The 56,449-nt window shown below is 55.1% G+C and carries 51 protein-coding genes and 4 pseudogenes (1 of these 55 cut by a window edge); 39 read left to right on the top strand and 16 right to left on the bottom strand.

The features are described from left to right. Positions 1-423: the 3' end of a SulP family inorganic anion transporter gene (locus ACZRJQ_RS20665; protein ID WP_463980156.1), read on the top strand. Its footprint begins 1,023 nt before the window's first position; 423 of the gene's 1,446 nt are visible here — the last part of the coding sequence; the start codon falls outside the window, past its left edge; its stop codon occupies positions 421-423. A gap of 10 nt (positions 424-433) precedes the next feature. Here the strand turns inward: ACZRJQ_RS20665 and ACZRJQ_RS20660 are convergent. Then, positions 434-1,030: pseudogene (locus ACZRJQ_RS20660) on the bottom strand (methyl-accepting chemotaxis protein); the annotation flags it as partial. Between the two features lie 306 nt (positions 1,031-1,336). Continuing rightward, positions 1,337-2,221: pseudogene (locus tag ACZRJQ_RS20655) on the bottom strand (methyl-accepting chemotaxis protein); the annotation flags it as partial. A 480-nt stretch (positions 2,222-2,701) separates the two neighbouring features. Between ACZRJQ_RS20655 and pmrG the strand changes: the two are divergent. Further along, positions 2,702-3,421 (top strand): lipopolysaccharide core heptose(II)-phosphate phosphatase PmrG, encoded by a 720-nt coding sequence (pmrG, locus tag ACZRJQ_RS20650; protein WP_463980171.1) that lies wholly within the window; start codon positions 2,702-2,704, stop codon positions 3,419-3,421. 90 nt (positions 3,422-3,511) lie between these two features. On the opposite strand, the gene ACZRJQ_RS20645 is transcribed toward pmrG, so the two are convergent. Beyond that, a complete protein-coding gene (locus ACZRJQ_RS20645) occupies positions 3,512-4,015 on the bottom strand; it encodes a hypothetical protein (protein WP_463980155.1) in 504 nt (167 codons plus the stop codon). Between the two features lie 268 nt (positions 4,016-4,283). Between ACZRJQ_RS20645 and ACZRJQ_RS20640 the strand changes: the two genes are divergently transcribed. The 22 genes and pseudogenes from ACZRJQ_RS20640 (at position 4,284) to ACZRJQ_RS20535 (ending at position 22,385) form a co-directional block, all read left to right on the top strand. Next, entirely contained in the window at positions 4,284-5,297 is a 1,014-nt protein-coding gene (locus ACZRJQ_RS20640; protein ID WP_463980154.1) for an ATP-grasp domain-containing protein, read from the top strand. Positions 5,298-5,337: 40 nt separating this feature from the next. Continuing rightward, positions 5,338-6,477 carry a trypsin-like peptidase domain-containing protein gene (locus ACZRJQ_RS20635; RefSeq protein ID WP_463980153.1) on the top strand — a complete coding sequence of 380 codons (1,140 nt, stop codon included), beginning with the start codon at positions 5,338-5,340 and terminating at the stop codon, positions 6,475-6,477. 80 nt (positions 6,478-6,557) lie between these two features. Continuing rightward, a complete protein-coding gene (locus tag ACZRJQ_RS20630) occupies positions 6,558-7,694 on the top strand; it encodes a phosphoribosyltransferase domain-containing protein (protein WP_463980152.1) in 1,137 nt (378 codons plus the stop codon). Continuing rightward, positions 7,684-8,442, top strand: a complete 759-nt coding sequence (locus tag ACZRJQ_RS20625) for an HAD family hydrolase (protein ID WP_463980151.1) — start codon at positions 7,684-7,686, stop codon at positions 8,440-8,442. Before ACZRJQ_RS20630 ends, ACZRJQ_RS20625 begins: the two co-directional genes overlap by 11 nt. Then, positions 8,435-9,529: a cysteine protease StiP family protein gene (locus ACZRJQ_RS20620; protein WP_463980150.1), complete on the top strand. Its 1,095-nt coding sequence runs from the start codon at positions 8,435-8,437 to the stop codon at positions 9,527-9,529. The genes ACZRJQ_RS20625 and ACZRJQ_RS20620 overlap by 8 nt, the downstream gene beginning before the upstream one ends. After that, positions 9,529-10,488, top strand: coding sequence for an HpcH/HpaI aldolase/citrate lyase family protein (locus ACZRJQ_RS20615; protein WP_463980149.1), 960 nt, complete (start codon positions 9,529-9,531; stop codon positions 10,486-10,488). The genes ACZRJQ_RS20620 and ACZRJQ_RS20615 overlap by 1 nt, the downstream gene beginning before the upstream one ends. Then, complete coding sequence (locus ACZRJQ_RS20610) at positions 10,485-11,162, top strand: HAD family hydrolase (RefSeq protein ID WP_463980148.1); 678 nt, start codon at positions 10,485-10,487, stop codon at positions 11,160-11,162. Before ACZRJQ_RS20615 ends, ACZRJQ_RS20610 begins: the two co-directional genes overlap by 4 nt. An 82-nt stretch (positions 11,163-11,244) precedes the next feature. Continuing rightward, positions 11,245-11,835, top strand: a complete 591-nt coding sequence (locus ACZRJQ_RS20605) for a TerD family protein (protein ID WP_463980147.1) — start codon at positions 11,245-11,247, stop codon at positions 11,833-11,835. After that, positions 11,832-13,022, top strand: a complete 1,191-nt coding sequence (locus ACZRJQ_RS20600) for a TerD family protein (RefSeq protein WP_463980146.1) — start codon at positions 11,832-11,834, stop codon at positions 13,020-13,022. Before ACZRJQ_RS20605 ends, ACZRJQ_RS20600 begins: the two co-directional genes overlap by 4 nt. A 66-nt stretch (positions 13,023-13,088) precedes the next feature. Next, positions 13,089-13,538: a tellurite resistance TerB family protein gene (locus tag ACZRJQ_RS20595; RefSeq protein ID WP_463980145.1), complete on the top strand. Its 450-nt coding sequence runs from the start codon at positions 13,089-13,091 to the stop codon at positions 13,536-13,538. 7 nt (positions 13,539-13,545) lie between these two features. After that, positions 13,546-14,592, top strand: a complete 1,047-nt coding sequence (locus ACZRJQ_RS20590) for a TerC/Alx family metal homeostasis membrane protein (protein ID WP_463980144.1) — start codon at positions 13,546-13,548, stop codon at positions 14,590-14,592. A 26-nt stretch (positions 14,593-14,618) separates the two neighbouring features. Then, entirely contained in the window at positions 14,619-15,194 is a 576-nt protein-coding gene (locus ACZRJQ_RS20585) for a TerD family protein (RefSeq protein ID WP_463980143.1), read from the top strand. Positions 15,195-15,233: 39 nt separating this feature from the next. Beyond that, positions 15,234-15,812 carry a TerD family protein gene (locus ACZRJQ_RS20580; RefSeq protein WP_463980142.1) on the top strand — a complete coding sequence of 193 codons (579 nt, stop codon included), beginning with the start codon at positions 15,234-15,236 and terminating at the stop codon, positions 15,810-15,812. A 391-nt stretch (positions 15,813-16,203) separates the two neighbouring features. Continuing rightward, on the top strand, positions 16,204-16,722 hold the full coding sequence (locus ACZRJQ_RS20575) for an Hcp family type VI secretion system effector (protein ID WP_463980141.1): 519 nt from the start codon (positions 16,204-16,206) through the stop codon (positions 16,720-16,722). 66 nt (positions 16,723-16,788) lie between these two features. Beyond that, complete coding sequence (locus ACZRJQ_RS20570; protein ID WP_463980140.1) at positions 16,789-17,685, top strand: DUF4123 domain-containing protein; 897 nt, start codon at positions 16,789-16,791, stop codon at positions 17,683-17,685. Beyond that, positions 17,685-18,011: a toxin VasX gene (locus ACZRJQ_RS20565; protein WP_463980139.1), complete on the top strand. Its 327-nt coding sequence runs from the start codon at positions 17,685-17,687 to the stop codon at positions 18,009-18,011. The genes ACZRJQ_RS20570 and ACZRJQ_RS20565 overlap by 1 nt, the downstream gene beginning before the upstream one ends. Beyond that, positions 18,011-18,259, top strand: coding sequence for a hypothetical protein (locus tag ACZRJQ_RS20560; protein ID WP_463980138.1), 249 nt, complete (start codon positions 18,011-18,013; stop codon positions 18,257-18,259). Before ACZRJQ_RS20565 ends, ACZRJQ_RS20560 begins: the two co-directional genes overlap by 1 nt. Further along, a complete protein-coding gene (locus tag ACZRJQ_RS20555) occupies positions 18,252-18,425 on the top strand; it encodes a hypothetical protein (protein ID WP_463980137.1) in 174 nt (57 codons plus the stop codon). The genes ACZRJQ_RS20560 and ACZRJQ_RS20555 overlap by 8 nt, the downstream gene beginning before the upstream one ends. A gap of 193 nt (positions 18,426-18,618) precedes the next feature. Further along, on the top strand, positions 18,619-19,497 hold the full coding sequence (locus ACZRJQ_RS20550; RefSeq protein WP_463980136.1) for a helix-turn-helix domain-containing protein: 879 nt from the start codon (positions 18,619-18,621) through the stop codon (positions 19,495-19,497). A 148-nt stretch (positions 19,498-19,645) separates the two neighbouring features. Next, positions 19,646-19,819: pseudogene (locus ACZRJQ_RS20545) on the top strand (glutamine synthetase); the annotation flags it as partial. A 130-nt stretch (positions 19,820-19,949) separates the two neighbouring features. Continuing rightward, the gene (locus ACZRJQ_RS20540; protein ID WP_463980135.1) at positions 19,950-21,038 is read left to right on the top strand and encodes a polyamine ABC transporter substrate-binding protein; all 1,089 of its coding nucleotides are present in this window, start codon (positions 19,950-19,952) and stop codon (positions 21,036-21,038) included. 48 nt (positions 21,039-21,086) lie between these two features. Then, positions 21,087-22,385 carry an NAD(P)/FAD-dependent oxidoreductase gene (locus tag ACZRJQ_RS20535; RefSeq protein ID WP_463980134.1) on the top strand — a complete coding sequence of 433 codons (1,299 nt, stop codon included), beginning with the start codon at positions 21,087-21,089 and terminating at the stop codon, positions 22,383-22,385. Positions 22,386-22,464: 79 nt separating this feature from the next. Here the strand turns inward: ACZRJQ_RS20535 and ACZRJQ_RS20530 are convergent, their stop codons facing one another. The 3 genes from ACZRJQ_RS20530 to ACZRJQ_RS20520 all read right to left on the bottom strand — a co-directional run bounded on the left by ACZRJQ_RS20530 (position 22,465) and on the right by ACZRJQ_RS20520 (position 25,081). Next, positions 22,465-23,598 carry an SGNH/GDSL hydrolase family protein gene (locus tag ACZRJQ_RS20530; RefSeq protein ID WP_463980133.1) on the bottom strand — a complete coding sequence of 378 codons (1,134 nt, stop codon included), beginning with the start codon at positions 23,596-23,598 and terminating at the stop codon, positions 22,465-22,467. Positions 23,599-23,666: 68 nt separating this feature from the next. After that, complete coding sequence (locus tag ACZRJQ_RS20525; protein ID WP_463980132.1) at positions 23,667-24,302, bottom strand: LysE family translocator; 636 nt, start codon at positions 24,300-24,302, stop codon at positions 23,667-23,669. Further along, on the bottom strand, positions 24,299-25,081 hold the full coding sequence (locus ACZRJQ_RS20520; protein ID WP_463980131.1) for a YqcI/YcgG family protein: 783 nt from the start codon (positions 25,079-25,081) through the stop codon (positions 24,299-24,301). The genes ACZRJQ_RS20525 and ACZRJQ_RS20520 overlap by 4 nt, the downstream gene beginning before the upstream one ends. A gap of 139 nt (positions 25,082-25,220) precedes the next feature. Here ACZRJQ_RS20520 and ACZRJQ_RS20515 point away from each other — a divergent pair, with 139 nt between their 5' ends. Continuing rightward, positions 25,221-26,141: a LysR substrate-binding domain-containing protein gene (locus tag ACZRJQ_RS20515; RefSeq protein ID WP_463980130.1), complete on the top strand. Its 921-nt coding sequence runs from the start codon at positions 25,221-25,223 to the stop codon at positions 26,139-26,141. Positions 26,142-26,225: 84 nt separating this feature from the next. On the opposite strand, the gene ACZRJQ_RS20510 is transcribed toward ACZRJQ_RS20515, so the two are convergent. The 5 genes from ACZRJQ_RS20510 to pchA all read right to left on the bottom strand — a co-directional run bounded on the left by ACZRJQ_RS20510 (position 26,226) and on the right by pchA (position 30,801). Further along, entirely contained in the window at positions 26,226-26,597 is a 372-nt protein-coding gene (locus ACZRJQ_RS20510; RefSeq protein WP_463980129.1) for a c-type cytochrome, read from the bottom strand. 62 nt (positions 26,598-26,659) lie between these two features. Continuing rightward, entirely contained in the window at positions 26,660-28,228 is a 1,569-nt protein-coding gene (locus tag ACZRJQ_RS20505) for an FAD-binding oxidoreductase (protein ID WP_463980128.1), read from the bottom strand. A gap of 13 nt (positions 28,229-28,241) precedes the next feature. Continuing rightward, positions 28,242-28,934, bottom strand: a complete 693-nt coding sequence (locus tag ACZRJQ_RS20500; protein ID WP_463980127.1) for a hypothetical protein — start codon at positions 28,932-28,934, stop codon at positions 28,242-28,244. 10 nt (positions 28,935-28,944) lie between these two features. Then, the gene (locus ACZRJQ_RS20495) at positions 28,945-29,280 is read right to left on the bottom strand and encodes a c-type cytochrome (protein WP_463980126.1); all 336 of its coding nucleotides are present in this window, start codon (positions 29,278-29,280) and stop codon (positions 28,945-28,947) included. Positions 29,281-29,325: 45 nt separating this feature from the next. Then, the gene (gene pchA, locus ACZRJQ_RS20490) at positions 29,326-30,801 is read right to left on the bottom strand and encodes a 4-hydroxybenzaldehyde dehydrogenase (protein WP_463980125.1); all 1,476 of its coding nucleotides are present in this window, start codon (positions 30,799-30,801) and stop codon (positions 29,326-29,328) included. Positions 30,802-31,146: 345 nt separating this feature from the next. On the opposite strand from pchA, the gene ACZRJQ_RS20485 reads away from it, so the two are divergent. Further along, on the top strand, positions 31,147-33,000 hold the full coding sequence (locus tag ACZRJQ_RS20485; protein ID WP_463980124.1) for a sigma 54-interacting transcriptional regulator: 1,854 nt from the start codon (positions 31,147-31,149) through the stop codon (positions 32,998-33,000). Positions 33,001-33,233: 233 nt separating this feature from the next. Here ACZRJQ_RS20485 and ACZRJQ_RS20480 read toward each other — a convergent pair whose 3' ends face one another. From ACZRJQ_RS20480 to ACZRJQ_RS20465, 4 genes are all read right to left on the bottom strand, one after another. Next, positions 33,234-34,169, bottom strand: coding sequence for a SphA family protein (locus ACZRJQ_RS20480; RefSeq protein ID WP_463980123.1), 936 nt, complete (start codon positions 34,167-34,169; stop codon positions 33,234-33,236). Positions 34,170-34,577: 408 nt separating this feature from the next. After that, positions 34,578-34,787 (bottom strand): DUF2790 domain-containing protein, encoded by a 210-nt coding sequence (locus ACZRJQ_RS20475; RefSeq protein ID WP_463980170.1) that lies wholly within the window; start codon positions 34,785-34,787, stop codon positions 34,578-34,580. 327 nt (positions 34,788-35,114) lie between these two features. Then, the gene (locus tag ACZRJQ_RS20470; protein WP_463980122.1) at positions 35,115-36,701 is read right to left on the bottom strand and encodes a rhodanese homology domain-containing protein; all 1,587 of its coding nucleotides are present in this window, start codon (positions 36,699-36,701) and stop codon (positions 35,115-35,117) included. 3 nt (positions 36,702-36,704) lie between these two features. Then, entirely contained in the window at positions 36,705-37,301 is a 597-nt protein-coding gene (locus ACZRJQ_RS20465) for a cysteine dioxygenase family protein (protein ID WP_463980121.1), read from the bottom strand. Between the two features lie 93 nt (positions 37,302-37,394). On the opposite strand from ACZRJQ_RS20465, the gene ACZRJQ_RS20460 reads away from it, so the two are divergent. From ACZRJQ_RS20460 to ACZRJQ_RS20425, 8 genes and pseudogenes are all read left to right on the top strand, one after another. Then, the gene (locus ACZRJQ_RS20460; RefSeq protein WP_463980120.1) at positions 37,395-38,297 is read left to right on the top strand and encodes a LysR family transcriptional regulator; all 903 of its coding nucleotides are present in this window, start codon (positions 37,395-37,397) and stop codon (positions 38,295-38,297) included. Positions 38,298-38,506: 209 nt separating this feature from the next. Continuing rightward, positions 38,507-39,712 carry an acyl-CoA dehydrogenase family protein gene (locus ACZRJQ_RS20455; protein ID WP_463980119.1) on the top strand — a complete coding sequence of 402 codons (1,206 nt, stop codon included), beginning with the start codon at positions 38,507-38,509 and terminating at the stop codon, positions 39,710-39,712. After that, a complete protein-coding gene (locus ACZRJQ_RS20450; RefSeq protein ID WP_463980118.1) occupies positions 39,709-40,776 on the top strand; it encodes an ABC transporter substrate-binding protein in 1,068 nt (355 codons plus the stop codon). Before ACZRJQ_RS20455 ends, ACZRJQ_RS20450 begins: the two co-directional genes overlap by 4 nt. Next, positions 40,757-41,737, top strand: a complete 981-nt coding sequence (locus ACZRJQ_RS20445) for an ABC transporter permease (RefSeq protein WP_463980117.1) — start codon at positions 40,757-40,759, stop codon at positions 41,735-41,737. Before ACZRJQ_RS20450 ends, ACZRJQ_RS20445 begins: the two co-directional genes overlap by 20 nt. Continuing rightward, entirely contained in the window at positions 41,731-42,519 is a 789-nt protein-coding gene (locus ACZRJQ_RS20440) for an ABC transporter ATP-binding protein (RefSeq protein ID WP_463980116.1), read from the top strand. The genes ACZRJQ_RS20445 and ACZRJQ_RS20440 overlap by 7 nt, the downstream gene beginning before the upstream one ends. A 16-nt stretch (positions 42,520-42,535) precedes the next feature. Continuing rightward, on the top strand, positions 42,536-43,618 hold the full coding sequence (locus ACZRJQ_RS20435) for an LLM class flavin-dependent oxidoreductase (RefSeq protein WP_463980115.1): 1,083 nt from the start codon (positions 42,536-42,538) through the stop codon (positions 43,616-43,618). Between the two features lie 69 nt (positions 43,619-43,687). After that, on the top strand, positions 43,688-44,638 hold the full coding sequence (locus ACZRJQ_RS20430) for an ABC transporter substrate-binding protein (RefSeq protein WP_463980114.1): 951 nt from the start codon (positions 43,688-43,690) through the stop codon (positions 44,636-44,638). Between the two features lie 65 nt (positions 44,639-44,703). Beyond that, positions 44,704-44,898 (top strand): annotated as a pseudogene (locus tag ACZRJQ_RS20425) (ABC transporter substrate-binding protein); the annotation flags it as partial. Between the two features lie 623 nt (positions 44,899-45,521). Here the strand turns inward: ACZRJQ_RS20425 and ACZRJQ_RS20420 are convergent. Further along, positions 45,522-46,118 carry a hypothetical protein gene (locus ACZRJQ_RS20420; RefSeq protein ID WP_463980113.1) on the bottom strand — a complete coding sequence of 199 codons (597 nt, stop codon included), beginning with the start codon at positions 46,116-46,118 and terminating at the stop codon, positions 45,522-45,524. 886 nt (positions 46,119-47,004) lie between these two features. Here ACZRJQ_RS20420 and ACZRJQ_RS20415 point away from each other — a divergent pair. The 5 genes from ACZRJQ_RS20415 (at position 47,005) to ACZRJQ_RS20395 (ending at position 56,229) form a co-directional block, all read left to right on the top strand. Beyond that, positions 47,005-48,099 carry a DNA adenine methylase gene (locus ACZRJQ_RS20415; RefSeq protein ID WP_463980112.1) on the top strand — a complete coding sequence of 365 codons (1,095 nt, stop codon included), beginning with the start codon at positions 47,005-47,007 and terminating at the stop codon, positions 48,097-48,099. Then, on the top strand, positions 48,096-50,324 hold the full coding sequence (locus ACZRJQ_RS20410) for an Eco57I restriction-modification methylase domain-containing protein (RefSeq protein ID WP_463980111.1): 2,229 nt from the start codon (positions 48,096-48,098) through the stop codon (positions 50,322-50,324). The genes ACZRJQ_RS20415 and ACZRJQ_RS20410 overlap by 4 nt, the downstream gene beginning before the upstream one ends. 554 nt (positions 50,325-50,878) lie before the next feature. Then, complete coding sequence (locus tag ACZRJQ_RS20405; protein WP_463980110.1) at positions 50,879-52,018, top strand: AAA family ATPase; 1,140 nt, start codon at positions 50,879-50,881, stop codon at positions 52,016-52,018. A 3-nt stretch (positions 52,019-52,021) separates the two neighbouring features. Next, positions 52,022-53,326 carry a 5-methylcytosine restriction system specificity protein McrC gene (locus tag ACZRJQ_RS20400; protein WP_463980109.1) on the top strand — a complete coding sequence of 435 codons (1,305 nt, stop codon included), beginning with the start codon at positions 52,022-52,024 and terminating at the stop codon, positions 53,324-53,326. A gap of 791 nt (positions 53,327-54,117) precedes the next feature. Continuing rightward, positions 54,118-56,229, top strand: coding sequence for a GmrSD restriction endonuclease domain-containing protein (locus tag ACZRJQ_RS20395; protein ID WP_463980108.1), 2,112 nt, complete (start codon positions 54,118-54,120; stop codon positions 56,227-56,229). The last annotated feature ends 220 nt before the right edge of the window (positions 56,230-56,449 follow it).

Genomic DNA, 56,449 nt, shown 5'->3' with positions numbered 1-56,449 from the left:
AACAAAGTGCCACTCAATGACGTGCTGGTGATCATTGCAGTAACGGTCATCACGGTATTTACCGATCTGGCCACTGCTGTGCTGTGCGGGATTATTATTGCGGCGCTCAATTTTGCGTGGCAACAGGCGCGCCAACTGTACGCCGACAGTTCTCTGGAAACCGATGGCAGCAAACTTTATCGCGTGCATGGCACGTTGTTTTTTGCTTCTACCACCGAGTTTCTCAAGCAGTTTGACCCGGCTAACGACCCGGCTCAGGTGACGCTGGATTGTCGTCACCTGAACTTTGTCGACTACTCGGCCATTGCGGCCTTGAACACCTTGCGCGAGCGCTACCGCAAAGCCGGCAAACATTTACGCGTGCTGCATGTGTCTGAGCGCTGCAAAAAATTGCTCAAGCGTGCGCGGGTGCAACAAGACTGACACCGTCTTTTTAGACCTTGAAGTGGCTGACCATCATTTGCAGCTGATTGCCCAAGCGCGCCAGCTCAACACTGGACTTGGCCGTTTCGTCGCTCGCCGCAGCGGTTTGTTCTGACACGTCGCGAACGTTGATGATGCTGCGGCTGATCTCTTCAGCCACGGCGCTTTGCTGTTCAGCGGCCGCAGCGATTTGTTGGTTCATGGACTGAATATTCGACACTGTGCGCGTAATGCCCTGCAACGATGTGCCGGCCTGACGGGTCAAGGTGACGCTGCTGTCGGTCAGCGTGCGGCTGTTGTTCATCACATTAGCCACGTGTTGGGTGCCGCTTTGTAAGGCCGCAACCAAGGTTTGAATTTCTTCGGTGGACTTCTGCGTGCGCTGGGCCAAACCGCGTACTTCGTCAGCAACCACGGCAAACCCGCGCCCGGCTTCACCGGCGCGCGCGGCTTCGATAGCAGCGTTAAGCGCCAGCAGATTGGTTTGTTCAGCAACGGCCTTGATCACATCCATAACGCTGCCGATTTTGTCGCTTTCTTGTTGCAGAACGGCCATCGCTTCTGTGGAACGGCCCACTTCAACGGCTAAGCGCTCGATCTGGTCGATCGCCTGATGAACGACTTTGTCGCCATCGCGGGCTTCGCCATCGGCGGCGGCTGCCGCTTGCGAGGCTTGTTCGGCGTTACGTGCCACTTCTTGCACGGTCGCGGTCATTTCGTGCATGGCGGTGGCCACCTGATCGGTTTCGATCTTTTGGCTGTTAACGCCTGCGCTGGTTTGTTCTGTGACGGCCGACAACTCTTCAGCGGCGCTGGCAATTTGCGTTACGCCATCGCGAATGCCGCCAATCAACTCGCGCAGGGTGGTGCCCATGCGTGCAATACCTTGTTGCAATACGCCCAGTTCATCACGGCGTGTCACACGCAGATTCTGACTCAGGTCGCCGCTGGCAATGCGTTCAACCACATCCAGTGTTTCGCGCAGTGGGCGGGTGATCTGACGGGTAATGATGACGGCCGCGCATATCCCGAACAGCAAGACCAGTAAGGTGCTGATCAACTGCATATTGTTAGCGCTTGCGCTTTCACTGTCGCGACGCTCCAGCTGGATTTTGTACAAATCATCACTGCGGCTCAGGATGTCAGCGCCATAAACGGTCATTTCTTTGCGCATATCGGTGATGGTTTTGTCGGTGTCGGCATACACCTGCAAGGCACGCTTGTACTGCGCCAGCGCGGTATCGAGGGTGCGCAACGCGTCTGGGGCGTTAGCGCTAAAGTGAACGTTCAGCGCGCCAAGGCTGGTAATGGCAGCGTCCAGTTGCTGACGTGCAGCTTGCTCATTGGCAGGGGTTTGCGCGGCGACATAAGCACGCACTTGGTAGCGGGCCAGCAAAAACTGTTCACGTACGGTGGTGATGGTTTGCAGTTGCTCAAAGCGGCCATCTTCCATCGCGCTGCGTTGCAGGACGAGTGTCTTCAAGGCATCCATCGCATCGCGTGCCATTTTTGAGCTGCTGTCCATGTCGTCTCGCGACACCGCAGACTCAACGTACGCCTTGCGCATCGTCACCAACGCGTCCTGGTAACGCATGATGATCGCGTGTTGCTCTTTAAGCAGCTTGAGGTTTTCTGGGCTTTTGAAGCTTTCGATCAGTTTGTTTTGTTGAGTCACAAACGCATCGAGGTTGGCCTGCACATTTTGTGCGGCTGTTTCATCGCCGTCAGTGAGCATGTATTGCAGGCGGGCTACGCGCAGGTTGGTTAGCGCGCCATTGAGCTGAGTGATGTCACTCATCCAGTTACTGCGATCAATCAGTTTGTCCAGGCTAATCCAGTCACTGATCGCCATCACACAGGTAAGGGCCAAAACCAGGCCAAAACCCAGGGCTAGTTTTAAGTTGACGCTGATATTGCTCAGCCAGCTGTTCATGTGTTCCTCCAGGAACTGTTCGCTTCTTGATCGAAATTCGCTGGAGGGTTTTATTGTTCTGCCCAGCAGACGTGTTTGTGTTGGGCTGTATCGGCGGTTATCGCTAGAGCTGAAACGCTTTTTTAAACGCAGTGATCGGCGGTCAAGCAGCCTTTTAAGCGCCCACATCAATGGCGCGGTTTACGTTTTTTTTCACATTCATTTCACTGATCCCCAACGGGCCCTTTTTTAGACTTTGTTCAGCGTGGTGTTAGCCGCGCCGTGCAAGGCTGTGATTGTCATATTCGTTTTATAGGGTGGCGGCCTGTTTCGCTCACTGATTGCCATAGGGGCATGTGTATCGTGATGTTAAGTCTTGGTTGGGTGGGGGTTAAGCGCGCGATGCTGATCAACGCATTGGCGCGCTACAGAAATGCAACGCTGTTGATCGCCGCCAGCCTGCTGACAACCGGGCTTACGTGGAATGTGATGGCGCCTGCTTCTGCCCCTAATCTGGCGAGCCGAGGCAATGCTCAGCGTATTGAATCGTTGACTGACAGTTGGGCGAGGGGGGATGTGATTGCGTTGGTGCGCCATGTTGAGCGTTGCGATCGTTCGCCAACACCCTGCGTTGGGCCGCTGGAAGGCGTCACCGTGCAAGGTGAAGCCGTTGCGCAAACGCTGGGCGCACACTTCAACCTGTTGGGCCTTAACAGCACCGATATCTACAGCAGTGAATTGACTCGCGCGCGTCAAACAGCCGACTTTATGTTCGCCCGCCCAGTGGCCGCGCAAAGTTGGTTATTCGATTGCCGAGGCACGATGTTGCGTGATGCACTCAAAAATAAAGTACCGGGCCGCAATCTGGTACTGGTGACCCACAGCGAGTGCATGGACGAGCTTGAAAGCGAGATGCACGTACCGACTGACACCTCGTTCGCCTACGGCACCTCGCTCTTTATCAAGGCCGAAGGCCTCAACAACAGGCCGCAAATGTTGGGTTATATCGAACCTAAAGATTGGGCCAACATCGTGCCGGTTATGACGGCGTCTGAGCGCAATCGGCTTGAAGCTATGCGCTTTTGATTGTCTGCCCTGACGGTGTGAAGCCGCACTCTTTTCACGCGACCTAAAACGCCCGGTTGGTGACGAATGCCGGGCGTTTTAGGTTGGGCCTCAGGTCGGTTTAAACAGGCGGTTCCAGTTTTGCTCTTCAGGTAACGGCTGGGCTTTGAGTTCGCGGGCGATCACGTTTTCGATGTCGTAGGCACTCAGCTCTTTTTCATCGAGCCACGGCCAAGTTGCATCAGCATCGCGAAAGTTGAATTTGCTGGCGAGTTGTTGGCATGCCAGCGCAAGCAAATGCAGCAGCGCCAGTTGGCTGCTGATGTAAGGCTTTTGTGGCTCGGGAACACTGTTTAGCAGGGCGGCTACGTCTTGTTGCTCGGCGCCAGGCGACACAGTGCTGCGCAGGTTCCAAACGATCGTGCCCTGATGTGAGGCGTTCTGCTGCGAGGCTGGGCCTGTGCTGACCTCAACATTGAGCGCCACGTTTTGCTTCTCAAATTGAGTCATCAAATAGTCCGCAAGGTCGGACTTGCGCAAAAACGCAGTCGCCGTTTTGAAGGCCAGTTCGGCGTCGTAGGGGCTCAGGGTTTTACTGGTGAGGGTAATGCTCATGGCAGGCTCCTTTTCGGGTCATAAACGCCCAGTGTGCACAGGGATCACAGGAGCGTAGCCAAAGCCCGGTAATCGGCCATGCCAAGAGCGTTTCTATTGCCTGGGATCAACCTTCTGCTAAATGACTTTCACATTTGGTCACACAAGTGTGGCTCCTTGGGGGGCTTCGATGGTGCAAAGACCTACAACAATTCAGTAAACGCCTTACGCCTTCCGCTAGAATCCCGCGCTTAGTGTGTTTTTCCTCTCTGCGTACCAAGGGATGTCCATGATCTGGTTTCTTGAAGGGCAATCCAGCCAACGCGACGTGATCGCGGGTGCCCGTGAGGCGCTGCCAGAAACGGCTCGCATCTTCGCTTCTCACCGCCAAAATCGCCCTGAAATAACCGGGCTGGCCGACGTTGCCTGGCGCGAGCCGCAAGACAACGAAGAGCGCATCGGCTGGGTGATCGAGCAAGCCCGCGCTCACCACATCAGCGTGGTGTTGGCTGGGCGCGTGGGGCAGGTGTTTGAAGCGCATCGTGCCGACTTTGAGGTGGCGGGGTTGCAACTGGTGACAGGTGCGCTGGATCTGGACACCTTTGAGCGAGTGGATGACAAGTCGGTGTTTACTCGTGACGCCTTGGCGGCGGGGCTGGCGTGTATTCCGGCGATTACGGTACACAACCAGGCCGAGCTGCAAAACGCTTACGCCCAGTTGGCCCGTGATGGTCAGGTGTGTGTGAAACCGACGCGTGGCATTTATGGCCAGGGCTTTTGGCGTTTGGCGGATAACGTTGACCCGTTTCGCAGTTTTGCCAACGCTGAGGCCCACGAAGTGAACGCGGCGCTGTTTGCACAGGCTTATGGCCAGTCGGTTGAGCCCAAGCCGTTGTTAGTGATGCCGTATATGCCCGGCAGCGAGTGCTCGGTGGACATGGTGTGCGAAGCAGGCAATGCCGTGGCTTACGTAGGGCGTCGCAAGCAGGGCTTGATGCAGTCTTTTGAGCGAGACGGTGCCGCAGTGGAATTGGCGATCAAGGCTGCTCGGCACTTCAAGTGTGATGGCATCGTTAACGTACAAACCCGCGATGATGATGAAGGTAATCCCCATCTGCTGGAAATCAATCTGCGTTACTCCGGTGGCATCGGCTACACCCGCGAAGCCGGGGTTAATTTACCGGGTATTTTCGCCGCCCGTCGCCTGGGAATGCCCGTGCCTGCCAGCGATTGGCGTGAGGGTGTTGAGGTCAAAGCCATCACCGTCGTCGTTTCGGTTCGCGGGGAAGAACTGCTAAGGTGAGCGCCTCTTGTTAAGCGTTGGCACAGGGGAGTCACGGACGATGAAATTGATGCCGGGGGCCAACACAGGCCTGCCTTCTGCGAGCTGTGAGTTCGAGTTGACCTGCCCACGTGCAGGCGCGTTGGGCGAGTATGCAGGGTTGGCGTTGCTGGCCCTGGATGACAAGCGTCAACCGGTTGCCGAGCCTGCCTTGTTCCATGCGCCCCAGCCTTGGGTGGTATGGCATGACACCCAAGGCCTTGCTCGCTTCAATATCGTACTTGAGCAACTGCCTGCCCACTGCGAGCGTGTGCAATTGGTGCTGTATGTGTATGGCGCCCTTGGCCCGTTGCGTGAGTTGGGGGCATTTGAGCTCAAGGTTGATCAACACATCGAGCATGGCCTGCCGCTAGCCGACTACGGTGATGGCGCGATGGTTATCGCAGAGGTCTATCGCCGTCATGATCAATGGAAAATACGCGCACTGGCTGAGGCATCGGCTTACGGGTTGAGCGCTTTTGCCCGACGATTGGGTATCACGGTTGATGACCGCCACCCGCAACGTAGCAGCGCCCCGGACGATGACAGCCCTTCGCGCCAAAGTGCGACAGGCACAGGTTTTGCTGTCAGCGCGCAGCATATTTTGACCTGCGCCCATGTGATCGAAGGGCTGGATCAGTTCTCGATCACGTCCTTCGAGGGGCGTTATCAGGCTGAATCTGTGGTCGTCGATCGTAAGAACGATCTGGCATTGCTGCGGGTCATCGGTGCGCCGCCCTTAAGCCCGGTTACCTTTCGCGAAGGCGTGGGGTGTGAACTGGGTGAGAGCGTGGTCACCCTGGGCTTTCCATTGGCCGGCTTGGCGGGTGGCGGCGTGCAAGTCTCCCAAGGTGTAGTGTCGGGTTTGTTTGGTTTGCGCGATGATGCCAGCCTTATGCAGTTCACCGCACCCATTCAGCCGGGCTCCAGCGGTAGCCCCGTGTTCGATCAGCACGGTTTGGTCAGCGGCTTGGTGACATCGAGCATGGCCGACGCACAGAACATGAACTTCGCGGTCAAAACCGCGTTGGTGCTGGCATTTCTTGAGGCCGCACGGGTTCACGCACAGCGTGACCGAAGCGAGCGTTCACTGACGACGCCCGAGCTGGTTCGGGCAGCGCAAGCCGGGTTATGGCGTATCGACGCCAGCCATCTCCAGTAACTATTTTTCGCTTGTTTTAAAGCGTTCAGTCACCAATCGTCTCCTTCTTTTTTTTAAGTATTTCCAGGTATTAAATTTTGATGAACAGCGGTAACCCCATGACCGATACCAAGGCTTTGCACGCAAACCTTAAACGCGGTCGCCTGGAGGTAGAGGTCAATGCATCGACCTTCGACCCGCAGGCACTTTTCTGTTTTGCTGAGCGTCGCAACCCCAAGCGCGCTTTCCTGTTTGTGTCCCGCGTACTCGGTCGACACATTCCTGCGCGCCCATCGCTGATGGCTGACAGCTTTAATGCTCTGGCTGCCAAAATCCCTGCTGACTTGCCTGGCCCGGTGTTGGTCATTGGCATGGCTGAAACCGCAGTTGGGCTTGGCGCTGGCGTGCACCGTGCGCTGAGCCAAACACGTACCGATACCGTCTATCTGGTCAGCAGTCGCCACCCTACGGGCAGCGAACTTTTTACCCGTTTTGAAGAAGAACACAGCCACGCCAGTTCGCATTTGCTGCACTTGCCGCAAGACGCCAAAACCCGTGAGTTGATGCTCACTGCACGCTCGCTGGTGCTGGTGGACGATGAAGCATCGACCGGTAACACCTTCATTAATCTGTCCAAGGCGCTGGCCGAGGCGGGGCTTGATTCGATTGAGCGCCTCGTCACGGCCACGCTTACCGATTGGTCGCAAGACGCGGTACGTAAGGCGATGGGCGATCATGTGACGAGCATTTCCCTGCTCGACGGTCGCTACACGTTTGCAGAAGACCCCACTGCAGACCTGCCTCAAATGCCTGAAGTTGGCAGCGTCGCCCAAGGTGACTGGCCGCTGGACCCACGCCGCGATTGGGGGCGCATGGGCGTATGTGAACACCTCGACACGCTGGCGCCTGATTTACAGGTTTCACCCGGCGAGCGAATTTTGGTCGTGGGCACCAGTGAGTTTGTCTGGCGCCCGTTTTTGCTGGCTGAACGACTGGAACGTGCCGGAGCCGATGTGCATTTCAGCTCCACCAGCCGCTCGCCGATTGCATTAGGCCATGCCATCAATCATGCGTTGTCGTTCAGCGACAACTACGGCTTGGGCATCCCTAACTTTCTGTATAACGTCGCCCCCGGCCAATTTGATCGGGTGCTGATTTGCAGCGAAACCCCGGCAGCGGCAGTCGACCCGGCGCTGATCAGCGCGTTGAATGCGCAGGTAATCGTTGATGACAACTAATCGCCCGCTGGTGTTTGTCGATTTGGACGACACCCTGTTTCAGACCGCCCGCAAAATGGGCGACGAGCCGCGCTTCACTGCCACGCTGGATGCAGACGGCCAGCCCAACGGGTTTATGAGCGCGACACAAAAGAGCTTCGTCGAATGGCTGTTGGCCACCTCTGATGTCGTCCCTGTGACGGCCCGCAGCATCGAGGCCTACCAACGGGTGCAATTGCCCTTTGCCCACGGCGCGGTGTGCGCTCACGGCGGGGTGATTCTAAATGCCGAGGGTTCGCTGGATCTGGACTGGCACGCTCGTATGAGTGACGAGTTGGCCCTGGAGCAAACCCGTTTGCATCAATTGAGCGAGCAAACCCTGGCGATTGGCGCAGAGCTGGGCTTGTCCTTGCGCGGTTGGGTTGTTGAAGAGCAAGGGCTGGCCAATTACGTGGTCACCAAACACAACAATGAAACCGACCAAGCGCTGCTCACCGTATTGGCTGAGGTCAAAGCGCGAGGCCTGCTGGATGGGCTTTATGTGCATGGTAATGGCAACAATCTGGCCTTCCTGCCGCTGGCGCTGCAAAAACGCGAAGCGGTACGTGAGTGGATTCGCCGCGACCAAGCCCTCAACGGCAAGCGCCCCTTGCTGGGCTTTGGTGACAGCGTGTCGGACGTAGGCTTTATGGCGGAGTGCGATTGGTGGGGGACGCCAAAACGCGGTCAGTTGGCGGCCCATGTGATGGCGAGCATTACTCATGAGTAACGCTTTTGAAGGGCTGGAAACGGTAGGCAGCGGTAGCTATGACGCCGATGACGTGCACTTTTTGCTCCGTGCGATGGAGATCGAAGTCACTGACGTGCAGGAAAAAGAGCGGCTGATTCAAACCCAACAGCGCCATTACTCCGAGATGATCAGCCATGAGCATCCGCCATCCGATACCCATAAGAGCTTGTATCAGCGAGCGTTGACGCAAAATGGCGCACGCATGGCGGCGGATGTGCAAGCTCTGGCTCAAGCCTTGAACGAACGTTACAACGGCCCATCCATTGCGCTGGTGTCATTTGTGCGGGCGGGTTTGCCGCTGGGCGTGCTGTTGCGTCGGGCGCTGGTTGAGAGGGGGCGGGATGCTCAGCATTACGGGATCAGCATCATTCGTGACCGCGGGATCGACAACGTGGCACTCGAAGCTATTATCAAGACCCACGGCGCTGAGAACATCGTGTTTGTTGATGGCTGGACGGGCAAAGGGGCCATCAGTGGGCAGATCCGCGACAGCCTGGCGGGCGATTCGCGCTTTCCCGCAGACCCGCGTCTGGTGGTACTGGCCGACCCGTGTGGCCGTGCCTGGTTGGCCGCGTCAGCCGAAGACTGGCTGATCCCGTCGGGGATTTTGGGCGCTACGGTTTCAGGCTTGGTGTCGCGCTCGATATGGCCGTCACAACCCGGCTTGCATGGTTGCGTGGTGTATGACCATTTGGCAGAGCATGACGTGACCATGAGTTTTATCCACAACATCGAAACCGAGCGTGCCCAACTGCCCCCGCAGGCGTCGGCTCAGCCCTGGACGCCAGAACACGCGTCTGCGTTGCAACGCGACGCGGTGGCTGCGGTCGAACGTATCTCGACGCGTTTTGCGGTGACCAACCCCAATCGTGTTAAACCCGGTATTGCCGAGGCTACGCGGGCAGTCATGCGTCGTGTGCCAGACCATGTATTGGTGCGTAGCCGCGATGATCAGGATGTTCAGTTGCTGCTGCACCTCACCCGGCAAGCCAATATTGAAGTTGAAGAAGTGGGTGATGAGTTGGGGCCATATCGCGCCGTAACTGTCATCAGGAGTGTGCGCTGATGATCAAGCATTCAGCCTATGCCTTAGGTGCCACGCTTTATATGCCAGCGACCCGTCCCGATATTTTGGACGTGGTCTTTGGCGAGAAGATCCACGGCCTGCGTTCGCTGGTGGTGTGTCTTGAAGATGCTGTGGCTGACACCGACGTCCAGCAAGCGTTGTGCAACCTGAAAAACCTGTTATTGGGCATTGAGGCACGGGGCGGGCGCCCGTCCAGTGGGCCGATTTTATTTGTACGCCCCCGTGATGCGGCGATGGCTGCCGTGCTCAATGAATGGTCATTGATGCGCCATGTTGATGGTTTTGTGGTGCCCAAGCTGCGCTTGAGCAACATCAGCGAATGGCAGCAGGCTGTCACACGCAGCGATTTGATGCTCATGCCGACGCTTGAAACCCCCGAAGTGTTTGATCCGGGGGCGATGGTTGAATTGCGCAGCGCAATGCTTGAGCTGTTGCCGGAGCGGATTATCGCCTTGCGCATTGGTGGCAACGATTTGATGGGGTGTTTGGGTTTGCGCCGTAACCCGGCGATGACGCTGTACTGCACGCCCATGAGTTATGTGATCCCCATGTTGTGCGGAGTCATGGGCTCAGCGGGCTTTGCATTGACCGCGCCGGTGTTTGAGCAGCTCAATACCCCTGTCTTATTGGAGCAAGAACTGGCGCTGGACATGGCGCACGGGCTTGTGGGTAAAACCGCCATCCACCCGTCGCAAATTGCAGTTATCCACAAAGCGTTGCAAGTCACCCTTGAAGATCTCAACAGCGCACGCCAAATACTAAGTGAGACGGCGCCCGCGGTGTTCAAATTCAATGACGCCATGTGTGAGCCGGCGACCCACTATAAATGGGCGCAAACAATCATCGAACGGGCTCATTGGCAGGGTGTACGGCCTGAAAGCGCCAACCCGCTCGATACTTTTGGAGGCAGCCTGCGATTGGCTGAATTAGTAGGTTGAACAAGGCTTTGAAAACCCTCGATAACGAACACAAACAAGTGTTGGCCGCTTTCGACTTTGACGGAACGCTGACCTATCACGACAGTTTTGTGCCGTTTTTACGCTTCGCCTTTGGCAATCGACTGTTTGCCATGCGCTTGTTGCGGATGATTCCAGCAACGGTGTGCTACCTGCTGGGTAGGATCAGTCGCAATGATTTGAAGGAAAAACTGATCACCGTCTACCTAACAGGCGCTAAACAGTCATGGGTTGAGGAGCGCGCCGAAGCATTTTGTGACGTTTCGTGGCAGCGGCTAATGCGTCCTTTGGGCTTAACATCTGTCGCAAACCAGCTTGAGCAGGGAGCAAACGTCACCATTTGCTCGGCCTCGCCCGAGCTGGTGCTCAAACCTTTTGCTAAAAAGCTTGGTATTGGCCTGATCGGCACACGCCTGCAATCGGTTGATGGTGTGCTGAACGGTGAGATCGACGGCACAAACTGTCGGTGTGAACAAAAAGTTATTCGGCTCCAGGCGCAATACGGGCCTTTGGAGCAATACACATTGCGCGCTTGGGGTGACACCCGAGGCGATGAACAAATGCTAGGAGCCGCTCAAGAGCCCCATTGGCGTGAGTTTCATGCGCTGTGGCGTCGTAAGCGGCCACTTGACGTGTGCTTGCGTGAAGAACTGTAAGCAAGGCGTAAGCAACGCACGTCAATAATCACCTCTATGGTAAACAGCACTTCGTGCATCAGTGCAGACAAGGAGACGCTTCATGGCCATTTCGCTGTCCAAGAACCAAACGATTTCCCTCGAAAAAGAAGCCGGAGCCGGTCTTAAAAAAATCCGCATGGGCCTGGGTTGGGACCCGGCAAAACCGAGCGGTTTTTTTGCCAAATTACTGAGCAGCAACGATGCCATTGATCTGGATGCTTCCTGCATCGTGCTTGACCATGACAAGCAGCCTTTGGATCTGGTGTGGTTCCGCCAACTTAAATCCAGTGATGGCTCGATTGTTCACTCTGGCGACAACCGCACCGGTGAAGGCGACGGCGACGACGAGTCGATCATGGTCAACCTTGAGCAACTGCCATTGAGCGTTAAACACTTGGTGTTTACCGTGAACTCGTTCACCGGGCAGAACTTTGATGCCGTCGAAAACGCCTACTGCCGCATTGTCGACGAACTGACTGGCAAAGAGCTGGCGCGCTTCAACCTGTCTGAAAAAGGCCGCCACACCGGCGTCGTCATGGCTTACCTGAGCCGGACTTCAGCGGGCTGGGATTTGACGGCGGTAGGCAGCGTGGCCAATGGCCGTACTGCACAAGATTTGAGCAATGAGGCCGCCAAGGCGGTGCGCTCATGAGCACGTTGACTCCCGGCGCCAACACCGCGGTCAGTGCGGGCACCCTGAGCGTCACCGTCAGCTATACCCCTGTACCGGGCGCTGATTTGGACGTTTCGGCGTTTTTGCTGAATGAAGCGGGCAAGGTGCGTGGCGATAACGACATGTGCTTCTTTGGTCAGCAGAGCGTCAACAATGGCGCGGTAAAGCTGGTTGAGTCCGCCGCAGGCCGCACAGTGTTCAGCGTCAATCTGGACGCCATTGATGCCGCCATCGAAAAGGTGGCGCTGACCGCGACCATTTATGAGAACAAGGCCAAGTTTTCAGCCTTCCCTCAGCTGAATGTGTCGGTGTCGGGTGGCATTGAAGCGCCTATTTCGACTCAGGGCATGCAGGAAACAGCCCTGATTTTGGGTGAGTTCTATCGCCGTCAGGGCGTATGGAAGTTCCGTTGCGTGGCCCAGGGCTTTGCCGGTGGCCTCGCGCCGTTGGCCCAGCATTTCGGGGTTGATATTGCGGCCCCTGCTCCGGCGCCAGCACCGGCCCCAACGCCAACGCCCGCAGCACCTGCTCCCGCGCCAGCCTCCAAGGTTAACTTGTCAAAAATTACCCTCGACAAACAGCGTCCGTCGATCAGTCTTGAGAAAAAAGACGGTGATTTCGGCGAAATTAAAATCAACCTGAACTGGAACCGTACCAGCCCGAGCGGCGGTGGCGGCTTCTTTGCTTCGTTGCGTGGCAAGTCTGGCGGTATCGATCTGGACGTAGGTTGCCTGTACGAGCTGGAAAACGGCAAAAAAGGCGCGGTTCAAGCCTTGGGCAACGCCTTTGGCGACTTCCGTGATGAGCCGTTTATTCAACTGATGGGCGACGACCGCACAGGCTCGGTGAGCGACGGCGAGTGGTTGCGTATCAACGGCAAGGAGTGGCGCAAAGTTCGCCGCGTGCTGGTGTACGCATTTATCTACGAGGGCGCGCCCAACTGGCAAGCCACTGACGGCGTAATCACCTTGTACATTCCGGGTGAAGCGCCGATTGAAGTGCGCTTGAGCGAAGAGGGCGGCACCAAGGGCATGTGCGCCATTGCCTTGCTCGAAAACATCGGCGGTAGCGTCAAGGTCAATCGCAAGGTCGAGTTCTTCAAAGGGCATTCGGACATGGACAAAGCCTTTGGCTGGGGCATGCGCTGGGCTGCCGGGTCCAAATGAGCGCTCTGTAACTGGCCGCCTGCTGAGGCGGGCGGTGTACCCACTATTTCTGACAAGGTGAATCCAATGCTCGAATGGCTGAAAACCAACGCAACTGCCGCCCGTGACAAACTGTCGGCGGAAGTCAGCAAGTTCAAAAACCGTGAATTCATGGAGGCCGTGGTCTCCGGGTGCGCACTGGTTGCCGCCGCCGATGGCAACATCAGCAGCGACGAAAAACAGAAGATGATTGGTTTTATCCAAAACTCCAATGAGCTGAAGGCGTTTGACGTCAAAGACGTGATCAAGTCGTTCAATGGGGTTTGCGAGAAGTTTGAGTTTGATCAACAGATCGGTCGTGCAGAAGCTCTGAAGTCGATCGGTCTGTTACGTAAAAAAGAAGATGCGGCTCGTTTGCTGGTGCGTGTGTGCTGCGCCATCGGTAGCGCTGACGGCAACTTTGATGAAAGTGAGCGGGCTGCTTGCCGCACCATCTGCAATGAGCTGGGGCTGAACCCTGGCGATTTTGATCTCTGAGGACATCATGGAAAACACGGCAATTGGCTTTCCGCCAACTACCATCGCTGTATTTGTGGCTCTGGCGGTCATTGCCTTGGCAATCGATCTGTTCACCCACAAAAGCGATAAACCGGTCACGCTGACCAATGCGGCCGTCTGGTCGATTTTTTGGGTGCTGATCTCGCTCGCGTTTGCGGGCTACTTGTACTACGCCCACGGCCCAAGCGTTGCCAGCCTGTTCGTCACCGGTTACGCGCTGGAAAAAGTCCTCAGCGTCGACAACCTGTTCGTGTTCATGGCTATCTTCGCCTGGTTCAAGATCCCGGACTCGCTGCGTCACCGTGTTCTGTACTGGGGCATTATCGGGGCCATCGTGTTCCGCTTGATCTTCGTGGCGATCGGTACTGGCCTGCTGGCGTTTGGCCCTTGGGTCGAAGTGCTGTTTGCCGTGGTTGTGGCCTGGACTGCGATCATGATGCTGCGCAGCAAGGAAGAGGATGAGGAAGAGGATTATTCCCAGCACATCGCCTACCGTTTTGCGAAAAAACTGTTCCCGGTTTGGCCGAAGCTGCATGGACATAATTTCTTTGTTTCGCGCACAGAGCTTGAAAAAGAGCTAACGAAGCCGCAGAACAAGGGAATGAGTCTTGTAGGCAAAGGCGCGCTGTTTGCGACACCACTGTTTCTGTGTGTGGTGGTGGTCGAGGTATCAGACATTCTGTTCGCCTTCGACTCCGTGCCAGCTGTTATTGCTGTGAGCCGTGAACCATTGATCGTTTATTCGGCAATGATGTTCGCCATTCTAGGCCTGCGTACGATGTACTTCGTGCTTGAAGCCCTGAAACGCTACCTGGTTCATCTGGAAAAATCGGTTATCGCGTTGTTGTTCTTCATCGCCGGCAAGCTGGCCCTGAACGCGACCGATCACCTGTTTGGTCACGGCATCAGCATCGATCCGAACACCAGTTTGATGGTGGTGCTGGTGGTATTGGCCATTGGTATCGTGGCCAGCATCATCTTTCCGGGTAAAGATGAAGAGCAATCCGACGTTAAAAACGACACGAACGCTTGATCGCACACTATTAAGGAGAATTATTCATGGCACTTTCCCTTTCCAAAGGCGGCAATCTGTCCCTGACTAAAGAAGCTCCGGGGATGACTAAAGTCCTCGTGGGCTTGGGCTGGGATGCTCGCTCCACTGATGGCCAGGACTTCGACCTTGATGCGAGCGCATTCCTGCTCAAGGCTGACGGAAAAGTCCGCGCCGACTCCGATTTTATTTTCTACAACCAGCTTAAAAGCGTAGATGGCTCAGTTGAGCACACCGGTGACAACCGTACTGGCGAAGGCGACGGCGATGACGAGGCGATCAAGGTCGACCTGTCTAAAGTCCCTGCCGATATTGACCGTATCGCTTTCACGGTAACCATCCATGAAGCTGAAGCGCGCAAGCAAAACTTCGGTCAAGTGCGCAATGCGTTCATCCGTATTGTGAACCAGGACACTAACAGCGAAGTTGCTCGTTATGACCTGGCTGAAGATGCCAGCACTGAAACCGCGATGATTTTTGCTGAGTTGTATCGTAATGGCGCTGAGTGGAAGTTCCGCGCTGTAGGTCAAGGCTTTGCCGGTGGCCTAAAGCCGTTGGCCGAAAGCTACGGCTTGAAATTTTAATCAGTACCCCATCAACTTTTCATATAAGGGTTCATGAACATGGCAGTAAGTCTGAGTAAAGGCGGCAACGTTTCCCTGACCAAAGAAGCTCCGGGCCTGACCGAAGTGGTTGTGGGTCTGGGCTGGGACCCGCGTGTTACTGACGGCCAGGAGTTCGATCTGGACGCCTCGGTGTTCATTGTTGGCGAGAGCGGCAAAGTGCTGAACGACGGTAGCTTTGTGTTCTACAACAACAAAACCTCACCAGACGGCAACGTCGTGCACCAGGGCGACAACCGTTCCGGCGCAGGCGAAGGTGACGACGAGCAAGTGAATGTGAACCTGGCGGGTCTGTCGCAAGAAGCCAAGAAGTTGGCCTTTGCTGTGACCATCCACGAAGCTGAAGGCCGTAAGCAGAACTTCGGCCAGGTATCGAATGCTTACATCCGCGTTCTGAACAAGGCTGACGGCAAAGAACTGGCACGCTTTGACCTGAGCGAAGACGCTTCGACTGAAACCGCGATGGTTTTCGGCGAGCTGTATCGCAATGGCGAAGAGTGGAAGTTCAAGGCAATCGGCCAAGGTTTTGCCGGCGGCCTCGCGCCATTGGCTTCAAACTTTGGCGTTAACCTGGGCTAAACCTCAGCGTTACTACAAAGGCCCTTCCCGGTAGCGGGGAGGGCCTTTTTTGTGGGCGTGAATCGGCGCTCATAGGCCATCGTTGGGGACTCTCACAAATCCATCGTGTGCAACATGTTGCGCATAAAAATGGACCTTCCTCTCAAAAAAGTGACTGGGACTTAGTCATTAATGGGTGAAGGGGGGCTGCAAGATGTTGCACGCTAATGCGCAAGAGGTTGCGCAATTTTGATCGAATGAGTGGGCTGAACGTTAAATAATTGTCTCGATTTGATTGTAACTTATTGATTTATATGGATTATTTTCTTGTTGGTATGGGTTTTGAACTCACCTTGATGTCTCGCAAGCCTTTGTTTTGGGAGAAGCCCATCATTTCAGCAAGGAGAGTTTTATGGCTACACCAGCCTATATGTCCGTTACAGGTGAAAAACAAGGTCTGATCACTGCTGGTGCTTTCACCGCAATGTCAGTGGGTAACACTTACCAAGAAGGCCATGAAGATCAGGTGATGGTTCAGGCTTTTAGCCATCAGGTCATCATTCCCCGCGACCCTCAATCAGGGCAGCCAACGGGTCAGCGTATCCACAAAGCATTGTGTATCACCAAGGTGTTTGATAAGGCTTCGCCTCTATTGTTAGCGGCGCTCACCACGGGCGAAAAAATGACTGAGGTGATTATCAAGTGGTATCGAACCTCGATTAAAGGCAACCAAGAGCTTTACTACACCACGAAGCTTGAAGACGCGATCATCGTTGAAATCAAGGATTACATGTACAACTGCCAAGACAAGGCGAATGAGCATTTCACCCACCTTGAAGACGTGCACTTTACCTATCGGAAAATCACTTGGACTCATGAGGCATGCGGGACTTCTGGTTCCGACGATTGGCGTACACCGGCTGTTGGCTAAGTTCATACATTCATAACAAACCCTCGGCCCGCTTTGCGGGCCGAGGTCGTTGGTAGGTGGCTCTGTATGTTTAAACTTAAAGTGCCGTTGAGCGAAGGCCTCCCCTCCGAGTTCAATTGGCAAGGCTGCACCGGGTTGTTGTTAGACGCTGTGCGTATGAACCTATTGCCCCATGAACTGGAGCAATGGACCAACCCTTGGGTGTATGAGCCTTTGTATACGGCCCCCAACATGCCTGGCCTCGAAGACCTGTCGCCCAGGGTGATAAAAATCGACAACCCGCAACACCCGGTGCTGCAACAGTTTTTGGCCCATAGCCATGAAGAATGGGGCTATTTATTGTCGGGTGATGGCACTTGGCAAGCGCTGGTTCAGCACTTGCGCTGGTTGACCCGAGTGCGTTTGCCTCATGGGCAAGATGTGTTTTTACGGCTGGCAGACCCTTCGGTCGCCCATGCCGTTCTCAGCCATCGAGAGCATGAAGCCGATGCCACGCTGTTCGGCCCGTGCACGCAAATACTCATTCCAGATGGCGCGCTTGATACGTGGTATTTGCACCCACGGCCCGGCCCTGCACTCGTCGCACAACACGAGTCGCCCTACCTGTTTAGTCAGGCGCAAACCCGTGTGCTGGATGACGTGCAGTTTCGTAATACGGTGATGAGGCTTGATCAGCACATGCGCCATTACTTTGCGCACTATCAAGTCGATGCCACGCCTGCCCAACGTTGGGAGCATCTGCAAACGTTGGCTGTTCGAGCGTACGAGCACGGGTTTGAAAGCGAGCTCGATATCACCCTTTACGCCAACATTCATGGCTACCTCGGTGAAAAAGCCCTGCAAGTTCACCCCGACCTTGATGAAGCCTTAAGCCTTGTTTCGTCTCTCACGCCCGCCCAACGGGTTGCAAATGTTGCCGAAGTTGCCAGATGCCGGGCACTAGGCCTGCGAGAACCTGATTAATGTCGGCTGCTTTCTTCCCTAAAAATCCAAACAATGTCAGCAAAAGCCGTGGCAACGCCAGAAGCAGCCTAGGCATTTGCCCGCTGACTCAGGCAAAGGTGCAACTCATCCCGCTGGGCATTCGTTTGCTGCGCGATGGCTGGCTGTACGTGATTGAAGGCAGCACGGGTATTTTGTCCGAGTACCGCGTGCTGGATGGCCTGGTCAACGCCATGTTCGGGCAAGGCGAGAAGGTCGCCGTGGATCAGCGTACTCAGCCGATCAACACGCCGAGCCTGATTTACGACAAACGCAGCACCCTGCATGTGAGCTATGCCGAGGCCTAGTGGACGGCAAAAAATGCAGCCAAGTGTTGAACGCCACCAGCGATCGCGATCGCTTTATGCAGGCCGTGAGCCTGAGCCACATTGATTGTCAAAAAGGTGGCTCGCATCTGCTGACTCGTGACATGGCTGAGCACTGGCTAGCTGAAGTGGCGACGGAGCGATTGGACGCTGCCCAACCGTTTGGTGGAATGGGAGATAAAACGCATCGCCAAAGTGGGCCGTCGAGTGTTGCCCGCGGCAATGCGTGAATGGTTAGAACCCTTGCCACCCGCACAGTGGGCCAAACCCAGCAGCGAGTTGATGAGCCTGAGCGCGAAGGTCAAAGCCTTGATCAAACGCGACCCTCGGCGACCAATTACCGAAGTGTTTGCGGCTCTGTATCGCAGCCAACCCCACTCCCCACGCAGGAGGTAAAGCAGGATTTTTGTGTGCTTGGCCGCTAAGTAGTCACTGCGGTGCTCTAGGTCAAGCCTTTGCCTCTGTATTGGGCTTGGCCCCCGTAATGCTTGCCTTGCGCTGCTTTTTTTACGCTGATAGGGTGCTCCAATAATAATTATTACTGGCAGTGTCTCGGTGGCTTGAGCGGGGCACAAAGAAGGAAAGCCATATGCAGATTCAATCCCACGACACGGCGGATGTGGATCAGCAACTCGTTATTGCGGGTTGGCAGGAGCATTACCAGCAAATGTCTGCGGGGCATTTTCATGGCGCCGTTGTGCATATGGAACTCAATGGCATTGAGGCGTACGAAGAGCGCATGAATACGCGCATTGAGCAGTACTTTCATGCGCCCGCAAACGCTTTGGTGTTCAGTTTCGATACGAGCAGTGGCTCGTTGTATTTACTCAACGAAGACACTCAAAACACCTGGATCACCCCCGAAAACTATCAAGAAGTGGGCGTGGTCATTGGCCCTCAACACGTCAAACAACTCGCTAACTTGAGTTGCCTCGATGGCTTGTTCTTAACGCCATTGGTGTCTCAGCAAAGTCAGGTATTTGGCCGTTGGCTAAGCCGCAGACTGCAGCAACTTGCGGCCCAACCCTCGGCAGGTGTGGAGGAGGGGCTGGCGCAACAGTTGGTCGATGATTGTTTGTATGTCCTCGATTGTTCAAGCCAGGCGCCCGACCGCGCTAGCCAAAAAGATCTGGCCCATGACCGACGCCTTATTCAGAGGGTTTTCGATCTGGTCATGACCTGCCCGCAAGATCACTTTGATGTGCTGCATCTGGCCAAGGGTGTCGGGGTTTCTGTGCGTCAGTTACAGCACAGCTTTACCTCGTTTACAGGCGTATCGCCCAGCCAGTGGCAGCGCTTGCGCCGGTTAAATTTCGCCCGTCGGGACTTATTGCGTTTGTGCCCGGCGCAGACCAGCGTGGCGGAAGTCGCCATGCGTTGGTCCTTTTGGCATTTGGGGCGCTTCTCTCAGGCGTATCGCAGTTTGTTTGGCGAGTTGCCCAGCCAAACCTTGTTGCGGCCTCGCTAGGCTGATGTGACGTTCTGTCTGCCCCAAAATGGAGCGTTAAGAAAAGCGCAAATCGGATAGAAGCCTACTGGCTCCCGATTGCACTATCGCTTTGCAGCATGGAATTGAGCCGTCACGTGGCGCTCGGTCAAATTCCTGTAGAGGCATTATGAAAGGCAATCTGGCCCCACTCAGCCAATGGCTAAAAGAACAAAAAATCACTGAAGTTGAGTGCCTGAGCTCTGATTTAAGTGGCATTGCGCGGGGCCAAATTTCGCCGACCAACATTCTCCTCAATGAGCACGGCATGTGCCTGCCTGAGAGTGTCTGGTTGCTAGCCGTTAAGCGAGTTGGGCATAAAAACTACAAGCAGGTGATCAGCTCTTGAGAGCGTGAGTTCCTGCTGTATCGCGTGTAAAGGCAGCGGGTGCGCCTGAGCACATTCCAAAATGGACTCACAAAAGGACATATGGATGAAAGGCATCGCTCTGAAATTGACGTTTACGACCCTCTGCGCATTGGCTGGCCAAGCGTCTGCCCAAGAGGTGGTCAATATCTATAACTGGACGGACTACATTGCCGAGGACACGCTGACAGACTTTCAGCGCGATACGGGCATCAAGCCGATTTACGACGTGTTTGATTCCAATGAAACGCTGGAGGGCAAGCTGCTTGCTGGGCGTACCGGTTATGACGTAGTGGTGCCGAGTAACCACTTTTTAGGGCGGCAGATCAAGGCGGGGGTTTTCCAGAAGCTCGACAAGTCACAGATTCCTAACTGGAAGAACCTTGATCCGGCGTTGCTGGCGCGACTGCAAGTCAACGACCCGGGCAATGAATATGCGGTCCCCTACCTGTGGGGCACCAATGGCATCGGCTACAACGTCGACAAGGTCAAACAGGTGCTGGGCATCGATAGCATCGACTCCTGGAGTGTGTTGTTTGAGCCCCAGAACCTGAAAAAACTTAAAAGCTGTGGTGTTGCCTTTATGGACTCCGCAGACGAAATCATGCCTGCGATGCTCAATTACCTTGGCCTCAACCCACGCAGTCTGGAGCTTAAGGACTACAAGGTCGCCGAGAAAAAGCTTGCTCCTCTGCGGCCATACATCAGCTATTTCCATTCATCCAAGTACGTGACGGACCTGGCCAACGGCGACATCTGTATTGCCTTTGGTTACTCGGGTGATGTGTTCCAAGCGATCAATCGCGCCAAGGAAGCAGGCAATGGAGTGAACGTTGCCTACATCGTTCCCAAGGAAGGCGGCAACTTGTGGTTTGACATGCTGAGCATCCCGGCCGATGCCAAAAACCCTCAACAAGCCCACGCCTTCATCAACTACCTGCTCAAGCCTGAGGTGATTAGCAATATCAGCGAGTACGTGGGTTACGCCAACGCCAACACCCAAGCCACGGCCTTGATGAGTGATGAAATTACCCACAACCCGTCGATTTACCCACCCGAGTCGGTGCAAGCCAAACTCTATGTATCGTCTGAGCTGCCACCAGAACTGATGCGCTGGATGACGCGCTCGTGGAACAAGTTCAAGTCCGGTCGTTAAACCTTGTGCCGGGTGCGTAGGTGCCCGGCAACTGAGCAGGCAGTTTTTATGACGTCCATGATGTCTTTACCGCAGACCTATTACAGCGCCACGCGCAACCTTCAACTCAATTGCCCGCCGCTCGAGGGGCAGGCGCAAGCAGATGTGTGCGTGATTGGCGCCGGTTTTACCGGGTTGAATACGGCCATTGAACTGGCTGAGCGAGGCCATTCAGTCATCGTGTTAGAGGCGCATCAAATTGCTTGGGGGGCCACGGGGCGTAATGGTGGTCAGTTAATTCGTGGCGTTGGTCACGACCTTGGTGCGCACGAAAAATACATCGGCCGCGAAGGCGTCAACGTGCTTGGGCATTTGGGACTGGACGCGGTTGATCTGGTGCGTCAGCGCATAGACAAGCATCACATTGACTGCGACTTGCGTTGGGGGCACTGCGAGTTGGCTAACACTGCTCGACACTTTGAAGGCCTGATTGCCGAACAAGCGTCACTTAAAGCGCTGGGCTACAGGCATAACATCGAGCTGGTTGAGCGTGCGGATATGCACCGGGTGGTCAGCTCTGATCGCTATGTAGGCGGGCTGATTGATGAGGGTTCGGGGCATTTGCACCCGCTCAATTTGGCGCTGGGCGAGGCTAAAGTGGCTCAGCAGTTGGGGGTTCAGTTATACGAAAACAGTGCAGCGATTCGAATCGACTATGGCCGCCGCATTCGCGTACACACAGCCAACGGCGTGGTTCACGCCAACACGCTGGTGCTTGCCGGTAATGCTTACTTAGGGGATTTGGCGCCTGCACTCAGCGGCAAGGTTTTGGCCGCGGGCAGCTATGTGATCGCCACTGAGCCCTTGAGCCAAGACTTGGCTCAAACCTTGATCCCCCACAACCGTGCGTTATGTGATCAACGCATAGGGCTTGATTACTATCGGCTGTCGGCAGATCGACGAATGCTGTTTGGTGGCGCCTGCCACTACTCGGGGCGCACGCCCAACGACATCGCCGCTTACATGCGCCCCAAAATGCTTGAGGTGTTCCCTCAGTTGGCGGGCAAGCGAATCGACTTTCAGTGGAGCGGGATGATCGGCATCGGAGCCAATCGGTTGCCGCAGATTGGCCGCTTGCAGGCTCATCCCAACGTGTTTTATGCCCAGGCTTACGCGGGGCATGGGATCAACACCACACACATGGCTGCGCGATTGGTTGCGCAAGCCATCAGCCTTGAACAAAGCCGAGGTTTCGACTTGTTTGCCAGCGTGCCGCACCTGACTTTTCCTGGCGGTAAATTGTTGCGCTCGCCGCTGTTGGCAATGGGCATGCTTTGGTATCGACTCAAGGAAATGGCGGGGCATTGATCTGGCGGCAAACACGTTTGAGTCGGGGTTGAAGGGCACGCACTCGGTGGGTGGATAGTCGCCACTGAGTGTGTAGCCCTTAAAAAAGCTCGAAATCTTTTGAGCAATAAGCATGATGTTGCGCGCGGCCCAGGCCGAGTTCGGTGCTGATGAGGTTGGCAAGTTGCTCGTTGCCCAAGTCGTTAAAGTGAAGACGATCAACAAATAAAGTTTCGTTGAACACGGGGGACTTTTTGAGCAGCTCGTTCATGTCCAGGCACTGAATGCTCTGCGCTTTGGCCTGAATCTGGTTAAAAAAGGGGGCGTGGACCTCTTGGCCTAATACGCCGCTAAACAGTCGATAGAAGTTATTGGGGCAATGGTCGATGGCGTGAAACACCGCTTCTTCAATGGGTGTCAGTCGATCTCGGCACCAGTGCGAGAGGGGTTGCAGCACAAAGCTCAAGGTTGCATCGCTGCCCGACAGCAGCAGCTTCCACTGTGTAAGCGCGTCTGCAATGGACTGCGTTGCACGTTCGAGTCGTTCATCCAGGCAGATGCCTTCGTCGCTCATCACTTTATCTGCCGGGTTTGTATCGAACAGCGCACGTTTACACCGTTGCCACCAAGTGCTCGTGCCTTGTGGGGCGAAGGTGTTTTTTTTGCGCAGCAGGTCTTCGTTAAACCTGTTCATGTAGTGCTGGAACTCAAGAGAGTAGTAGTAACCCCCATGTTCGCTGGTGAACTCTTGCGCAGTGCCCTCCAGCGCCAGCGTATTGATACCGCTGAGTACGACCACGTGGCCGATATCCCCCAAGCGCCGTTGGTGCATCAAGAACATCAGGATTTCTTGAGTGGCGTTGTAGCCATGCCCGGCAAAATTTAGCCACACCTCACCGGTCAGCTTGTTGAGCCGCGAAGCCACGGTAAATTTGTCCCGCGAGGCGCCCACCCCCAAGGCCGTGGAGCCGCCGACGAGCAAATTGATCTTCCCGCGCAGGGGACGTTCGGCAACGGAAAAACGCACTCCATTTAGCTCGCTGTAACGAAACCCCAGCGCATCGGTATTGATTGCCTTGGAGCGAAAGTTCTTCTCATGAAAGTGCATGGTGTAGGGCACCCAGCGAGCGCCCACGTGCAGCAAACTGTCGTAGTCCCGAATCTGAGGGGTCCACTTATAGACCTCTTGTACTGCCTGGTAATGATCCAGAACGAGCTGGTCAGTCGAGCGCATAGTGGCTTCTCCACTCAGTGTCTTGGGGCCATTGAAGTTGCTTGGCCAGAGCGCCAGCCGTACTGGCGTTAAACCAGAGCTGTTTGAAGCAGCAGTTCACGCACGTTGTAGATCAGCCCCAATAGCGCAATCAGTAATAACGCGACGCCCGAGCAGCGAGTAATCAGCCGCTGGTTGGTGCTGTTCAGCACTTTGCCGATGATCAGGATGTAGGCGCCCAGAACCAACAAGTCGATGACCACCCAAAGCAGTGATAACAGCACCAGGCTGCGTTCCGACGAGGTGGTGATCTGGATGAATTGCGGGAAGAAGGACAGGAAGAAAATGATGTCTTTGGGGTTGGAAATACCGACCAAAAAACCATTCAATAGCCCGCCGCGCCGGGAGTCTTTTACTGTGGTGGATGCGTCAGGTGTTGCACTTGCATCCTTCAGCGTGCCGATGGCCACATACCCTATGAACAGGCATCCCAACAGGCTCAACACGTTCAGCAGCATGCTGTTGATCGCCGCGCTGCTGATGATGATGTACGAGGCCAGAGCAATCAGCACCAAGGACGCCCAGTTGGTGCCCAGTGCGGTGAAAAATGCTTTTCGCGGGCCAGAGATGCTGGCGGTATTGATCACCAGAGCGACTACCGGGCCCGGCGTTGCGATCAACAGAAAGACTGTAATGATGTAAGTGAGTGTCAGTGCAGTATTCAAGGAGTGTTCGCCTTGGTGGAGTGTTTAAGGTTCATGTGGAAAGGGCATTGCGCATGGGTCAGCGAGCCGGGCTCCTCCAGTTGGTATTGCTTGAACTCAAGGCTTCCGGGCTCACCAAAAACACCGAGCGAAAGAGACAACGCCCCTTCGTTGTAGGCCTCGGCTCGCGCTCGAATGCGTGCGCGAATACGTTGCCCGCTAATAGAGTCGCCAGCGGCCACGTGATCAAAATTCTCGCGGGGGTTGATGACGAAGACGATGTGCGGCCCTAAGTTGCGGCTTTTCATCAGCCGGTGAGAAGGGAAGCTCATGTTGATAAAAAGGGGCATGCCCTTGAAGCAGAACGACCACTGCTCACTGTGCAGGTCGGTTGCGACTGCATCAGGCCAAGGGCTGGTGTCTTCGTCGTGCAGCTGTTGTAACAGGTGCCAGGCATACGCTTGTTCTTCGGCAAGTGAAGGAAAGTTGTTCTTTTCAAAAAAGATAACTAAGGGTTTGCCGATTCTCTGTTTAAGTGTCCACGACGATGTGTGTTCGATGTAACGGCTCAAACCCGCGATTAAATCAGTGCTAGCGTATTGTTCGCTGACGAACACTATTTCTACACTTTCATTGTTTACGGATTTTTTTGCGAATAGGCACGGAAAGTTATCCTGCTTAACCGTTGATTCAAATGCGCTCAGTGCCGCGGTCATCCAGGTGTGTTGTTCAAGTGGAGTTGTTTCATCGTATACATTGATGGCCACTGTGCTAAGGCATCGTCCATAAGCGGTCAGCATTTGAACTCCATGCGGCAGGTATAAAAAGATATAAGTGTCTGTATTTTATTAGGAACAGAATTCTGGGCGACGTGACTCGCCTTTGTAAAACGGGTTATGTTGTGGCCTACTATTAGCCAAACTCATGGTAGAGGCTCCTATGACTGAACGGATACCCGCGCTTTACGCACTGCGAGCCTTTGAAGTGGCCGCGCGTTTTTGCTCCTTCAGCAAGGCTGCCCACGAGCTTTCTGTCACTCAAAGTGCTGTTAGCCACCATGTCAAAACCCTTGAAGTTCTGTTTGGCTGCAATCTGTTTGAACGTCGGGGACCAAAACTCACGCTCACAGAGCAAGGCCGCATGTTATCCAGCGAGCTAAAAACAGGATTTAAAATTATTGAAAATGCCTGTGAGTTGTTAAAAGTTGATCACAACCGTATTCGCCTGAAGGCACCGTCAACATTAACCATTCGCTGGTTGCTTAAAGCGCTGGATAATTTTAAAAAAACAAACAGTCAATATTCTGTTCAGATTTCCAGTGTGTGGATGGATATTGATGAAGTTGACTTTTATTCCGAGCCTTATGATTGCGCGATTCTTTTGGGGACAGGTAATTTTGGCCCCGACATGGAAAGTTTTAAGTTGTTTGATGAATGGTTAATTCCGGTGTGCAGCCCGGACTATAGTCAGCGTAATAACCCGACCTTAACGCAGCTCAATGAGTGCGACTTGCTGCACCCTTCTACCGACCGCAGAGACTGGCGCCGTTGGCTGAAAAAAATGGAGGGGCTGGACACGATCAATCTTGAGCGCGGCCAGTTATTCGACACCCTCGATCAAGGCATCGCTGCCGCGTTGCAAGGGCTGGGTATTTCAGTGGCTGACTTAGTGCTGGTGAGTCAGGAGGTTGAACACGGTCGGCTACACCTTCCTTTTCAGAGTGCCGTGGCCACGGGAGATGGCTATTACATGACGTGGCTCAAGGGCAGTCCAAAAGTGAAGCAGATGAATCAATTGCGTGAGTATTTGTTGACGCAGATTCCTTCGTTGTCCACACACACCCTTCACTATTTGAGCTAAGCGCTGCCAGCGGGGGCGTCAGCCACAACCGCCCAAGGCTTAAAGACCAAGAGCGGCGTGCAGCGAATTGGCCCAGTGAGCGGCTTACTTCAAGCTTTTTAGGTAAGCGATCAGGTGCTCACGGCTTTGAGTATCGGCCTGGCCCGGGTACATCATCATGTTGCCCGGCAGCAGGGTCGCCGGGCTTGCTAGCCACTTGTCCAGGTTCACTTCACTCCACTGCAATTTGGCATTTTGCAGGGCGGCGGAATAAGTAAAGGCTGGCGCCGTGGCGGCAGCGCGACCGAATACGTTGTGCAGGCTGGGGCCCATTAAATTCTTGCCCGCATCGGGGCTGTGACAAAAACCGCATTGGGTGGCGAACAGCGCTTTGCCCTGTGTGGCATCTCCCTGTGCCTGAGCGAAAGTAGCCGCTAACAGCAGGGCGCTGGCGGCAAAAAAGGGTGTGAAGTTCATTGCGTTTCCTACCAATAAAAACAGCTGCGCCAGAGTGGATCTGGCGCAGGCATCAAGACCAATCAGAATGGGTTGGCGAGGTCGATCCCGGATTTGCCGGGCGCCAGAATGTTGTTCGGGTCCAGGGCGCGCTTGATGGCATGTTCAAGTTTGCGTTTGACCGGGCCGTAGCTCTGCGCCACACGTTCCTGGAAGGCCGTATTGACGCGGTAAACGGCGTAGCCTTCTTTCTCGAAAACATCCAGCAGCTCAGCGAAGCAAGCATTGGCGCGCTTGGTTTCTTGCGGGTTGGTGCGGTCGTACAGCACGTCGATGACGTGGTGCATGTCGCGCCAGCCAACGATGAACTCGCCGACGTAATCCAGGCCGTACTTGTTGAGGGTTTTTTTGGCCAGCGCTTGCTGTTTGTCGCACTCGCTGCCTCGGGCCTGGCTGACCGGCGCGAACCACATCGAACCACCGCCGCCCCGCCAGTTGTAGAGACCAAACTCTTGCAGGTTCGGCACCCCTGACATCAGTTGCGCGCGGTATTTGAAGGGCTGAGTGTCGCCGGCTTCTTCTTGGGTGACGATTCGGCCTTTGCCCAGTTGTTTGAGGGCGCCGGTGACGATATTCCAGTTGACGTCCACTTGCTCCTGAGTGCCGTACAGGGCGGCGTAAACGTTCCAGGCACCCAGGTTTTTGTCTTTTTGGATTTGCTTGAGAATCGCGTCCGAGGTGGCACCCGGCTCAAGGGTGTAATCGGAGCGGCGAGTGTTACAGGTGGAGGCTTCCCAGAGCACGCCAGCAATCACCACCGAGTTGGGGATAACTTGGGCGATACGCAGCGGCCGGATAAATTCGACGATTTCGGCGATGTCCGATTCGTTCTCGAATTTGATTTCGAATGGCTTGAATACGGGAGGTTTTGGCATCAACCAAAAGCCCATCTTGGTGCAGATGCCGTAATTGGCTTGGGTGAACATGCCGTCCAGCGTTGGGCCATAGCCCCACTTGAAGACTTGCCAAGCATTGTCGCCTTTGACTCCGCCCATGCCGGTTCGGTAAACATCGCCGTTGGCCAACACCACTTCCATGCCGCACTGCATCAAAAAGTGTTCGCCATAAGGCGTGTAACCCACGCCGCGGTCCATCGTGTTGCCCAGCGGGCCTGCAATAGCTGAAGGCGCAGAGAACGACAGCATCAGCGGCAGGTCATGTTCCTGGATGTAATCGTAGAGCTGCTGATAGGTCACGCCGGGTTCGACCAGCGCGGTACATAGCTGTGGATCGACGTGGAGGATTTTGTTCATTTTTTTCAGATCGAGAATGATCTGACCACGCTGACCGGGCGCTGCGGAGCCGTAGCCGAAATTACGGCCTGTCGAGATCGTCCACACCGGGATCTTGTGTTCGTTGCAGATCTTCACCACGCCCTGCACCTGTTCGACCGTGGTGGCGGTGACGGCAGCGGACGGTGTGTGTTCGGCGTTATCCACGGCCATCATGATCTTGGTGTAGGGGATCAGTTGATCGTCCTTGATCAGCACGTTGTCTTCGCCGAGTAAGGCGCGGAACTTGGCAATGGCTTGCTCGAAGTTAGCGGCGTCGACGCCACGTGGAAGCAGAGTCTTGTTGGTGGGTTCAGTCATCTGGAGAATTCCTTCAAGCTTCGATCGAGAACGAAACGAAATGGCCGGTCAACGGCGATTCACGGCTGGCGATTTGCGGGGCCTGACCGAGGTTGGCGGTGCCTAGGGCGGCGAGGGTGTAACCCAACGTGGCCGCCCATTGCTCAGAGGCTGCCTTGTTGCGCGTCAGTGCCGACACTTGCAACGGCGTTTGTTGGCCGTGGAAACGCTGTTCGCTAAGGCTGAAACCAGCACCACAAGCGTTGAGGTTTAGCCCAAGCTGCGGGGCGCAGCCGCTGGCGGCCTCGGCGCTGAGCAGGCGATGGTGCGAGGTTTGCGCTGTGGCGCGGTGCTCGCCGAGCCATTGCACACGAGCGCCTGCACTGCGCGCCTGATCAATGATCAGTGCGCCTGTGGCATCGTCGACCAAGCCGATGATGCGTTGCGACTGGCCGCTGCTGAGGCGTTTTTCCAGACCCAGAATGAAGTCCAGGCTCAGGTCGGTGCGTTGCAGCTTGACCTGCTTGGCCGCTGGGCTGGCGTTGATGCCCTGAAGGAAGGCCGACTCGGCCACTTCGCCACTGACCAGCGCCAAGGTCGGCAATGCGTGTCGAGCTTGAGCGCCTAACGCGCTGTTGGCCATGCTCAGGCCTGAGCTGGTCACGACCACACCGGCCATACCGCTCAAGGCCATGCCTTTAAGCAGTAAACGACGTTCAATATTCATCGCGTACTCCTTAAGGCTTGGCCGCTGGCACTGGGGATTTTGAAATGTAGTCGGCCACTTGTTGCAGCGCATTGTCGTCAATGAACGACGCGGGGAAGGCCGGCATGGCACGAAAACCGTTACGCACGACGGCCGTGATGTAAGGCGCTGGCAGTTGCCGGCCCTTGAGAACCGGCCCGACCAGGTTTTCGTGACAGTGACCGCACACTTTGGCGTACACGTTTTCTCCGCCTTTCCATACGCCGTCGCCATCGGCAACAGCGTTACTAGCCAGCATCATCAACGGCAGGGCAAGGCAGGCAGCCAGGGACTGTTTCACAGCTGAGCTGCTGAGGAGTAAAGACATTTCGAACTCCATATTCTTATTAGTTGTGAGGTGCCGTAGTTCGAGTCAGAACGGATACGGTCTTGGGGCGTGTTGCAGGGTGATCCAGTGGTCGGTGGTGAATTCTTCAATCGCCCAGTCGCCATTGAAGCGTCCAAGCCCTGAGTTTTTTTCGCCGCCGAAGGGGGCGTTGGGTTCGTCGTTGACCGGGATGTCGTTGACGTGAGTCATGCCCGCGTGGATGCGCTGGGCAAACTGCACGCCGCGCTCCAGATTGGAGGTGAATACAGCGCTGGACAGCCCATATTCGCTGCGGTTGGCCAGTTCCAGCGCGTGCTCGGCGTCGCGTGCCGATTGAATGCCCACCAGCGGCCCGAAGATTTCTTCATGGGCAATGTCCATGTCGGCAGTGACGTTGCCAAACACATGCGGCGGCAAGACGTTGCCTTGGGCATCACCGCCCACCAACAGCGTGGCGCCTTCGGCTTTTGCCGTGGCGATTTTGTGTTGCAGGCCTGCTAACTGCTTGCTGTTGATGATCGGGCCGATAACAGTTTCAGCTTTGCTGGGATCGCCGTAGGGCAGGGCTTTGACCCGCTCAACGAAACGCTGAGTAAACACCTCCAGCAGCGGCTGCTCGACGATGATGCGATTGATCGCCATGCAGATCTGGCCCTGATGGAGAAACTTGCCCACCACGGCAGCGTTAACGGCTTGCTCGACATCGGCATCGGCCAACACGACGAAGGGGCTGTTACCGCCCAACTCCAGTGCAACGTGTTTGAGGTGCTCGCCGCCGCTGGCGATGCGCCCGATGTTGCGTCCCACTTGAGTCGAACCTGTAAACGAAATAAACGATGGCACTGGGTGCTCGACGAAGGCGTCGCCAATTTCGGCACCGGAGCCGACCACTACGCTGAGCAGGCCTTTGGGCAGCCCGGCTTCTTCGAAAATGCGAGCGAGCAGCAGGCCGCCGGTCACGGGCGTGTCACTGGCAGGTTTGACCACCACCGCGTTGCCCAGCGCCAAGGCGGGTGCCAGCGAGCGTGCGGTCAGGTGCAGGGGGAAGTTCCAGGGGCTGATGACACCGATCACGCCCAGCGGCACGCGATAAACACGGCTTTCTTTGCCGGGAATGTTGGAGGCCAAAATGCGGCCATGCACACGGCTTGGCAGGCTGGCTGATTCAAGCGTGATGGCCCGCGCGGCGCCCCATTCGATTTGTGCCTTAATGCGGGTGCTGCCGGACTCGCGAATGATCCAGTCGATGATTTCGTCACGGCGCTCATCAAAGATTCTTACGGCGTTGAGCAAAACCTGACCACGACTGGCAGGCCCTTGAGCGGCCCAAGCGACTTGGGCTTCGCGTGCCTTTTGATACGCCTCATCAAGATCCGCACGATTGGCCAGCGTGATCGTCAGCAAGTGTTTTTGAGTGAAGGGGTCGCACACCTCAAGCTGACGATCGCCGCTTGCGACGCGCCATTGCCCGGCAAGGGGTTGCAGCTCAAGGTTTTGATAAGCAGGAGGGCTGATATTCATGTCGAGTTCACTTTTAGTTGTTTTATTAACAGTGCGCTTAACCTGAGATAACAACTATCGTGCCAAGCCGTATAGTTTTATTTATTCCTTTAAATATCAATAGGTTGTAGTTGTTATGAGGTAAGCGCGTTACATCGAATATAGACATGACAGCCCTCAGTGCAGAATTTTGTGCAGAGGATGCTGCAGGTTGCTGAAAGCTCAGCGCTGATGGCTTTCGATCTAATCTGTGCGGTTATCGGGCGAATGCAGGTCGCAAGGCGAGGGCTCGGCCACTGACAGATTGACCGGGCGGGTGGTCTGGGCATACTGAAACGCTTAATTGACTGCCACTTGTTGACCCTTATGACTCGTGCCACGCCGAACAAAAATAATCGCCCTGATGATGTGGATTTTCTTAAGCAGATGCTGGGCCGCCAAAAGCGTTTGATCGTCGACCGCGCCAGCCAGTTTGGTGCCAGCGGCTTACCTTCGGCCGAACAATTGGCCGAAACCGTGGCTTTCTCCCCTCAAGACGGCAGCATCTGGTTATGCGGCCAGCGCGTGATGTTGCTGCAAGGTTCTGCATTCGGGGCTATTCGCCGCGAGCTGATCGAAGCGCTGGGGTTTGACAAGGCGCGCGGCCAGCTCACCCGCATTGGCTGGCAGGCCGGGGCGCGGGACGCCGCTCAAGTCAGCGAGCAATGGCCTGACGGCGATCACGCCAGCCTGTACAGCGCCGGGCCTCGGCTGCACATGCTTGAGGGCATGGTCAATGTTGAGGTGGTGCGCTTTGAGATCGACTCGGGCATTGGCCACTTCTATTCCGAATTCTTTTGGCACAACTCGTTGGAAGACGATGAACACATCGCCGCCTATGGCCTGGGGGACGAGCCGGCTTGCTGGATGGAGATTGGTTATGCGAGCGGTTACGCCTCTTCATTGCTCGGTCGGCTGGTGGTGTTTCGCGAGCAAGAATGCCGTTCGATGGGCCACAAAGCCTGTCGCATTGTCGGCAAGCCTGCTGAGCAATGGGACGATATTGACGTTGATCTGGCGTACTTGGACCCGAGTGATTTTCTGAGCCGCAGTACTTACGCATCCGGCATTGAAACCACTGTTGCCACGCTGCAAGAGCCGGTTGATGGCGAGCCGCTGGTGGGAATTTCGGCGGCATTTGTTGCTGCCAGCCAATTGCTGCAACGGGTTGCCTCGACTCAGGCGACAGTACTGTTGACCGGCGAATCGGGGGTTGGCAAAGAGTTGTTTGCCCGAACGCTGTATCAAGCCAGTTCTCGGCCGCACATGCCGCTTGTTGCACTCAACTGCGCGACCTTGCCGGAGAACCTGGTGGAGGCCGAATTATTTGGTGTGGAGCGTGGAGCTTTTACAGGGGCGGAGCGTTCGCGCCCCGGGCGCTTTGAGCGCGCCCACGGCGGGACGCTGTTCCTCGACGAAATAGCCACCTTGAGCCTCAGTGCGCAGAGCAAGATTTTGCGCGCCTTGCAAGAAGGTGAAATTGAGCGGGTCGGTGGCACGGCGCCTATTAAAGTGGATGTTCGGGTTATTGCTGCGACCAACCTGAACTTGCGCCGCGAAGTCGAGGCCGGGCGTTTTCGCGAGGACTTGTTCTATCGACTGAACGTGTTCCCCATTCACTTGCCGCCGTTGCGCGAGCGTCGCGAAGATATCCCGTTGCTGATGAGTTACTTTTTGCGTCATTTCAGCCGCCGTCATGGGCGCCACGTCGCGGGCTTTAGCACGAGGCTGGTGAACGCGCTGCTGACTTATCGTTTTCCGGGCAACATTCGAGAGCTGCAAAACCTGATCGAGCGTGGCGTGATTGCGGCCGGTGATGGCGAGGTGATCGACATGGTGCATTTGGCCGAGGCTGGCGCACCGTTAATGGCAACGGCCATTGGCCTGACCCCCGAGGGGCGTTTGTCGGCGGGTCAGCGCCATGATGAGGGGGTAAATGACGATCAGTTACCGGTGCCACCCACTGACGAAGAGGCCGCTGATGCCCTTCGTGAGCCAGTATTGGAGAGCCTGCAAGCCTTTGTATCTGGACGCCAACGGGTGTTGAACATTTCGCTGGAAGAAATCCAACAGCGTTTGGTTCACCTGGCGTTGGAGCGTTCGGGTGGCAACATCACGGCCGCCGCGCAGATGCTCGGCATGAGCCGTGCGCAGGTCAGTTACCGCCTCAAGGGAAGCTAGATCCGCGAGTGGCTTGGGTTAAAAAACGCCCCGTGGGGGCCATGCTGTTCACTTATACAAACCGACATCTGTAGTAGGCGCGAGCGTGCTCGCGAAGGGCATCAACGATAACGCGTGTTTGTTGGATAAACGCGATGACCATGAGCACTTCGCGAGCACGCTCGCGCTTACAAAAGCCCTTAACAGCCTTACCCTGAGCGGGGCGTTTTTATTGGGCCGCGCAGGGGCTTGGCTCAGAGCGCGACGGTGAACTTCAGCCAGTAAGCCTGACCATCAGTGCGGTTGCGTACGCCGGACTCATCTTGCCATTTGGCGCTTAAAAACCAGCCATCCTTACTGGCGTATTGAATCGCCGGGCCAATGGAAAAAGAACGGCCACGGTTGCCGTCGGCTGCATCGACTGCGGCTGAAGCGGCGCAATGGGATGCGCCGCACCGGTCATCGCTCACTTGCTGGTAAGCGTGGCCTCCGACGCCCAGTACCCAGCCGTTGCCCACGCCCCAACCGAGTGTGTAATCGGCATGAAGCTCGCGGCCAGACTGGTAGTGGGTGTCCTGATTTTTGAAGTTGTAGTCGTACATCAAGCGCACATCGGCATTGAAACCTTGAGGGTCCATGTAGGTCATGGCATACACCGCTTGGACGGTGTAGTAGTTAGTGCCGAGGTTAATCAGGTCGTTCTTGTCGTACTCACCGCCGGTTGGCAGTACGAAGTCGACACCCGCAGCGGTATGAAACTTGTCGCTGTGATGGAACCCGATTACCGGCCCGAGGTGTGCGTCGCCAATGCCTCGTTTATGGTCGTGCGGGCCGTTTTTGATGTTCAGCCGCATGTCATTGAGTGGTAGCAGGGCGTGAAAGCCCAGATTGCCGCCGAGCACTTGCTGCTCGGTCACCCAGACAAACCGTGGCACCAAGGTGGTGACACGCAGGTCGATGCTGGCCACTTTGTCGCCTGCGTTATCGCGCAGGCTGTCGGCCAAATAGTTACCCACAAACAACTGCCCATAGGTGCCGGGCGGCGGCAGAACGCCCATGCCGTAGTTTTCAATACCCATCGGCCAAGACGATACACCGCCTTCAGTCGCCTGAACCAATGACGCGCTGCCCGACAGAAACAGGCCAGCACTGAACACAAGAGAAGTGCAGCGAGAAGATCTCTGAAACATGAGAAGCCCAACCTTTTTATTGTTATGAGCGGTGCGGAAAATAAAGATCCGCCCTGTGGCTTCTCAACAATCGTGCCAATTCATTAAGTTTGTTTTTTATGTTTTAAATCAAAGAGATAAAAGCCCACATAAATCTTATGCCCGCGTCAGCGAAGATTTTTATTAAGGGAATTCGGCTTGCTGCGCAAAGTTATAAGGCTTCAGGCCTAAAAATATGACCCGCGGTGTTTTGGTGAGGCGTTGGCGTTTGATCCGAAGGACGCAGTGCTCTTAGGGTGGCATAAGCACTTGAGCCTTATTGATCGTGATCTGGCTGGCCCGGCTATTAGCTTTTGCGCCCATAAAAAACGCCCCAATAAAGGGGCGTTTCAACCAGGCCTGTAACGAGCAGGCCGCGTTGGGACTCAATTAGCTGTTCGAGCAACCGTTACCCATCACGCTGTATTGCATGACGTGTTCCTGACCTTGATGGTCGAGGTAAATCATTTGCACTGACACGACGCCGCAAACGTCTGGTACAGGGTCTTGGTGAATCACTTTGGCGATGTCCAAGTGCGAGCCATAGGTGTATTGCTCAACAGCAGGTTCTTCAGCAAAAGCCATTTGGCTACCCAGCATTACAAAAGAAGCGGCAACCAAGGTTTGAAGCAGTTTCATGTTCAATGTCCCAACGATGCAAACGATTAACGTCTTCAGTCGATCTAGCGAGGCCGAAGGCTCTACGAAACGTGGAGGGTGGTTTGCTTGGACCCTGAAGAGTTTGCGTTTCGTGGCTTTGTTTGGAAGCTGGGTTTAGTTTATGCCGATGGCTTTTTGGATAAATCCCAAAGATGGGAAATCATTGTTGGAGAATCAGTAACAATGAGGCCGGCGACTTCATCGGCCCACAGGGTGTAGCCCCAAGCTCGTCACTTGGGGCGTTTTAATTGACGTGGGCAGTATGATTTAAATGACGTGAAAACCATGAGTGGCATCACGGCCCAGTTGCTCAACCAAGCCAAATTCCCAGTCCAGATAAGCCTGCATCGCCGCATGAGGGTTATCGGTGCCCTCATAAGGTCGGCGGTATCGGTCTGTACGCGCCACAGCCAAGCGAGTTTCACCTTCTTCTAAGGGCAAACCACTGGATTTCCACGCCTGATTACCCTTGTTCAATACAAACACGGGTTTACCGGTCAGTTTCTCCAGTTCGTTGACTGCATAGCGCGCTAGCAAGCTGCTGCCACAGGTAACCACATAGCGTTGCGCGGCTGGAACCTGCTCAAGTGCGTGCGCCAGTTGGGCGCGCACGGCCCACCACGCGCCCGGAATATGACCTTTGACGTAATTGGCGCTGGTGGTGAAATCCAGCACTTGGGTATCGCCTTCAACCAGCCATTGGTTCAGGGTTTCAGGGGCAATGTATTCGGCTTGAGGGGCGGGCGGTACGTCAGGTGACCATGCGCCGGTGACGTTAAAAGCGGACGTATCAATGCCCTCCAGAACCTGAACCGACCAGCCCATCTGGGCAAGCCAGGAACCGGCCATGTTGGCGCGCACACCGTCATCATCAATCAGAACAATCCGCGCACCGCGCACGCTGGCGAAGTGATCGGTTTCTTGCACCAATTGCCCGCCCGGCGTGGAGCGTGAACCGTGTACATGGCCGTGGACATACTCTTCAGGGCTGCGCACATCAAACAAGTAAGTGGTACGGGTTTGATCCGCTTGCCAGGCAGACAATGTGGCTTGATCAATGCGGCCAACGCCGGCTTTATCTGCCAAAGCGCGAGCGCGTTCCCCGATGGCCTGGCGTTGTGCGGCATTACCTGCCGGGCTCAGGCTACGTTGCTGGCCATGTTCAAGGCTCAAACCTGCCAGCGTCCAGCCAATGGTGCCGTTGCGCAGCGCATGCACAGGGTTGGGAATACCGGCATTGACCAAGGATTGAGTACCGATAAGGCTGCGAGTACGGCCCGCGCAGTTGACGATAATCGGCGTGTCAGGACTCAAGCCGAGCGCTGCCACTCGCAATACGAGTTCGCCTCCCGGCACGCTTTGGCTGCCGGGAATATTCATGGTCTGGTACTCATCAAACCGCCGGGCATCCAGAACCAGCACGTCGTCCCGCTGCTTCAACAGTTCATTCACTTCTTCAGCGGCCAATGACGGCGTATGACGCTGCGCTTCAACCAATTCGCCGAAGGCTTTGCTGGGCACGTTAACGTCGATGAACAGCTCACCACCGCCATCAATCCAGCCTTTTAAGCCGCCTTCGAGCAATGCCACATTGCTGTAACCCAAGGTTTTCAAAACCTGCACGGCTCGCTCGGCCAAGCCTTCACCGTTGTCATAAACAGTCACTTGCGTATCGAGCCGAGGGATGCGTGGCAGCACTTCAATTTCCAAGCGCGATAAAGCAATGTTCGCTGCGAACAAGGGGTGGCCAGTGGCAAACGGCGCCTCCTCACGTACATCAAGCAAAGCGACTTCTTGTTGCTCACGTAAAGCCTCACGGATCTGGGCACCAGTGCGGTGGGCAAATTCACTCATGACTCACTCCTTGGACAAATCCCAGACATTGGGCAAAAAACGATTGGAATAACCGGAAATAAACGACTTCTCGCTGCCATCAAGGGTGTAGGTCGCACGCCGCACAGCGCCGATATTGGCGCCGTAAACGTGGATGCTGATGGAAATGCGGTCCGCAAATGTATTGCTGACTTGATGAATATCCCCCACCCGTGGCGAGACCACCTCGACATCGCCTGGGTTGAGCGTGATCGGTACGCCATCTGCCACAAAACCTTGCGCCGAGGCACTGAAGCCTTGCGACTGCTCGCTGCCGCGCAGCATGCCAATCAACCCCCATACTCGGTGATCATGAATCGGTGTGCGCTGGCCGGGGCCCCACACAAAACTCACTACGCTAAAGCGCCCCAAGGGGTCGGCATGAAGTAGAAACTGTTGGTAGCGATCGGGGTCGGGTTGTGCAAATTCACTGGGCAGCCAATCGTCATGGCTGACCAGGCTTTTGAGTAACGCACTGCCCAGCTCGACCACGGCCGGTTCGCTGAGGTTTTTTTCCATCAGCCGGCTGAAATCTTCGATAAAACCCCGCAAACGCGCTAGGTTGGCAATCGGCTCACTCATCGGACAATCCTGCATCTAAGGTGGTGACACCTTACACAAGGCTTTAACATCCATTAAATTCATTTTATTCATAAGCTAATATTCTTATCTCTCATGAAAAACGATGATCTCGACGCTTTTGTGTCTGTGGTGCGCTGTAAATCGCTCTCGGTAGCGGCAGAACAGCTGGGGCTGACGCAATCGGCCATTACCCGGCGCGTGCAAAATTTTGAGCACAATTTGGGGGCGCAATTGCTTGATCGCCAAACCAAACCGTTGAAACCCACCGCGATGGGCCTGCGGGTTTATCAGCAATGCTGTGAAATCCAGCAAGCTTTGCGGGCTCTGCAGGCGCTGGTGCATGAGGATGGCGACCCCAATGGCAGGTTTCGTCTTGGGGTGCCGCAAACCCTCAGTGACTGGCTGTTGATAGAGCTGGTGAATGCCCTCAAGCAACGCTTTCCGGAGCTCAATACTCAAGTCAGTAACGGCTGGGGCAATAATCTGCTGGAGCGTTTGCAAGAGCATGACCTGGATGCGGTGGCGGGGCTGTTTGCCAGCGACAAAGTGTTTCCCGCCCACTTGTTGGCCCACAAAGCGACTGACGTGCCTTTGTTGGTGGTGTGCAGCAAGGATCAGCCAGCGCTGAATTCGCTGGCGGCGTGCAACGCACAGGGTTGGATCCTTAACCCGGATGGCTGCGGTTTGCGCCATAACTTGCAGCAATGCTTGGCCGCTCAAGGCTTAAGCTTGGCGCTTAATCTGGAAACCTTCGGCAGCCAATTGCAGTTGGGGCTGGTGGCAAAAGGTTTGGGTTTGGGGTTGGTGCCTGCGCCGCTGCTTGCTCAAAGCCAGCTGCGACACCAGTTGCGAGTGCTCACCTTGACTGACTACGCGCCTACGGCCGGGCTGTGGCTGGTGCAACCTGAGCACTCGGGCAACTTGCAGCAAGCGCTGTCTTACCTGCAGGGCCAACTCCGGGTGTTGGGCGATATACAGCCAGAGTCATCGACTTAACTTGCTAGATACGCATAAAGAAAAGATAAAAAACTCAATTTTTAGAATATTAACTTATAACTTTTAGGCCTTTCATTTCTCGCTTTTATGCGTTCAGTATGGGGTTACTTAATCAGGCGACGCATGACGAAGCCTTAACCCCTGCAACGGCCACGACTCCACCGGACTACCGGACGATTTCAGCCTGCCTCTGAACCAGGTGTGCTCCGATGAATGTCCGTGTACTTCCCCCTCCACCTAGCGTGCTGGCTGCGGCTACTTTTGCTGAGCGCCTGCAACGCTTGGAACGCCTGACGCAACAGTTCGCCCAGCGTGCAGCCGCTCACGATAAAAGCGGTGAATTCACCTTTGAGAATTTCGCCCAACTGCATGCCGAGCAGTTACTTGCCCTGACTGTTCCCCGCGATCAAGGCGGGCTCGGTTTTGGGCTGGCCGAAGCGGTGCAGGTCGTGGGCCAAGTGGCTCAAGCAGATCCCTCAACGGCGCTGACGTTAGCCATGCAGTATCTGCAACTGCACAGTTTGAATACCCGCGCGCATTGGCCTGCGGCGGTCAAACAGCAGGTGCTGAGCAGCGCGGTCTTAGAGGGCGCGCTGATCAATGCTCTGCGCGTAGAGCCGCAGCTCGGGTCGCCATCGCGTGGCGGCTTGCCCAACAGCATCGCGACCCGCACCGAACAAGGCTGGTTACTCACGGGCAGTAAGCAGTACTGCACCGGTAGTCACGGCCTCACCTGGTTTAGCGTATTTGCCCGAACTGATGATCCATCGCCGCTGTTAGGCAGTTGGCTGGTGCATAAAGACACGCCCGGCATCCGCATTATTGAAGACTGGGATCAGCTCGGCATGCGCGCCACTGCCAGCCATCTCATTGAGTTTGATCAAGTGCTGATCCCCCTTGAACGCGTGAGCCGACTACGCCCAGCCAGCGATCCTGACAGTCGCAGCGATCTGGACAGCAACGGCCTGTTGTGGATGAACAGCCTGTTAGGTGCGCTGTACAACGGCATCGCTCAAGCCGCACGTGATTGGCTGGTGCAGTGGCTGCACGAGCGCCAACCCAGCGGTTTGGGGGCCTCCTTGGCCACTTTGCCGCGTTTTGCACAACTGGTGGGGCAAATCGACAGCCTGCTGTTAAGCAACCGCAGCCTGTTAAACAGCGCTGTCAGCGGACAGTTGGCAGAGCACGAGTTTTCGCAGCTCAAATACCTGACCACTGACAATGCCATTCGCGCGGTGTCCTTGGCTTTGGAAGGCAGCGGCAATCCGGGCTTGGCCAAATCCAACCCGCTTGAACGGCACTACCGCAACGTGCTGTGCGGTCGGGTACACACCCCACAAAACGATGCCGTTTTGCTGAGTTCAGGTCAAACCGCATTGCTCCTCTCTGTGCTCAATAAGGATCTGCCAGCATGACATTCAACGCTCAGTTATCTCGTCGCCGCATGCTGCAAATGGGGGCCACGCTGGCCGCAGGTGCCGGTTTTTCACGCTTTTCTTCAGCTCAGGAAGGCCATGAACATCACGCGCCAGAAGCCGCCCCTGCGAGCGCGTTCGACCTGAACAGCAATGCGTGGGCGTTGCCTGAACCCCGCAAAATTCGGTTGGCCACCAACCTTAACGCCATCTGCCTGGCGCCTGTTGCCGTGGCCGACAGCCAAGGCTTTTTCAAGCAGCACAATCTGGAGGTGGAGTTCGTTAACTTCGGTAACTCCACCGAAGTGTTGCTCGAGTCTTTGGCGACCGGTAAAGCCGATGCCGCCACCGGCATGGCGCTGCGTTGGCTGAAATCATTGGAGCAGGGCTTTGATGTCAAGCTGACTGCCGGTACTCACGGTGGCTGCTTGCGCTTGATTGGAAACACCGATGGCCCACAGAATTTTGCCGCGTTAAAAGGCAAAACCATCGGTGTGACCGACATGGCCAGCCCGGATAAAAACTTCTTCTCGCTGATGCTCAAACGCAACGGTGTTGACCCTAACCGTGATGTGGACTGGCGCCTGTACCCGGCCGACTTGCTGGGCACGGCCCTTGAAAAAGGTGAGATTCAGGCCGCCAGCGGCTCAGACCCCATGATGTACCGGCTGCGTGATCAACCCGGTAAGCGCGAAATCGCCACCAACATGGTCGATGAATACGCCAACTTGAGCTGCTGCGTGGTCGGTGTCAGCGGCAAGTTGGCTCGTGATGAGAAACCCGTCGCCGCAGCCATTACCCACGCCATCCTGCAAGCCCACGCTTGGGCCGCCAACAACCCACAAGTGGTTGCTGAGCTGTTCCAGAAATATGCCTTGAACACCAGCGTTGAGGAAATACGCGGCATCCTCGGCGAGCATTCCCACAACCATTACTCAGTTGGCAAGGCCTTCGAAGTCGAAATGGCGGTGTACGCCCGCGACTTGAAAAACATCGAGGTGCTGCGTGCCAGTACTGAGCCTTTCCAGTTTGCGGAGAGTATCCATGCCGACGTATTCAGCTGAGTTAAGTCGTCCGCTGCCAAGGCTTGGCTTTAGGCCTTGGCGAGTAGGGCTGATTGCCGCCGCGGCTTGGGCGGGCGAAGCCCTGCTGGTCAGTCAACTCCCCAATGCCATACGCGCATGGCCCTACAGTCAGGCATTAAGCAATGCCAGTTGGTTGGTAGCTTTACTACTCGCGGTATGGGCCTTGAGTGGCCTTGGTAAACAGGCGCAACGCAGCGGCCCTTGGCTGATCGCGTTACCGGTGTTGTTGGCCATTTGGCAACTGCTCACCGCTAAGTTTGCACTGTTACCCGTGCCATTTTTTGCCCCGCCGCAAGCGTTGATCGAGGTGTATGCCGAAGACTGGCCGCGCCTATGGGAAAGTCTCTGGCACTCACTGTGGTTGCTCAGCTTGGGCGTCGTGCTTGGCGCCAGCGCCGGGTTTGTCAGTGGTGTAGCCATTGGTTGGTCGCAGCGCATTGGTTACTGGGTGCATCCGGTGCTGCGTTTGCTCGGGCCGGTGCCATCTACGGCGTTGCTGCCGGTGTGCTTTTTTATCTTCCCATCGAGCTTTAGCGCCAGCGTGTTTTTGATTGCATTGGCCAGTTGGTTTCCGGTCACGATTCTTACTTGGTCTGGTGTCGTCAGTGTCGATAAAGCCTATTACGACGTAGCCCGCACGTTGGGGGCCAGTGAAAGGTTTCTGATCTTTCGGGTCGCCATCCCGGCAGCACTGCCGCATGTATTTGTCGGTTTGTTTATGGGGTTGGGCGCGTCCTTTTCGGTGCTGGTGGTGGCGGAGATGATGGGTGTTAAAGCTGGCCTTGGTTGGTATCTGCAATGGGCTCAAGGCTGGGCTGCCTACAGCAACATGTACGCCGCGCTGATTGTCATGGCGCTGCTTTGTTCGGGGCTGATCAGCCTGCTGTTTTTCGTGCGTTCGCGTGTCTTGTCTTGGCAAAAGGGAGCCGTGCAATGGTAAGCCCACATCCTGTTCGTGAGTTGGCCCACGGGCTGACGCTGGACATTCGCGGCGTCAGTCATGCCTTCGATCTGGGCAAAACCAGCCTCCCAGTTTTGAATCAGGTGGACTTGCAGCTTAAGGCCGGTGAAAGCGTGGCATTACTGGGCCCGTCCGGCTGCGGCAAATCCACCTTGTTGCGTTTAATTGCCGGGTTGGAAACGCCACTGCAAGGCCAACTGCTGGCAGACGGCCAAGCCATTGGCGCGCCGAACCCTGAGCGGGTGCTGATGTTTCAAGACCCGACCCTCTACCCGTGGCGCACCGTGTGGCAAAACGTAGCGCTGGGCCTGCAAGCCCGCGGCTTGCTTGGCCAGGAACATGCCCGCGTCGATGAAGCCATCGCCACTGTGGGTTTGCAGGAATTCCGTAACGCTTACCCCCATCAGTTATCGGGTGGCATGGCACAACGTGCTGCGCTCGCTCGTGCCTTGGTTAACGAACCCCGGTTGCTGTTGCTTGATGAGCCTTTGGGCAAGCTTGATTCACTGACGCGCATCACCATGCAAAGCGAGCTGATCCGCCTGTGGCAGGCCCGTCGTTACAGCTCGTTGCTGGTGACTCACGATGTAGAAGAAGCGCTGCTGCTGTGTGATCGCGTACTGGTCTTCAGCCCGCGACCAGCGCGCATCATTGCGCAGCTCAAACTTGATCTGGACTACCCACGTCACCGCGATGAGCCCGAGCTGGTGCGCTTGCGCCAAGAAGCCATGCAACTGCTGGGCCTCGGTAAAAACTGGTAAACACAAGGACAACCCCATGAGCATCGAAATACTCGGCATGATCGGTCACCGCCTCAGCTCGGAAACTATCGCGCCTGTCGGTCCAGTGCTGGATAAGGACTACATCACCCGTTTCGCCCAAACCCACGAACAGGCCGGTTTTGACCGTGTGCTGGTGGGCTATTGGTCAGATCAGCCAGACGGCTTTCTGGTGACTGCGTTGGCGGGTCTGGCAACCAAAAAGCTCGGCCTGCTGCTGGCCCATCGTCCCGGTTTTATTGCGCCAACCTTGGCGGCACGCAAGCTGGCCACACTGGACCATTTGTTGGATGGTCGCTTGGCCATCAATGTGGTCAGCGGCGGTAACGACGGCGAGCAACGTAAGGACGGTGACTTTAGCGAGCATGACCAGCGCTACGCACGCACCGATGAGTATTTGGATGTACTCAAGCACGTGTGGACCGCAGAGCAGCCGTTCAACCATGACGGGCACTTTTATCAGGCTGAGCAAGCTTTCTCGCAGATCAAATGCGCGCAGCGCCCACACATCCCTGTGTACTTTGGCGGCGCCTCACCGGCGGCACTGAACGTAGCGGCCAAGCATGCTGACGTGTACATGCTGTGGGGCGAGTCCTTGGCACAAACCCGCGAAATCCTCAGTCGTGTCAAAGCGTTGGCCGCGCAGCGCAAGCGTCAACAGAGTTACAGCCTATCGTTCCGCCCGATCATTGCCGACACCGAGCAAGCGGCTTGGGCCAAGGCTGATGAAATCCTTGAGCAAGCCCGCGAGCGGCAGAGTGCAACAGGGCCTGCTCTTGCCATTAAGCCGCAGAGTGAAGGGGCCAAACGTTTGATGGAAACCACCAAACTCGGCGAGCGGGTGGACAGTTGCTTGTGGACTGGCATCGCCAAGTTGGTGGGCGGTGGGCAGAACTCCACTGCCTTGGTGGGTACGCCCGAACAAGTCGCGGAGGCCATCGCCGAGTATTACCGCTTGGGCGTGGAGCACATCCTGATGCGCGGTTTTGATCCGCTCAACGATGCTGGCGCCTATGGCGAAGAGCTCATCCCATTGATCCGCGCGAAAACCCAAGCCATCCGCCAATCCAAAGCGGGTTAAGCACTGGCGCACATTCGTCTGTATGGCGTCTGTGCGCATCCGCGGTGCACTCTGATTCAAGGAATCACCATGAAACTACTCGTAAAACTGAGCCTGTCGTTGATCATCGGCTATAGCGGTTGGGCGTTAAGCGCCCCGCCTGTGCAACTCAAAATTGCTGATCAAAAAGGCAACATGCGTGCGCAGCTTGAAGCCGCCGATGCCCTTAAAGATTTGCCGTACGAGATTCAGTGGTCGGAGTTTCCTGCGGCGGCACCCTTGGCCGAAGCATTAAATGCAGGTGCTGTGGATGCCGGCATTATTGGTGATGCTCCTTTGTTGTTTGCACTGGCTGCGGGTGCGCAGGTAAAAGCCATTGCTGTGGATAAATCTGATCCTTTCGGCACCGCTTTAATCGTCAACGAAGGCTCCTCGCTTAAAACAGCCCAAGACCTCAAAGGGAAACAAATCGCCACGGGACGGGGCTCAATCGGCCATTTCGTGGCATTGAAAGCCTTGGCACACGCTGGGCTGACTGAAAAGGATGTGAGCTTTCGCTTTCTTGGCCCGGTGGACGCCAAAGTGGCGCTGGCGAATGGCTCGGTGGACGTTTGGGCAACGTGGGAACCCTACACCGCGCTCGCTGAAATCGCCGGAGATAAAGTGCTGATTAATGGGCGCGGCTTGTGGTCAGGCAACAGCTTTTTAGCCGCCACCGATGCGGCCCTAAACGATCCGCAAAAACGCCGGGCCTTGCAGGACTATTTAAATCGTTTAAGTCAGGCGCAAGTCTGGGCTAATCACAATGTTGATGCTTACTCAGCAACGTTGGCGAAGATCATCGGCTTCCCTCAGGAGGCGGCCAAATTGTCCTTTGCCCGGCGCCAATTAGCCTGGCAGGCCATTGATCCGGCCACCATCGAGCAGCAACAAGCCACCGCCGATTTCTACCACGCCCATCAGTTGATCGCCGCGCCATTAAATGTGCAAAGCACCTTTGCCAGCGGGTTTAGCATCCCCGCCTTAAACGCCGCTCAATAGCTTTCGACAGAACGCACTTAATTTTTAACGGAGTTAGTGATGTCGTTTTCACCTAAACGTCTTATCGGTTTACTGGTCGGCTGTGGGGAAACCTGGAAGTCGCAACCGTATTACAAGCCAACCAGCGCCGCAGTTACGCCATACGCCCCGTGAAACTGGAGGCACTTGGTGAACAACAGAAAATTGCCGACGCGTTCTACCGCGAAGGCTTACTGCCTAAAACGGTCAACGCCCGCGATGTACACATCTTCACGCCCTAAACGGCACATGGTCTCAGCTTGGTTTTCAACCAGATTGAGCGCTCTGACTAAGCCTGATTTCATGCCGGGTGTTGCACGATGGCCCAGCCATTTAAGTTTGCAACCCAAGAACTCCAAAAAGCTCTAGAGATCGCTATAGCCGCTAATGCCCTGTATTCACTGGATTTAAGGCACAAAAAAAGACGTCCGTGGACGTCTTTAGGGCCGGGGTAATTTGAATTCGAGCTGTAACGTGTTGTCTTTCCGCAAAAAGCTAAGACTCAGTTTCTTTGTTGGAATACCTAATGGAATACTGTTTACTCCAGCCAATACATTAGTACGAAATACCTAGGCTTGAAGCGCAAACTGAAACCTGGTTTGCCGTGCGGCTTCGAAAAACCTGAATACTGGTAGCGGAGCGTTATTTAACGGCTGTCAGCCGATTGGCGGACAGCCGCCTGGAAACCTACTACCGCAAGCTTGCAAAAAACTATGTCGAGATGCTCACATTGGGCCCCTCACGGCGTTATCTACAACAATCGTACTTTGCCTCGAGCCCGTCTCGGAAGCCCCAGCAGCCCACTTCGCATGCGACCCGCTTGGACAAGAATGAGCTTTAGGGCGCTGAGGAAATCAATGTAAAACTAGCGGCTATTACAATAGTTACCGCCGTTTACGAAGTCAAAGAAGCCGATGATTACTTGATCCGCTCGACGCGGGGCGTCTATGCATTGGAGCATCTGTTGGGCTACTTGGGGAGGCAATAATCCCGCGGTGCGGAGAGTTTGCTCTTCAACGTAGCGAGGCCATACTGTGCCGTCGACAAGTTGGATCAAAAGTAGGAAGGTGCGATTTGTTGGAGTCGACGCGGAAATTAGATTAACCGCCAGGCATGGTTGCTCATGGACTCTAGTAATTCGTCCCTCTGACGGTCGGGCATCTGTAGGTGGTTCAAAGTAAGAGGTAGCGCTGAATGTCCTGCCAAGCTGGTCCACCCAGTGAAAAATTCCTGAGTAGATCGTGGTGGGTACAACGACACTGTTTCGGCGCCTGTTCTCCTGGGTTTGGTTCGGAAACATCTGCTGTACGATGGCGGAAATGTTTGGATATGCGCCGAAGCGAAAATCGCGGGCCCCGCCTCCTGTATCCGCATCGTTGGATTCCGCGTTGATTTTGCGAAGATCGCCAGGAACTATCTCTTTGTACAGAATACGAGCAACCTGTCCTGCTGCGTTAGCCATAAAACTGAACTCCTTTTTCGTCTTTTTCGACCGACCCGGTCCCTAACTTCAAAAACACGTAGCGTTAGCTTCTAACGCGTGAGGGTATTTTTCTCGATCTGGCTACTCTATTTATATCCGTTTGCGGGGCGTTTTGCCATCACTGCGGGCACTGTTTCTTTCGTGATTTTTGACCTGCTCTGGTCGAGTCGCGGGATTTAGAGCAGCCCGTCATGGATGTGCGCAGCGACAGCGATTCTTACGTCGGCGAGAAGATGCGCCAGGTTTACGTACTTTGTGTTAATCAACGGCGGTAGGATCAATGCCCTCCGGCAGTCGATCAGGGAGGGTATTACCTTGGTCATTAATCTCATTGGCCGGTCCGCGACAACCGCATCATTTGATTGAAGAGATCAGCTCCTCTCTCCTTTCTCAGTCACTTCGGTAAATATGAGAGTGAGCTTGGCCGAAATCTTCTTTCTGGTGAGTGGTAGATCTCCGCAAAGCGCCACGATGGCCATCCTCCTTTCATCGTAGGACGCCTTCGGCTTGATCCGTTACGCCACTCCCCGGGACGCGATCCGGTATAACTATTTGATTTCTATTAAGGGGGTGACAGACTGCTGGATGCATGTACAATAACGCAATTGCACAGACAGTTGCGAGGCGGCCGTATGCGATTTACTGACACCAAAAGCGAGACCTTGAACCTTCGAGTTTCCCCGGCCTTCAAAAAAGCATTAAAGGAGGCCGCAGCTCGCGAACAGCGCAGCATGGTTAACATGCTAGAAGTGCTACTTGGTGACTACTGCGGCCGCCAAGGCATCACCCTTACTGGCCATAAAGTTAATTCTCCAGTTCCAAAGCGTAGGCGTTCAGAAAGTAGAGCGAATGCGGGAGCCGGAGTATGACTTTCCGATACATCGGCTCCAAGTCCAGGCTCATCGGTCAGATCAAAGCACACATGGGCCCCCCTAAACCGGGCGCATTCTTTGTGGACGGCTTCTGTGGCACTGGTGTGGTGGCTGAGGCTGCTGCTGGCTTAGGATGGAACGTGCGTATCAATGACAGTTTGCGTTCCGCGGTGATTTCCGCGGGAGCACGATTGATCAGTGGCGATCAAGCAACTTTTAAGAAGCTGGGTGGCTACACCAAGGCCATTGCCAAGCTCAATGCGACCAACGCTAAGCATGGTTTTATGTGGCGCGAGTACAGCCCTGCATCGGTCGAAACGTGCGGGCTTGAGCGGCGCTACTTTACCCAAGAAAACGCAGCACGAATCGACGCCATGCGCGCGCTGATCGCTGATTGGGTGGAGGCTGGGACCATCAATGAGGTAGAAGAGCGCCTGCTCATAGCAGATCTCTTTGGCGCTTTAAATCGAGTGGCTAACATCGCTGGTACCTTTGGCTGCTTCCTCTCCAAGTGGACCAGCCAATCGCAAGACAAAATTGCTATGCGCTGCCGTGACCTTAAAGATAGTAGCGTGCTTGTTGAGGCTACGGTGGGCGATGTGTTCGACGTGCCGAATGCTGCGCATGACCTAGTATATTTAGACCCCCCTTACACAAAGCGTCAGTACGCGAGCTATTACCACATCCTTGAAACAGTGGCCCTGGGTGATGAGCCTGAGGTCGAGGGTGTTGCGGGGCTTCGACCTTGGAAGAGCCTAGCTTCGGATTTTTGCTACAAGACCCGTGCACTTCAAACGCTCTCGCGCCTCGTGCATGGCTTGCGCGCTCAAAAGGTGTTGCTCTCATACAGCAGTGAAGGTCACATTGGCATGCTTGACATTAAGGCTGAGCTTTCGAAGATCGGCGTGTTCACTATGCATCCTCTTGGTGCCATTGGTCGATACCGCCCTAATAAGGTGGCTAGCAGCACTGCGTCTGACGTGAACGAATTTTTGGTTGCCGTTGAACGTACTACGGCCAAGCTTTCCGAAGCTCAACCTAAGGTTGTTACGGTCACCAAACCCATACTCTTGGAGAGCTTTGCATGAGTGCACCTCGTCCCGTTGAAGCAGAGTATCTAGCCCCAGTAGAAGCAGCTCTCACAGCGACTGTTGGCAGAGGTTGTGGTCCTGACAGCTTTGAGCTTCGGCTGCAAATTTTGGAGGCTGCTTCAGCGCGTTTTGGGGGGTTTGACCTAGCGGAGTTTCACGAGGCTTTTGGGGTTAAGAGTAAGCACTCAGCAGCAGAGCTCTTAGAGATTGCGACACCAGTGGCAAATGCGATTGAGCGCTCGCCGATTCATCCTGCTATGGCACTGAGTGCCTTGGCACGTGAAGTCTTGCACGAACAAGATCGAAAGAACACGGGCGCATATCACACAGACTTTCGCCTGGCTACTCGCTTGGCTAAGCTTGCTGCTCCCAAGCTCACACACAAGAGCAAAGTGATTGACCCTGCGAGTGGTGCTGGAATTTTGCTGGCAGCACTGACCCATGCAGTGTGTGGGTTGGACCGAGCCAAGACGGCATATTGGCTGGCTCACGGTGTTTGTGCCGCGGATCTTTCGGAGAACTCTTTGCGTGCGGCATTGCTCGCGCTTGCGTCGTTCACTGATGACGTATCGGCTCTTAAAGCTATGCGTGCACGTTGGTTCTGCGGCGACAGCTTGATGGCTGAGCGCAAGGTCTGGACCGATATGGCTCCTGAGGGGTTTGATGCGGTGATTGGCAACCCACCTTGGGAAAAGGTCAAACTATCACGGCATGAGTTCTTGAAGTCCTCTGGCACCAAGCGCCACTATGGGGCCCAAATTGATGGGTTCGATGAAAAGAGGTTTGCCCAGCAGCGTGATGAGATAGCGATCTACTCTAGACGCCTGTTGGTCCGCTACCCTAACTTAGGTAATGGGGAGCCCGATCTTTACATTGCTTTCACTGACCTCTTCTTTCAGCTCTGCAAAGGTCAGGGTGTGGTGGTTGCATTGATCCCTGGCGGGCTTATTCGCTCGCAAGGTACTCAAACCATGCGCCAGAAGATTTTTGATGCGAGCCAAAGTGTGTCGTTGTCTATCATCGATAATCGTGCACGGTTCTTTGCCATCGATACGCGCTTTAAATTTTTGGCCGTGGCTCTCACGAAGGCGGGCTCTGAAAAAAGTAAGCGTGAACCCATCACCCTCTTGCACGAACGAGGCACCCCTACGGGCTTGGAAATCACGGGAACCGCTGCCATTGGCCGAACAGCACTGGCGAGGGTTCGAGACGATTTGAGCCTGCCTGAGGTTCGTAGCGTGTCCGAATGGAGGCTCTTCTCGAAGATTGGAGAAGCAGGTATCTCGTGGGAGGAGCCTGGCTATGGCTGGACCCCAAAGTTTTGCCGTGAAGTTGATATGACCAAGGAACGCCAAAAGTTCCTGGCTCGTCCAACACTTGGTGCTCTTCCACTTGTGGAGGGCCGCATGGTGCAAGCGCATCGTTTTGGCGTTAAGGGGCACGTGTCTGGCAGCGGTCGCAGTGCGTTGTGGGAGGCCTATTCCATTGGAGGCTCACTCCTCTCTCCCCAGTTTTGGATTCGCCCCTCCGATATGCCTCGTGCGAATCAGCACCGTATGGACGTGGTGCGGGTTGGCTTTTGCGACATCGCGGGTCAGACCAATGAGCGCTCGCTAATGGCCTCATTAATTCCTGCCGGGGTGATCTGTGGCAACAAGGTGCCTACGATCCTGTTCCCTGAGGACCCTTCGGAAGAACGGTTGCTTGTATGGGTATCCATCGCCAACAGTTTTGCCTTTGATTGGATGCTTCGGCGCGTGCTTACTACTACCGTGAACTATTTTCTGCTGCAAAGCGTGCCCATGCCAAAACTTGCCAAAGACGGCTTGCCTTGGAAGAGGCTGGTGAGTGCTGCACGCGAACTACGTAAACTGGATACTGCCGGTGCTAGCCGTGAAACCTACGAGCGCATGGCGCATCTTCGTGGGGAGATTGATGCGGAGGTGGCTGTGGCATATGCGCTATGTCTAGAGGACATGGAACTAGTGCTCCAAGACTTCCCGCTTCTTGATCGTGGACAGGTAAGATTGCCTGGCGAGGCTAAGTCCACAATTACCGTAGATAGCGTTTTGGCTGCAATGGCAAAGCGCACAGGAAGCCAGTCTGCAGTTTGGTCGCAGCGCGTGATAGAGGCACGTGCATTGGGGGCTATGGCTTATGTGCCCTCAGAGCTCGCCCTAGGAGGCGAGGAAATCGAACAAGGAACGAAAAGTCATGGCTAGTGAGGCGGGGCACGTTGCCCGAATTCTCTACAAAGAGATTGTTGAGGGTGATCGAAGGAAAGCCGATGCAGAGTCGAATGACTCAGCTTCTGGCGGAGGAGCCCGAGATTTTCGGTTTCCCTATGAGTCGGTATTGCCAGCGGTAGAATTGATTTTTCCAGAGAAAATACTTCGGCGAGATAAAGTAGTGCATCAGGGGGCCTTCTTTTGGCGAGATCCAGGCTCAACACAGGTTGTATCAAGAACAGCCGAATTTATGTCGCCTACGAGGTCTCGGCCGACTGAAGGCTGGATTTCTCAGGTGCCGAAATTCTCATGCTTTGATACAGATCGAATACCACGAGGTGGCGTGGGGAACCGCGTTTTGCTGCTCTTGATTCAGCTTCACGATCAATCTGTGTGGCCACACTTCGCAGAAGAATCGACTCTTCGAGTAAAGGGAGCTTGGGATCCTTCAGTGGCTCAAGAGCTACTGAGTTGTTTGGATGCACGGCGAGCTGCGAACCGGGCTGTGATTGGTTACATCGACTTCACAAAATCGCGTAGGTTTTGCAATGGCAAGTGAAGGCTGCAAGAAGGCATTAAAGCTACTGGCACGCTCGCGCAACGTACTGCTGTCGGGCGCTCCTGGCACAGGCAAATCGAAGCTTCTGGCAGAGGTCGCATTGGCCTTTGAAACGGCCTTCGGCCTTGCTCCCGCAGGTGGCGCTCCGAGGCTCAATCCTTTGGGTGGCATCCCAATCCCACCCGCTGCCGGAGCTGTTAAAGAGATCCCCGCACCCACTAAGATGGATCGTAAAGTTTTTCGAACGGTCTTTCATCAGAACTCCAAGTATCGCGATTTTTTATCGGGTATAACGCCAGCAGTTAACAAGGTGGCAGGTGCCCCTGATTTCACCATCGTAAAAGGCACCCTCTACCGTGCCAGTGAGCATGCGAAGGGCGCCGCCGGGGCCGCGCTCTTGATTATCGATGAGATTAACCGGGGCCCTGCTGTGCAGGTGTTTGGTGGTGCCATCGTGGCCATTGAGTCCGACAAACGTTTGGCCTCTGATGGCGCCAAACGTGCCGAAACGCAATTTTTTGAAATGCTCGATCCCGTCTCTGGGGATGTGATTGAGTATGCTTTGCCTCATGACCTCTACATTCTGGCAGCTATGAATCAGGCCGATGCGTCTGTAGAACCCTTGGATGTGGCGTTCTTGCGTCGTTGGGAGCCTTTGCGTCTGGAGCCCGATGAAGCGGTGTTACGGACATTTTATGGTCTAGGTGAAGAGGGGGCCGACGCATTGCCTGATGCGCCTACCAACGTGAGTGTTGCCTTGGAGGGCTCGGTTCGCGCCTGGGTTTCTGTCAACGCGCAGATTACCTTGGGGCGTGGCCCTGAGTTTCAGATTGGACATGGCGTACTAATGTCGGATGTGAGCCCGCAAACACTGAGCCTAAGCGAAACTTTGAGCACGCTGTGTATAGGTTGGGCAAAGGTGCGTGCACACGTGGAAGAGGTGTTTTTCGGGGATACTCGAGGCATTGCCGCAGTTCTTAATGCGCTTGATGGACCCGTCTATAATCCATTCAAACTCATCGAGACTACCTTTGCGGATGACTTGCGCTTCCGTCTTGAAGGGCCCACGAATTTTGCCGAAGACAATATCTACGCAACTCTCAGAGCATTTGCTCATCCCAGGGAGTAGCGCGTGGCTCTCATCCGAACAAGGCTGTCCCTCATTGAGTACGGTACGCCGGTTGACCTGAGCCGTGCGATTGCTGATGCGCTTGGACTAGATCGTGCAAAAGCCAACAGCCTTTTATTGGAGGCAGGGAATCGTGCTGCGTCAAGTCTGAGGCTGAACTATAACCCCATTATCGTGAGCACCAAGGGGACACGTGCAATCGATTTTGCAGGCCTCATCCGCTTGGCTCCTTCACTGGAGCTAGAGGTTGCGCCTAAGTTTTTGGGGCTCGATGACAGAGATGCTGCGTGGCGCGAGGATTTCTTTTTCCTCTCTACCCTTTCGCGACATGGGCGGCTCTTGGCTTCCGAGCGATTATCAGCTTCAGGTGGTACTCCAAGGGATTTGTCAACTTTAGTCGCTCGTTCCATCACTAGCATGTACGAGGCCCATAAACGTCGGCCACTACGCAGCTATCGGAGAGTGCGTGAAGCAGACTTTTTCATCGATGGGGATCCTGATCCGGTAGAGCTCATCTTTCCTTCACCTGATGGCTTTGAACAAGAACTCATCCGGTTTGATCGTAAAAACTATTGGAACGGGGACATCGTCGCAGCGGCCAAGGTGTTACTTCCTGAAGTAAGTGACCCCGCGGTTGCAAGTTCTCTGGTACGTTTAATTGAGGACCTTTCGCCTCAGAACTTAGCTTCTAATCGTCGAAACCCTATTCCTGCTCGTCACCGAGCATGGAAGCCGCTGCATGAGCTGTCTGTAGATGTTCTTGGAGGCCTGGGGCTTAACTATAAGCAGGGGCAGGCCCATGCACCTGGTTATTTAGTGAAAACATGGCGCGTATGGGAGGACGTGTTAACGTTGGCCGCGCGATTGGGATTCGGTCGCAACGCTGTAGTTTCCCAGCATGGTTATCCCTTGGGTTCCAAGACAAAGATGGATACTGGGGCAGTCAGCCAGCTTTCAGTTTATCCAGACTGTGTGATTGAGTCTCATGGAACAAGGCCTAGGATCCTGCTGGATGCCAAGTACAAGGGGCATGTGGAGAAGGGACAGTTTCGGATCAGTGAGGCTGACATCTACGAAGCTCTAGCCTTTTCCACTGCAACTAGATGCAACTTGGTGGCACTAGCCTATCCCGCACAGCCAGATAATGCCCCTCAGCCCGTAGGTACTTGCACAATCTTTGAAAAGGTTGTGGTGGGGGCGGTGCAAATCGTGGGTATTCAGATCGAAAGCCGTTTAATTTCTAGGCCGGGAGCTCTCAAGATGTTTGCCGCAAACATGGCTTCTGGAGTGGCTACATCCTTTATTTGATTAGTTTGAAATAGCGGCTGGGCACTGTCAAGAAATTAGAAAAAGCTCTTGCTAAACCTACTAAAAGCTAATGCCTCCGTTCCTCGCGTTCTAAAACGTTTAGAAGTTGCTCCATAGAACCTAATTCGAGACAAGAGCTTATGGCTATGGTGGTATTTACGGCGCGCAGCTATACGACAACAACACTTCGTACTCTTCAACCTAAATTTCCTGGGGCAGTCACTCAAGGTTGCGGTACAACCACGAACAGGGCTCCTGGCCTTTGAGCCTTCGGGCGTGTTGCTGAACAAGTTCTTGCGTCCAATAATAAAAAGTCTGATCGCACGCTCGGCAATGCTTTTTCCCATTGGCAAAACCGACTTCGGTGTAGCGCACCTACTTGTTCCAGTTGTTGACGCCGAAGAGAATCGAGAGCTCAGCATCTAGGGTCAGGTAGCCGGGTTGAATGTGGAGGTTGGGGGAGTGGTTACTTAGTATTGAGTCAACGGAACGTAAATTTGGCGCTGCAGATCGGAAAAAATGCCCCCTTACGTCATGGTCGTGACACTACACAATATCAGAAATGTGCTTAGCGATTGGGTCACCGATATCAGCACTACTCCTGGCTCGCGATCAGGAAAATTCAATGTAAAAACTTCTTCCACATTGCCAATGTGATCCCTCTAGAGCTGGTTAGGTGAAAGAAAGATAGAGATGCGCGAAATGCTGGCACTTTGTATCCTGCTGACCGGTTTCACCCCCTTGCCCGAGCACACAGCTCGACGCGGATGTAATTTTTCAAGGATGTCGAAATGAAAGCTTCAGAAGCCAAATTCCTGGATTTTCTTAAGAAATCCCCGCAATTCGTCATCCCTATTTACCAACGCACCTATTCCTGGACATCGGATGAATGCCAGCAGCTTTGGGACGACGTACTGCGCGCCGGCCAGGACGATCGGGTGACCTCGCATTTCGTCGGCTCCATCGTGTACGTGGAAAAAGGCTTGTCGAACCTGATGAGCGTCGAACCGTTGCTGGTGATTGACGGACAGCAGCGTCTCACCACCCTGACGCTGCTGCTCACTGCCCTACATCACTCGCTAGAGGGTTTCCCTCAGGGGGAGCGGGAACCGCTGGACGGCTTTGCACCGCGCAAATTGCGCAACTGGTACTTGATCAACGATGAGGAAGAAGGCGATCGCCATTTCAAATTGTTGCTCTCACAAACGGACAAGCAGTCGCTGATTGCCTTGGTGGATCAACGTGATCCGCCCAAGGAGCAGTCCCTGCGCATCGCGGAAAACTTCGGCCTATTCCAATCGCTCATTCGCGCCTGTGGCGACAACCTGCTGCCCCTGTGCAAGGGCCTGGCGAAACTGGTGGTGGTAGACATTGCCCTAGACCGCACGCGGGATAATCCGCAGTTGATTTTCGAAAGCATGAACTCCACCGGCCGCAAGCTGAGCCAGGCCGACCTGATTCGTAACTTCATTCTCATGGGCCTGGAGCCCAGCCAACAAACCCTGCTTTACAACGAATACTGGCGCTCCATGGAGCTGGCGTTTGGCCAGGAAGCATACGGCCAGTACTTCGACGGCTTTATGCGTCATTACTTGACGGTCAAGACCGGGGAAATTCCGCGCCTAGATGAGATTTACGAAGTGTTTCGGCTGTACAGCCGCAAACCGGCAATTGCCAATTTGGGAGTGGAGGCACTGGTGCGCGATATTCGCGACTTCGCCCGCTACTTCTGTGCCATGGCCCTAGGGTCGGAAACCGACCCGCAGCTGAAAGTTGCCTTCCACGACTTGCGTGAATTAAAAGTGGATGTGGCCTATCCGTTTCTGCTGGAGCTCTATCACGACTACGCCAATGATCTGCTGCCTCGGGAAGACTTCCTCAAAGTCGTGCGTCTGATCGAAGGTTACGTATTCCGCCGGGCGATTTGCGCGGTACCCACCAACTCGATGAACAAAACCTTCTCGACCTTCGCCAAGGCGCTGAAAAAGGATCGCTATCTGGAAAGCGTACAGGCGCATTTCCTCACGCTACCTTCTTACCGGCGTTTTCCCACCGATGATGAGTTTCGCCGAGACTTTCAGACCCGCGACCTGTACTACTTCCGCAGCCGCAGTTACTGGCTACGTCGCTTTGAGAACTTCGGGCGTAAAGAGCGGGTAGTAGTAGATGAATACACCATCGAACATATCCTGCCGCAAAATGAAAATCTCTCCAGCACCTGGCGTGAGGAGCTGGGTGAAGACTGGGCCAGGGTTCAGGAAACCTGGCTGCACACTTTGGGTAACCTTACGCTAACCGGTTACAACAGCGAGTACAGTGACAAGACCTTTAGCGAGAAGCGCGACATGGCCGGCGGCTTTCGCGACAGCCCGCTCAAGCTCAATGCTGACCTCAGAACCTTGCCTCAATGGAATGAATGCCAGATCAAGGCTCGGGCAGAACGCCTAGCCAACAATGCCCTGGAGGTGTGGCCTGCACCGCTGCTAGAGGACGAGATTCTTTCTCTCTACCAGCAAAAGTCCCAAGGTACGGGGTACAGCATTGAAGATCACCCACAGCTTCATGGCGGCAAGACTCTGGAGTTGTTTGAAGCCTTCCGCACTGCGGTGTTGGCGTTGGACCCATGCGTGAATGAAGAGTTTTTGAAGCTGTACGTGGCGTATAAGGCAGAAACCAATTTTGTCGACGTGGTGCCCCAGGTCGGTCGCCTGCGCTTAGCGCTAAATATGGAGTTTGCACAGATTCACGATCCTAAGGGGCTGTGTCAGGACGTTACCGGGCTCGGTCGCTGGGGCAATGGCGATGTATCGGTGCTGTTGGACTCACTCGATGGCCTGCCATATGTGATTGGGTTGGTGCGCCAGGCTCTTGAACTTCAGATGGGTAATGGAGCAGATGCATGAGTAACTTCGCAACCGTTGAGATCGCCTTTTTATTGAGAAATCCTTATCAGTAACGATTAACAAACCATGGATCAATTGTAGAAGCTCAGACTTCATCTGACAGTTACAGGATTTGAGGTCGTGACTGTCAGGTCAAATTCAGTTGATCATCTTGGCCTGCCAGATTTTCTTTCCGTCCTCAAATGTCTCAGCCGGCGTCCGGCCACAACACATTTTTCCC

It is taken from the genome of Pseudomonas sp. E315 (assembly GCF_055406205.1).
Note: the sequence above shows the minus strand (reverse complement) of the source record. Positions and strands in the feature narration are given on the sequence as shown.

Excerpts from the sequence above, each read along its gene's own strand:
- ACZRJQ_RS20640 (WP_463980154.1), top strand. The coding sequence starts at position 4,284 with ATGATCTGGTTTCTTGAAGGGCAATCCAGCCAACGCGACGTGATCGCG.
- ACZRJQ_RS20535 (WP_463980134.1), top strand. The coding sequence starts at position 21,087 with ATGACGTCCATGATGTCTTTACCGCAGACCTATTACAGCGCCACGCGC.
- ACZRJQ_RS20395 (WP_463980108.1), top strand. The coding sequence starts at position 54,118 with ATGAAAGCTTCAGAAGCCAAATTCCTGGATTTTCTTAAGAAATCCCCG.
- ACZRJQ_RS20420 (WP_463980113.1), bottom strand. The coding sequence starts at position 46,118 with ATGGCTAACGCAGCAGGACAGGTTGCTCGTATTCTGTACAAAGAGATA.
- ACZRJQ_RS20515 (WP_463980130.1), top strand. The coding sequence starts at position 25,221 with ATGACTGAACGGATACCCGCGCTTTACGCACTGCGAGCCTTTGAAGTG.
- ACZRJQ_RS20405 (WP_463980110.1), top strand. The coding sequence starts at position 50,879 with ATGGCAAGTGAAGGCTGCAAGAAGGCATTAAAGCTACTGGCACGCTCG.
- ACZRJQ_RS20575 (WP_463980141.1), top strand. The coding sequence starts at position 16,204 with ATGGCTACACCAGCCTATATGTCCGTTACAGGTGAAAAACAAGGTCTG.
- ACZRJQ_RS20590 (WP_463980144.1), top strand. The coding sequence starts at position 13,546 with ATGGAAAACACGGCAATTGGCTTTCCGCCAACTACCATCGCTGTATTT.
- ACZRJQ_RS20435 (WP_463980115.1), top strand. The coding sequence starts at position 42,536 with ATGAGCATCGAAATACTCGGCATGATCGGTCACCGCCTCAGCTCGGAA.
- ACZRJQ_RS20485 (WP_463980124.1), top strand. The coding sequence starts at position 31,147 with ATGACTCGTGCCACGCCGAACAAAAATAATCGCCCTGATGATGTGGAT.
- ACZRJQ_RS20455 (WP_463980119.1), top strand. The coding sequence starts at position 38,507 with ATGAATGTCCGTGTACTTCCCCCTCCACCTAGCGTGCTGGCTGCGGCT.
- ACZRJQ_RS20570 (WP_463980140.1), top strand. The coding sequence starts at position 16,789 with ATGTTTAAACTTAAAGTGCCGTTGAGCGAAGGCCTCCCCTCCGAGTTC.
- ACZRJQ_RS20595 (WP_463980145.1), top strand. The coding sequence starts at position 13,089 with ATGCTCGAATGGCTGAAAACCAACGCAACTGCCGCCCGTGACAAACTG.
- ACZRJQ_RS20460 (WP_463980120.1), top strand. The coding sequence starts at position 37,395 with ATGAAAAACGATGATCTCGACGCTTTTGTGTCTGTGGTGCGCTGTAAA.
- ACZRJQ_RS20605 (WP_463980147.1), top strand. The coding sequence starts at position 11,245 with ATGGCCATTTCGCTGTCCAAGAACCAAACGATTTCCCTCGAAAAAGAA.
- ACZRJQ_RS20430 (WP_463980114.1), top strand. The coding sequence starts at position 43,688 with ATGAAACTACTCGTAAAACTGAGCCTGTCGTTGATCATCGGCTATAGC.
- ACZRJQ_RS20495 (WP_463980126.1), bottom strand. The coding sequence starts at position 29,280 with ATGTCTTTACTCCTCAGCAGCTCAGCTGTGAAACAGTCCCTGGCTGCC.
- ACZRJQ_RS20520 (WP_463980131.1), bottom strand. The coding sequence starts at position 25,081 with ATGCTGACCGCTTATGGACGATGCCTTAGCACAGTGGCCATCAATGTA.
- ACZRJQ_RS20470 (WP_463980122.1), bottom strand. The coding sequence starts at position 36,701 with ATGAGTGAATTTGCCCACCGCACTGGTGCCCAGATCCGTGAGGCTTTA.
- ACZRJQ_RS20445 (WP_463980117.1), top strand. The coding sequence starts at position 40,757 with ATGCCGACGTATTCAGCTGAGTTAAGTCGTCCGCTGCCAAGGCTTGGC.
- pchA (WP_463980125.1), bottom strand. The coding sequence starts at position 30,801 with ATGAATATCAGCCCTCCTGCTTATCAAAACCTTGAGCTGCAACCCCTT.
- ACZRJQ_RS20630 (WP_463980152.1), top strand. The coding sequence starts at position 6,558 with ATGAACAGCGGTAACCCCATGACCGATACCAAGGCTTTGCACGCAAAC.
- ACZRJQ_RS20585 (WP_463980143.1), top strand. The coding sequence starts at position 14,619 with ATGGCACTTTCCCTTTCCAAAGGCGGCAATCTGTCCCTGACTAAAGAA.
- ACZRJQ_RS20565 (WP_463980139.1), top strand. The coding sequence starts at position 17,685 with ATGTCGGCTGCTTTCTTCCCTAAAAATCCAAACAATGTCAGCAAAAGC.
- ACZRJQ_RS20480 (WP_463980123.1), bottom strand. The coding sequence starts at position 34,169 with ATGTTTCAGAGATCTTCTCGCTGCACTTCTCTTGTGTTCAGTGCTGGC.
- ACZRJQ_RS20620 (WP_463980150.1), top strand. The coding sequence starts at position 8,435 with ATGAGTAACGCTTTTGAAGGGCTGGAAACGGTAGGCAGCGGTAGCTAT.
- ACZRJQ_RS20500 (WP_463980127.1), bottom strand. The coding sequence starts at position 28,934 with ATGAATATTGAACGTCGTTTACTGCTTAAAGGCATGGCCTTGAGCGGT.
- ACZRJQ_RS20635 (WP_463980153.1), top strand. The coding sequence starts at position 5,338 with ATGAAATTGATGCCGGGGGCCAACACAGGCCTGCCTTCTGCGAGCTGT.
- ACZRJQ_RS20615 (WP_463980149.1), top strand. The coding sequence starts at position 9,529 with ATGATCAAGCATTCAGCCTATGCCTTAGGTGCCACGCTTTATATGCCA.
- ACZRJQ_RS20555 (WP_463980137.1), top strand. The coding sequence starts at position 18,252 with ATGCGTGAATGGTTAGAACCCTTGCCACCCGCACAGTGGGCCAAACCC.
- ACZRJQ_RS20475 (WP_463980170.1), bottom strand. The coding sequence starts at position 34,787 with ATGCTGGGTAGCCAAATGGCTTTTGCTGAAGAACCTGCTGTTGAGCAA.
- ACZRJQ_RS20505 (WP_463980128.1), bottom strand. The coding sequence starts at position 28,228 with ATGACTGAACCCACCAACAAGACTCTGCTTCCACGTGGCGTCGACGCC.
- ACZRJQ_RS20645 (WP_463980155.1), bottom strand. The coding sequence starts at position 4,015 with ATGAGCATTACCCTCACCAGTAAAACCCTGAGCCCCTACGACGCCGAA.
- ACZRJQ_RS20410 (WP_463980111.1), top strand. The coding sequence starts at position 48,096 with ATGAGTGCACCTCGTCCCGTTGAAGCAGAGTATCTAGCCCCAGTAGAA.
- ACZRJQ_RS20465 (WP_463980121.1), bottom strand. The coding sequence starts at position 37,301 with ATGAGTGAGCCGATTGCCAACCTAGCGCGTTTGCGGGGTTTTATCGAA.
- ACZRJQ_RS20625 (WP_463980151.1), top strand. The coding sequence starts at position 7,684 with ATGACAACTAATCGCCCGCTGGTGTTTGTCGATTTGGACGACACCCTG.
- pmrG (WP_463980171.1), top strand. The coding sequence starts at position 2,702 with ATGTTAAGTCTTGGTTGGGTGGGGGTTAAGCGCGCGATGCTGATCAAC.
- ACZRJQ_RS20440 (WP_463980116.1), top strand. The coding sequence starts at position 41,731 with ATGGTAAGCCCACATCCTGTTCGTGAGTTGGCCCACGGGCTGACGCTG.
- ACZRJQ_RS20540 (WP_463980135.1), top strand. The coding sequence starts at position 19,950 with ATGAAAGGCATCGCTCTGAAATTGACGTTTACGACCCTCTGCGCATTG.
- ACZRJQ_RS20510 (WP_463980129.1), bottom strand. The coding sequence starts at position 26,597 with ATGAACTTCACACCCTTTTTTGCCGCCAGCGCCCTGCTGTTAGCGGCT.
- ACZRJQ_RS20415 (WP_463980112.1), top strand. The coding sequence starts at position 47,005 with ATGACTTTCCGATACATCGGCTCCAAGTCCAGGCTCATCGGTCAGATC.
- ACZRJQ_RS20550 (WP_463980136.1), top strand. The coding sequence starts at position 18,619 with ATGCAGATTCAATCCCACGACACGGCGGATGTGGATCAGCAACTCGTT.
- ACZRJQ_RS20580 (WP_463980142.1), top strand. The coding sequence starts at position 15,234 with ATGGCAGTAAGTCTGAGTAAAGGCGGCAACGTTTCCCTGACCAAAGAA.
- ACZRJQ_RS20600 (WP_463980146.1), top strand. The coding sequence starts at position 11,832 with ATGAGCACGTTGACTCCCGGCGCCAACACCGCGGTCAGTGCGGGCACC.
- ACZRJQ_RS20530 (WP_463980133.1), bottom strand. The coding sequence starts at position 23,598 with ATGCGCTCGACTGACCAGCTCGTTCTGGATCATTACCAGGCAGTACAA.
- ACZRJQ_RS20450 (WP_463980118.1), top strand. The coding sequence starts at position 39,709 with ATGACATTCAACGCTCAGTTATCTCGTCGCCGCATGCTGCAAATGGGG.